Raw genomic sequence first — 57,671 nt, forward strand, 5'->3', positions numbered from 1 at the left:
TTTCCCCACGGAAAGCAGCTGCGCCGCCATTTTGTAACAGGATTTGGGACGGGAGTGGAATTTGTCTTCTTCCAGCCTGCGGTCCCCAAAGCCGATGATTTCAGGCGCAAATACTTTAAATCCCCGCGAAGCAAGCAAAGATGCAAAATGACGGTGAATTCCGCTGTTCTCGTCTGCCTCTTCCCCATTTTCTTTCAGCCCTGCAATCTCCCGGCTTCCATATCCGTGACCATGGAGTGCCAGAACAACCGGATGCCGGCTTGCTCCGTTTTTAGGCGTAAGAACGTATACAGGGCCCTGCCGATCATCAGTATAATGAAACAAAAATCGTTCCCGCCGGTACTGCGGCAGCTCTTTCGTTTCTATGATCTCAGGAGGACGGTCCGACTTCTTTTCCTGGAAACCGCCCAGTATCGAAGATAAGGCGGCTTTGTTTACAGACTGCTCCGCCCGGCATTGTTCTGCTTCTTGATAAAGCTTACGAAAGTATTGGTCTGTTTTATAATCCATCAGCATTCCTCTCCATGCTGTATTCCTTCGACACTCTCCTCTTTTGTTCCTGCTATCCCCCTTACATTCTCCTGTATAAAGAGTTTTTCCGGGGGAATCAGTTCTTGGCAGCCAGGTACCTGCGTATTGCGTTGACAGCCAGAAGTATAACGCCGATGCTTAACGTCAGAACCCCTGACATGCTGTAAATAAATTGGTTCGTTGGATGCCCTGCTAAAGTACTTACACTGTCCATGACGAGCGGAGACATGAACTGTCCAAGGTACATGAAGCTCTGCACAATGGCCATCGCTGTCATCACCTGGGCACCGGCAGTCACACCGGCAACCCCGTTATAAATAGAAGGAATCAGCGTGCCGGCACCAAGCCCCATTAGAAACACACCAAAGGCAATCGGCAGCACACTGGACGTAAAAGCTATAAGGGAAAACCCTGTCCCCATGAGGCTGATCTGCACCGGCACCGTGTAGGACTGCAGCATGTGCTTCACTTTTGCCAGCAGCAGACCGCCGGCCAGTCCGCCGAGCATCATCACAGCAATGATAACACCGGAGAGCGAGGCACCGGCGATATTATTTTCCTGCAGATAGATCGCCATATTCGTCGGAATCGAATAGAACAACACAAACACAGCAAACATCGCGGCTGCCAGACCGATAATACGTTTATCAAGCCTCCCGCCGCTTCCTTCTCTTTCATATGCTGCTGGAGCGCGCCGTGGTAGAAACAGCAGTACCAGCACGAAGACAAGCACAGCAAGAGCATAAACCAAAAAGGTAAAGCGCCAGCTGACGGCTGCCAGCAATCCGGCTGCCACCATGGAAATCATACCGCCAAGCTGATTGGAAGCACTCACTTTGCCCATCATCGACGTTCGTTCGTTTCCTTCATAATAATCCGAAACAATGCTGGTCGAAATAGGCATAATAAGTCCCACAGAGATGCCGAGAATCGCTCGTGTCGCAAGCAGCATCCATATGTTTTCCGCCAGTCCGCCGCCGATACCACCTATGATGTATAACAGCAGTCCAGGGATAAGAATCGCTTTTTTGGAATATCGTTTCGTGAGCCAGCTCGATACGAACGTAAATGGAATAATAAAGACAGCATGCATCGTATTCACTAATTTTACAAGCGTTCCGCCTGCCTCCGGAAAAGCACCTGTTATTTCTCCGAGGGCAGGGGAAATAGCGGCCCCGGCCATTACGGTAATCAATGAGATAGATAAAATAGCGAGCTTTTGAGCCATATATTTCCTTCTTTCCAGAATGTTTTAACATACATGGTTACCATATTAAAAAGAAACCCCGAGACTCAAATCATCTGTTCGAACGGCCGCTGCACTTTTTCATCAAAAAAAGCCCCTTTGCAGCTCATATAACGCTGAAAGAGACTTTGTTGTTTTTACTGATGCTGCAGTTCTTCCACACGGACTCCCGGATTCCACTGAAGATGGGAATAATCCTGAAACTGCTGCCAGTCGCCTCCCCATTCAAATCCAATGCGTTTGGCAATGTCTCCGGCTTCCTGCCAGTCCGGTGTGCCATTATTGTTTCCATCATATTCTGTATTCCAGGTCACTTCCCCGTTTTGCTTTCTCAATGCGAAATCAACAGCCAGTCCGTAATTATGATAAGACTCGCCCCCTTCAGCATTGGTGACAATACTGCCTTCTTCACTGCGGCCCTGGGCATAAAGGTCGTTCTGCTGCTCTTTTGAACGGTACCCCTGGGTAATCACAACATCGATGCCCTGTTCAGACGTCTGTTCCACAAATTCCTGCTTCATTTCCTCGACTTCAGGGTGCAGGCTGGAACGGGCTGCCATCTCTTCCATCCGGTCTTGTCTATCCTGCTGCCAGGCTGCAAATAGAATGATAGAAAGGATGCCTAATAATGTAAGGTCCCAACCAGAATATAGTGTCATCATCCGTTCCTTTCTACTGGTGTTACCGGCAAAGATACGGGATGACAGCAGAAGTGTCAATCCAGAACCCTTCCTATTTATTTGGAGAAACTGGAAGGATGAAATAAAACAGACTTCCTTCTCCCTCTTTGCTGTCCACTCCCACTTCTCCCCCGTGGGAGCGCACAATTTCTGCGGAGATGGCAAGACCGAGGCCTACCCCTTCTTCCGTTTTTACTACATTGGCGCCGCCTTTGAAAAAGCGCCGGAATACATTTGGAAGTTCTTCCTCATCAATTCCCGGACCATTATCCCGGACGGCTGTGATAATCGAATGCCCGTCTTCGTTCTCCTCTTCCTGCAGCACCAGCGAAACGGCCCCGCCGGCAGGTGTAAACTTTTTTGCATTCATCAGCAGATTGGAAAGGACCTGCTCCATACGAATGGGATCAATGAATACCATCCAGCTCCGGCCGGAAGAAAGAGAGTCCTCCATAGTAAACGAAATTCCCTTTTGTTCTATTTCTTCTTTATAGATAAAAAATATGGTTTCTACGTAGTCTCTCATATTTCTTTCTTCGAACGTATACGTGATTCCTCCGGATTCCAGCTTAGCGAGTTCTCTCAAATCATCTGTGATCTTCTGAAGAAACAGGGTTTTATTATAAACAAGCTGCAGATACGCCGGGTCTCCCCGGTCTATGACACCGTCCAGCATCCCTTTAATGTAACCTTGGATAGAGGTCATCGGCGTACCCATCTCGTGAGAAATATTAGACATTAACTCCTGCCTGGCACGGTACATGCGTTCCAGCCTGTGGTTGGCATTCTCCAGTTCCTGATTTGTTTCCGACAGTTTCCGCGTACGGCGTTCCACCTTGTCCTCGAGGGTTTGATTTGCCTTTTCCAGCCTGTCGGAAAGTTGACGGGAGTGGGTAAGAGCACGCGTGAAACGGCTTGCCATAATGAAGGACTGGGCAAAAAGGTAAAAAAACACCCCGATTGAAACGGTTTCTCCTGTATTGATAACGTGATTGTAATGCAGAACATCATTCACAACGAAAGCAAGCAGAACGAGCATGGCGCCGGCGTGAGCACGAGATCCCCGCCGTCCACGGCGAAGCGCAGTCCATAACACAATATTAATGTAGACAAGTACCAGAACAGCCGCACTCTGAAGAAACATCATGCCTTCTGTGAAAATCCGTGCCGGTGTAACAAGAATGATGAGAGCCATCAACGAAAACAGAGTCAAAAATGAATTCCGTATCCATCTATTCATATCGCGGCTGTACTGTGTATAGATAAATAAAACAGCACACATAATGCCAAGACAGGGAGCCCAGTATTCGAACTTCACTGTCCATTCCCAGGGAATGCCGGAGAAAAAGCGAAGAAACAGCACTTCCCCAAGCAGCAGCGTCCGCGCCGCCACAGCCAGACAAAGTCCGCCGAAGAAGAGAGGAGCGGTATCGCTCGGACGGAGTACAAAAATACCAAGATGATACAACCCCATGACAAGCAGACTGACTACAAGAAACACCTCCCGGGAGGTGTTTTGGTCCCTCATGCTTTGAATATCTTCGGCCCGACCGATATAAAAGGAGTCCCACCACCCCGATTTACGCTGATGAAATTCGGAGACATGAAGAACAAGATCAATCGTATCCGACTGCGGTTTAAAATAGGCGGTCTGCGGATGGTGTTCCGGCTGCATGCTGGTGCGGTTCACACCAACTTTCCCGTTCTCCGCTGTAAGCTGTTGATCCACCCACAATGTATAGGCTGTCGCAATTTCAGGTATATAGATACCGGACGTATCGTTTTGCATGCTTTCAGGAATCTCAATCTCAAGATGATACGTTCCGTACCCTTTATCCGGCAGGGCGCCTCTTCCGGTCTCCATATCCGACCAGCCTGAAGGAGTCTGGACATACCAAGGTTCCAGCCCCTCACCGGATAAAGCGGCAGGAGAAACAAATTCGCGCCAGTAAAACTCCCACTCTCCATCCAGCGCATATACAGCATCTTCCTGCTCCCCGCCCGGAATGGTTAATTCTCCATTTGAAGCTTTTTGGTCGTCTATATGAATGACATTTCCGCACCCCGCGAGCCCTGCCGCCAATGCCAGGAACAACGCGTAGATTATCGTTTTCATTCCGTAACCGCCCCATTCACACAAGAAACAGAAACATTTCTCAGCTTTACTATATTAAATGATATCATACAAAAGGGCTAAACAACTTCGATATTGTATATTTTCATTACAAAACTTTCTTTCTTCTTCCCTTATTGCACAACTTTAGACACAGGTCCTTACTTCCCCTGATAGGAATTGTTGATTTTCAAAAGGTATTTAACATTTACCGCATTACCTTTTTCAGCCATCTATTGTAAGATATAGTTGCATTTTAATTGTAAGCGCTTACTAAAGGGAGGGGACAGATTAATAATGAAAAAGTCTGCCATCATGTTATCTGCTGCTGTGGTTTGTTCGTTGATGGTGCCGCAGGTTCCAGCTGCTGCTTTTACAGATCAAAGTGCAGAACAGGCACCGGTACAATTGGAAAATCTGGACCGTGGACTGAAAGCCGTAGATGTTACGGAAGGTGTTTTTTTAAGTTGGCGTTTTCTGGCGGGAGAAGTGACCGGATATTCCGATGAAGGGTTAACCGGCACGAATTTTCACATTTACCGGAATGGAGAAAAGATAGCAGAAACAGAGGACAGCACCAACTATTTAGATGAAAACGGAGAAGTGGAAGATGACTATTTTGTTAAGGCTGTAATGGATGGAAAGGAACAATCGAAAAGCAAAAAAGTAACTCCCTGGGAAGAAAACTACTATGAACTGCCGCTGCAAAAGCCTGATGGTGGTGTCACGCCGGCCGGCGAAACATATACGTATGATGCCAATGACATGAGTGTCGGCGACGTTAACGGTGACGGGCAGTATGAATATGTTGTGAAATGGGACCCGGATAACTCCAAGGACGTCTCCCAGAATGGATATACCGGAAACACGTATATTGACACGTACACCTATGATGGAGAACTGCTTTACCGGATTGACTTGGGCAGAAACATCCGCTCAGGCGCTCACTACACCCAGTTTCTCGTCAGTGATTTTGACAACAGCGGTAAGGCGGAATTGATGTTCAAAACCGCTCCCGGGACAAAGATTATAAAGTATGATGAAGACAGAAATAAAGCTTCAGAGGAATACATTACCATGCCGGAAAAAGATAAGAAAGCCGGTTACAGCCATTCCGACGATTACCGGATGAGCAGTGAAGATTACTATAATCACATCGTTGAAATGTTTATGGGGTGGCATGAGCACGAAGAAGTTGTAAATGGCAGGTGGCCGGAAACGTTAGAAGAAAGTTTCGGCATCGAACAACGATATCAGTATCCATTATCCAGAGAAGATGCTGAAAGCCTTGCCGATTACTTCATGGATGAATACGCGCCGTCCCGCAGTGAGCGGAACAATTTACGTGATCTTGAAGGGTTCATTCTGGAAGGACCGGAATACCTCACCGTATTCAATGGAGAAACCGGTGAAGAACTGGAAACGATCGATTATAAACCTGCCCGCCATGATGATGGATTAATGTGGGGCGATTACGCCATGAGCCGAATTGAACCTGGCAACAGGGTGGACCGATTCCTGGCAGGTACAGCCTACCTCGACGGCAGGAAGCCGTACGCCGTGTTTGCCCGCGGCTATTACACGAGAACCTCCCTCGTTTCCTACAGCTGGGATGGTGAAGAATTAAAAGAACATTGGAATGTAGACAGCGGCTGGACTCCGATGGACAATCCGTTTCATGCCAGCCCGCATGGAACTCCTGGAACCAATGAAGAGTTCAGCTCTCTCACCACACAGGGGAATCATTCCTTCAGTACAGCAGACGTAGATGAAGATGGAAAACATGAGATCATTTACGGTTCTGCAACCATTGATCACGACGGCTCTCTCCTCTACAGCTCTTTTGATACGCTTCCCGAAGAGAGCGCGGACCCTGGAGCAGAAGCCCGTTTAGGACATGGGGATGCGATGCATGTGGCCGATATCGATCCTGACCGTGAGGGGCTTGAAATCTTCACGGTACATGAACCAGGTGCAAATGCCCCCTACGGTTATGCCCTGCGGGATGCAGAAAACGGAGATGTTATTTACGGAAACTATACCGGGGAAGATACAGGACGCGGCATGATCGGTGATGTCGATCCTGAGCACGCGGGACTCGAAACATGGGCGGAAGGCTTATGGACCGCGGATGGAACGCGTATCAGTGAAGAGATGCCCGGAACGAACATGAATATTAAATGGTCCGCCGACATGACCACTCAGATCATAAACGGCGCCATCGATGAAACACCTGTCATTAACGACTGGAAAGAAGGCACCGTTCTTACCGCCGATGGTACCAGAACCAACAATTACACCAAAGGCAATCCCGGACTTGTCGCTGATGTGTTTGGAGACTGGCGCGAAGAAATGCTCGTTCGCACCACAGACAGTTCAGCCATCCGGATGTATATGAACACAGAAGTGACAGACCACAAACTTTATACGCTGATGCATGACCCACAATACCGAACCGGGATTTCCTGGCAGAATTCAGGATATAACCAACCGGCTTATCCAAGTTTTTATTTAGGCTCGGATATGAACTGGGGAGAGGTTCCGGTGCCTGTACTTCAATCGAACAATCCTCTTTGGCAGCTGCAGAACACGTTTGAAATGTACTCCGAAAACGGGGAAATCAACAAATCCATGGAGCGGAAATTAGGCAATACACTGCGCCAGGCAAAACATCATGAAGAGAAACAAAACAAAAAACAGGCCCGGCATTTCATGTATAAGTTCACCTCCCATCTGATGATGCCAAGTGATGAAAGCCGCATCAGCCAAGAGGCTGCAGATGAGTTGAAACAACAAGCCATGCAGGTTCTCCGCTCGTGGTAGTCAAAAAAGAGTTTGGGACAAAAGCACATGATGCGGCAGATAACACGAATGTTCCGGGTCACTAATCAAAAGGTGTATAGCAGCGGAGCCAAAATGCTTTGACTCCTGCTCAGAACAGCACGAGTCACGGGGACCCCGCAGGATGCGGTTTTCTTCCGAGGGCCCGCAGGATGCGGGTCAGGTCGGCGCCCGCCAGGAGGTGCCGATCTTAGCCGATCTTCCTCCTTTTGAGCCATGCCCGCGGCATAGAAGACACGATGAGCCCCAGCGAATCGATGCCGCCCTTGTGCTCTGGAGTAAAAGCAAAGCATTTTGGCGTAGCGGCTTGTCTCAGCAACGAAAAATACCGAACGATTTTTTGAAATCGTTCGGTACTTTTCTATCTTATAGAAGTTTTGTCTCAGACTCTTTTTTCGTTGTATAACCTAGCTGGATGCTGCCTGATGTTCTTCTTCTTGATAATTGGCGGCTTTTTCGTGTTTTCTCGACCGGAGCCAAAAAGAAAGCACGAGTGCAATGAAGGCAAGAATAGTACTTCCCATAAAGGCCCATTGATAGCCGTTCAGCTGTGCCAATCTCATCATCTGGGAACCTGCTTCGGCTTCTGTGCCGGCACTGGAGCGTGCGGTGCCGATACCCATCATCGTAACGAGCATGGCGGTTCCAATGGAAGCTGAGATCTGCTGCATTGTATTCATCATCGCTGAACCGTGCGAATACCATTTTTGTGGCAGTTGGTTCAACGCAGAGGTTACAACCGGCATCATGGCAAACGAAAGACCGAACATGCGGATGGCATAGATGGTTGCCAGGTACGCAAACGATGTATCCAGCGTAATATTGGTAAAGAGAAATGTCGTTATGGTCACAATAGATAAACCAGTGATCGCAAGCCACTTCGCTCCAAACATATCAAAAAGATGACCGGTAATAGGCGACATGATGCCAATGACAATGGCCCCCGGAAGAAGCATTAAACCGGACTCCAGCGGAGAGAAGTTGAGAACGTTCTGCATATACAGCGGCAGCAGGGTTTCAGCCCCTATCATGGAAATCAGCGCAGCCATGGTAATGACAATGGATATCGAAAAGATAGGGAACTGGAACAGCCGGAACTCCAGCATCGGAACGTTCATGCGAAGCTGACGGCGGATAAAGAAAAACAGAATGACAAGGCCTGCCAGAATACTGAGTACGACCGTTGTCCCGCCTTCTCCTCCTTCAGCGATTTTACTGAAACCATACAGAATTCCTCCGAAACCAAAGGAAGATAGAATAATAGAAAGAACATCAATCTTCGGCTTCGTCAGTTCCGTCACGTTCTGCACACAGAAGTACGCCAGCGTAATCGTGACAGCAACGATAGGGAGTACCGTATAGAACATCGCTCTCCATTCAAAGTGTTCCAGCAAAAAGCCTGAGAGCGTGGGACCAATGGCCGGAGCAAACGAAATCACAACACCGGCAAGACCCATTGCAAGTCCCCGCCGCTCCAGCGGCACAACCGCGAGCAGGACCGTCATCATAAGCGGAAGCATAATACCGGAACCTGCTGCCTGCACGACCCGTGCCAGCACAAGCACAGAAAAAGTCGGAGCAACAGCTGCAATCAATGTGCCCAGACCAAATAGTCCAATAGCCGTTAAAAACAGTCCTCTTGTTGTAAAGCGTTCAATCAGGAACGCCGATATCGGAATCATTATACCATTTGTCAACAGGAAGACTGTTGTCAACCACTGTACGGTGCTTTCCTGCAGGGAAAACACATCCATGATGGTCGGAAGCGCCGTGGCGAGCAGCGTTTCGTTGATAATACCCATAAATGCCCCGGCCATCAGGGACACAATCATCAGCCACTTTTTCAGCGGCGGTAAATTCCAGGAATCATTCATTAATGAACTCATGATTCGATACATCTCCTTTCCATTCTTTCCAGATATGAATAATATCTTCTATTCTTCTTGATACATAGGATCTCTGCTGCAGCGCCTCCAGCAGCGCTTCAATCAAAAACACACGCGGATGATCGTGCTCCAGCTCTTCGAGGATCAGCTCCATCGTCTGCTTATCCTGCCGCACGTTCTCCTCGGCATAGCGGCTGGTCACTTCCGCGAGCAGAAGCTGCATCTGCCTTTTCATACCGTCTCTTCCTGAGAAATTCTCCAGCGTCTCTTCTATCCCGGCCGGAAGTACAGGTTCGAGCTGTGGCAGCTGCCGTACTAAAGCATGCACAGTTTCAAATATAAACGAGGCCACCTTCCATAGCGGAACCGGCTGGCTGTACCACATCAGCAGCATGACGTATTCTTTCAACACACCTTCCATCACAGCCGTTACATCCTGGAGAAATGGAGTGATCTTGCTGCCGAACGCATCTTCGAGAGACTGCTGGTGCCAGCTTCGCAGCACGGTTTGAAACTCTTTAATTTTCTTGTTGACCTCACTGTTTTCTGTCGGCATGAACTCGGTGAATAGAATTCGAAAAAAAGACCGGTATTCCACCGATTTCTCAAGCTCCAGACGTATTTTTGATATAAGCTGTTCGTGAGCGGGGAGATCCTTGCCGGAACTGTATAATTCCGCTTCACGGAGCAAGGTGTTCTGGTGACTTTCCAGTAAGGTGAGCATCATCCCTTCTTTGGAAGCAAAGTGCCTGTAAAATGCACCCTTGGATATCCCGCAGGCTTCTGTGATCTGCTGAATCGAGGTGAAATAATATCCCTTTTCGGAAAACAGCTCGATCGCCGTGTCCATAATTTCCTGCTGTCTTTCACTCACCAACCTCCCCTCCTTTCTGACCAACCAGTCACAAAAAGTAATTATTGAGTCACAACGTACATCTTAGACCCTTTTTTTGCTCTAGTCAACGAATGCGCACAACATTAATTTTTTCTTAACAAAGCCTGTATACCCGACCTTTTGTCTGTCCGGAATAATGGTTTGCGGCGCTTTGAAGCATGCGTTTCACCCTATCAGAAGATGAAAGATGAAGAAAGTTTCCTGCTTCCTTATTTGTAATAAAGGGAGAAATGAGGAGAGTGTAATCCCGGAGAGGCTGTTGATGCTGGCTCGGGATGTGGAGCGGCAGGGAAAGCAGATCCATTGTCTCTTCTCAAAAAAAGAGCTGCCCGGGTGGACAGCTGCTCCATTCGTATTATCCCTGCTGAGCGGTTGGACGTACCAGAATTTCGTTAATCGCCACTTCTTCGGGCTGTTCCATTGCATACCGGATAGTGCTTGCGATGTCTTTTGGCTGAATCGGGGTCATATTGCTGTTTTCCAACCCTTTCAGCACGTCATCATCGGTAATGGTTTCAGGAAGTTCAGTCGCTACGGCCCCCGGCGAGATGATGGTTGTACGGATGTTGCTCTCTGCCAGAGCCTCTTCCTGACGGAGTCCTTCTGTAATGGTACGCACCGCATGTTTGGTTCCGCTGTACACACTCATTCCAGGTCCGACAGTATGACCGGCAACGGAAGAAATGTTGATGATATGTCCTGCTTTCTGTTCGCGCATCGTCGGAAGGACGGCTGCAACACCGTAGAGAACGCCTTTAATGTTAACGTCCACCATTTTGTCCCACTCATCAACTTTCAGCTTGTCCATAAAGGAGAGCGGCATCAGTCCGGCGTTATTGACGAGAACATCAATCCGTCCGTACTGGTCCAATGCCTTCTGCGCCAGTTCCTGAAGCTGCTCACGCGACGTAACGTCCGTCACGTTGTAGACAGCGTTTCCACCGTTTTTGTTGATTTCGTCTGTTAACTCCTGGAGACGTTCTTCCCGGCGGGCAGCCAGGACAAGTTTTGCCCCATTGTCGGCCAGTTCTTTGGCAGTACCCTCTCCAATTCCACTGGAAGCACCGGTCATAACGACAACTTTATCTTTTAGGTCAGCCAAAACATTTCCTCCTTTTTATGTGTTTCTCTCTTATTATAATAAAAAGCATTGTCCACCCAAAAAGAAACGCTTTATCCATTATTAGAGGACGAATAGTAAACCTCTTCATACGGCTGGATCATGACAAAACCTTCTCCTTTAAATTCCATCTGTACGGATTCACCGCTCCCGCGGCCGAAAAACGTTTTGACGTTGATATCAGTGCGGAATTCTGGTTCAAGATGTCCCGACCATGCTACTGTCGCATTGGGATCGGTAATAATCGGCTCTTCCGGTCTTACAAGCAGAGTCAGCGGTTCATAGTGAGATGTGATAGCTACGGGGCCCGTCCCCTCCAGCGACACATTGAAAATGCCGCCTGCCATCATACCGGCTACTTTTTTCATCAAGTTAATATCCCAATCCAGGTTCTTGTCAAAAGCAAGTAAATCGTTACCGTTAACGGTCAGGGATTCATTCTGCAGGTTAATAATGGTCACCTTTTTGCCCTGTTCGGCAAGATACAATCTTCCCGTCCCGCTGGCGTTCATCAGAGATGTATCTTCTCCGGAAAAGGCCTGTTTAAAAAACTTACCCAGCCCGTGCTCCATTATGCCTTCCCGTTCGAATTTTATATCCCCGGTATAAGACACCATCGATCCTGTCTTTGCCCATACATCACCGTTCAAGTTCACTTCAAGAATTCTCGGTGTTTCCAGTTCGAAAAATTCCCTCTCCGCATCATCTTGTTTCGTCTGCTGGATTAACTCCTGGATGGAATAGCTGCTCATCTTCCCAAACCCCTTTCAGCATATGTTCTCTCCCTGTATACGTAAAATTCCGAAATCCCGTTTCACCCCATTTATTTCCCTCCGGGGATGTTATAATAAACCTTAAAGCTTAGGAAAGGAGAGACAGCTATGGCGGCGGGCGAGCATAAACAGGAAGCACCAAGTCAGGTACGATGCATGATCATCACCGTCTCGGACACAAGGAAAGCAGCACAGGATAAGAGCGGAAAGTTTATACAGGAACGACTGGAAGCAAAAGGACATCTTGTATCTGACTACAGAATTATCAAAGACGATTACAACCGCATCCAATCTCTTCTTCACAAAGCCGGGTCCGATGTGACTGTTGATGCTGTTCTTCTGAACGGAGGAACAGGAATGGCAAAACGGGATACCACCTGTGAAGCCGTTCATACCCTCCTGGATAAAGAAATGCCGGGATTTGGAGAATTGTTCCGGTATTTAAGTTTTGCTGAAGATATCGGAACAGCAGCTATATTAAGCCGGGCTGTGGCAGGGGTTTACAAGGACACCGCCGTTTTCTCCATGCCGGGGTCCTCCGGCGCTGTCAAGCTGGCGCTGAACCGGCTGATCCTGCCGGAACTCGGACATGTTATCCGGGAAATCCAGAAAGACCTCTAAGTCGGCTGACCGGATACGGACTTACTTGACGCATCAGTGTCCGTATCCGAAAGCATGACAGACAGTTTCCGCTGCACCGCACTCTCTTCTGTCTAAAATCAGGACATAGTAGACATATTAAAAAGGGAGGTGTCTCTTTTCCGACACTCTCCCCTGTCATCATCGATGAATCTTACGCTTTTGGCCAGGCCCGTCTTTCCGCATACTCCATGCACATTTTGCAGACCGGGACTTTTTTTCCGCTCGAAGGAGCAATATACTGACGCGGCTTATATCCGCGGATTTTCTTTTTGCAGATTCCGCACGTTTTTCCAAACAACATCGTATCTTCTCCTTTTTTTGTCTTCTCTCCATCATAATACATATATCCGGCATTTTTAACTATTCCGCTTCTCTCCCCGTCCCTGCCGCTATTTCTGCCAGCTATCTGCCGACCTCGTCTCCAGCTTGCCCGGTGTTTCATTTTGCAAATTATCATCGTACAAACATTGAACGACGAAACCCCTTACATTAGAAGTGGAATCGGTATATTATTAGAATACAGCCAGCGAAAAGTTTCAAATTGCAATATTGAATGCTGCAAAAAGGAGGGACGGTGATGGTTCTCGATAAACGAAGGATATCCCTGCTTCATTATCTTTATCAACAAAACGGCAGTATAGGGATGGAACAGCTCAAAAAACAGCTCGGAGTCTCCCAGCGGACGATTTATTATGACATGGATCAAATCAACGGATGGCTCGAACAGGAGCAGCTGGACCCGATTCAAAAACCTTACGGCAAAGGTTTTTTTCTGACAAAAGAAACCGTCGAGGCTCTCCCTGAAAAATTGACGCTGCAGGATGAATGGGATTACCGCTTTTCACCCGAAGAACGCATCAATCTGACGACGTTGACGTTATTGACGCAGCATAAGCCGTCCTCCGTCCAGGAATTAAAGGATAATGTCCAGGTCAGCCGGGGCACCATCTTCCGCGACCTTCAGCGGATAAACAAGGACATGGAAGCAAGAGGCCTGGCTCTTATTTATGAAGATACGGGTTATCTCGTCCGGGGACTGGAAAAACAGAAAAGACAGGTAATCAGTGATACGATAACCTATCTTCTCACAGACAACAACAACGAGCATATGAAGCAGAAATTAAACAGCATGCTTCACCCTGCCGCACCTGCTGCGCAGACAAACCTCTTTTCGATGATTCAGGATGAAATTGCGGCGTTGGAAGATGTGCTGCACGTATCCTTCACTGAGGACATGTCCCAGCTTCTCGTGCTGCAGATCATGATCGCCGTCCAGAGAAAATCCCATGATCTTTCCCTGGCTGTTGATGAAGCAGAAAAAAAGATTCTCGAAAGTACTCGTGCGTTTGAAGCTGCCAGGCAGTTAAATGACCGCCTCCGCGGGAAAGGTTTCCACCCGCTTCCCGAGCAGGAAGTCTATCTATTGACCATTCAAATCCTTGGTTCGAGGGTCCATTACGATCCGAGAACCGGTTCAAATATGAAGGCAATGGAACAGCTCCGCATGGTGATCAAAAAAATCGTGGATGATTTCCAGGTGACAGCCTGTATCATTTTCGAAGAAAGAAAGCAGCTTGAAGATAATTTGTTTGTACATTTGAAACCAACGTATTACCGGTTGAAATACGACCTTTCATTAAACAACCAATACTATCAGGATATTCAGACGCATTATCCGGACATCTATGATTTAACGAAACGTTCCCTGTCCCATTTGGAATCTTTTATTGGAAAAATCATACCCAAAGAGGAAATTGCCTATATTGCCATGCACTTCGGCGGCTGGCTGCGCCGGGAAAATCAGACCAGCGTCAAAAAATACCGCGGAGTGGTTGTGTGCGAAAACGGTATCGCGGCTTCCGGAATGGTAAGAGCACAGGTGGAATCCCTTCTTCCGGAAATTATGATCACAGATACGCTATCTATTAAAGACTACAATAATCAGCCGGTGGAAGCCGATATTATTTTTTCGACTTCGTTTATTAAACAAAAACAGACACCAATCATCTATCTGCCTACCATTTTGAATGATACGGACAGAGAATCGGTTGTCTACAGATCGCGCAGGCTGCTGAAGCCGGACGCTTCGGGATTCCACAATATTGAAGGTCTGATGAACATCATCGATCACCATGCTGCAATCTATGATAAAGAAACACTTCAGGAGAAACTTGAGACCTTTTTATCAAGTCAACATGCGTTCAAGAAGGAGACGTACAAACCTATGCTGGATGAATTATTAACCAAAGAGACAATTCAGTTTGAGCAGGAGGTGACAGACTGGGAACAAGCTGTGCGTACTGCTGCGGCCCCGCTTTTACAGCTGGAGCATATCCAGCAGAACTACGTAGAAGCCATGGTTGACAATATCCGGGCAAACGGCCCGTATGTTGTTATTGCCCCTCATATCGCACTGCCTCACGCCAGACCTGAAGAGGGGGTGGATAAACTTGGCATGAGCCTGCTTCACTTAAAAAAACCGGTTTTCTTTTCCGATCAGGATAAACACAAAGCAAGCCTTGTGATTGTACTCGCAGCTGTCGACAATGAAACCCATTTACAGGCTCTGGCCCAGCTGACGGAAATGCTGTCGAACCCCGGTAATACTGAACAGCTCCTGCAGGCAGAAAAAACAGAAGATATTCTGAAGCTCGTCACCCATTATTCATTACAAGGAGGAGAATAATATGAAAAAGATTTTAGTTGTATGCGGAAATGGACTGGGAAGCTCGATGATGGTGGAGATGAATGTGAACAGTATACTAAAAGACATGAATGTAGAAGCAGACGTCTCCCACACCGATTTAACAACAGCCAAAACGGAGCGCGCCGACCTTTTCATCGGCTCGGAGGATATTCTCGGCACCATTGATGACGGAAGCCGCAACATTGCGCTCTTGAACAACCTGCTTGATAAAGAAGAATTACGCCGGGTGCTCGAAGAAAGATTATAAGTGGCGCCATAAAGGAAAAAGGGGGATTATAAATGGTTGATTTATTAATGAATGACATTCTGGGAACACCCGAGATTCTGGTCGGTTTGTTCGCTCTTATTGGTCTTCTTATTCAAAGGAAAATGTTTTCGGATGTCATTTCCGGAACGCTGAAAACAGTTCTTGGTTTTGTCATTTTAGGGGCCGGCGCCTCGGTCATTCAAGGTTCACTGGGTCAGTTCAGCAGCATGTTCAATCATGCGTTCAACGTAGACGGCGTGATTCCGAATAATGAAGCGATTGTCGCTGTCGCACAGGATACTTTCGGTACGGAAACAGCGATGATTATGCTTTTCGGTATGATTACCAATATTATTTTAGCACGTGTAACGCCTTTTAAATTTATCTTTTTGACCGGGCATCATATTATGTTTATGGCTTGTTTAATTGCCGTTATCCTGACAACAGCAGGCATGTCCAGCATACCTATGATTATTCTGGGCGCTGTCATTCTCGGATCGCTGATGGTATTGTTCCCGGCTCTACTGCAGCCTTACACAAGAGAAATCACGAAATCGGATGATTTCGCTGTCGGCCATTTCGGATCTGCGGGCTATTTTGTGGCCGGCTTCATCGGTAAGAGAATTGGGAACAAGTCCAAATCCACCGAAGAAATCAATGTTCCAAAATCACTCGGCTTCCTGCGGGACACCTCAGTCGCCGTTTCACTAACGATGGTTATTTTGTTCCTTGTTGTCGGCGGGTTTGCCGGAAGTTCATTTATTGAAAGTGAATTGAGCGGCGGACAGAACTTTCTCGTGTTTTCCTTTATGCAGGGTCTGACATTTGCCGCCGGTGTCTACATTATTCTTGCCGGTGTACGTATGATTCTCGGGGAAATCGTCCCTGCCTTCAAAGGGATTGCTGATAAAGTGGTGCCTAATGCCAAACCGGCTCTGGATGCTCCGACAGTATTCCCATTTGCCAATAATGCCGTCATTCTTGGCTTTATGGTAAGTTTTCTGGCTGGTTTGATCAGCATGTTTCTGCTGCCGGTTTTCAGTCTCGCCGTAATTGTACCCGGATTGGTTCCGCACTTCTTCACCGGGGCGGCCGCCGGAGTGTTTGGAAATGCCACAGGCGGACGAGTCGGAGCCATTGTCGGTGCAGCAGCCAACGGTGTCATGATCAGCTTTCTGCCGGCTCTTTTACTTCCCGTTCTTGGGACACTTGGATTTGAAAGTACGACGTTCGGGGATGCCGATTTCGGAGTTGTCGGTCTGATTCTTGGAAATATAAGCAATATTGTGTCATCAAATCTTTTATTCGCTGTTATTGTCTTACTGCTTCTTGCCCTCTGCTTTGCGGTCGGCTGGAGATCTTACAGGAAGCACGAAACCGACGCATCGTAAATACAGGTACAAAGCGCTTCCGATTATCATTCAAGATAACCGGGAGCGTTTTTTATAAAATGATTCATGCCGGGTTTCTGCAGCGGTGTTCACTAAAAGCCGGATACGAAGAAATAGTGTCCGCAGGACGGGGGTTCATGGATACTATGACGCTGAATCCGGGAGATAGTGGGTGCCGGCGTAGATTCGGAACCACTAATCACTTGTGTGACTACCCTAGTGTCCACAAGAACGGAATTTGCAACCACTACATCAGCGTAGTCTGTATTTAGTGTCCACCGACGGTACGGTGCCGGTTGACGCCCCGCCCAAGACGTTCGGGGACAGCCGGGAAACATATCCTTTCTGCGCCAAATCTTCTATCCGTTAATCACCTCCGCCGCTCGCCGGACAGCCCGCACAATTCCCGTGTATCCCGTGCACCGGCAGAGATTGCCGGATAATCCTTCCGCTATCTCGTCATCGGTAGGATAAGGATGATTCTTCAACAGAGCCTCAACAGCCATAATCATACCGGGGGTGCAGTAGCCGCACTGAAAACCTCCCTCCTCCAGAAAAGCCTGCTGCACGGGGGTTAACTGTTCTTCGCCTGTCATTCCTTCTATCGTCGTAATCTTTTTTCCTTCTGTCTGATACGCCATAACCAGGCAGGAAGGGACCAGTTCATCATCCATCCATACAGCACAAGCGCCGCAGCGTCCGATGCCGCATGATTGTTTTGTACCAGTAAGCTCCAGTGTATCACGGAGCATATCGACCAGCCGGGCGGATGGATCAGTCGTTACCTGGACCAGACGGCCGTTAACCGTAACAGAAAGAATCGTATGCTCTTTATTGTGCCGGGCGCTTACGTTTACATCCATGGGTGCAGCCCCCTCTTTGTAATATGGTCCAGCACACGCTCCGGATGGATGGGCAGACGGTCAACCCATAAACCGACGGCGTCGTGCACAGCTTTCGCTATTGCCGGCGCAACAGCAACCGTACCGATTTCTCCAACTCCTCTCGGTCCGTACTCATCGCTTTCATGTAACGTCTCTACCGGATAAACCCCCAAGTCGAAAGGAACATCGGATATTCCCGGGATCATATACGTGTCCAGATTTTCATTCACGTACCGGCCTTCTTTCATTTCTGCCTCTTCCATCAGGGCATAGCCGGCTGCCATCACGCCCCCGCCTTCAATCTGTCCTTTATAGCCGATTTCGTTCACGACCGGTCCGGCGGATACAGCCTGATTTAATCCTTGAAGAGATACCTGTCCGGTCCTGATGTCCACTTCCACCTCCGCCCGTACCGCGGCAAACGTGTATAGATAATGACTGCCATCCACATCATCCGGTGTGACTGGAAAATCAAAGAACGTCGTCGTTTCCAGCTCTTCTTCGAGGTGACCGGCCAGTTCTTCATACGATAGGACCATGATGGTTCCGGAAAAAATGCCCCCTTCTCCTAAAACAAGGTTCTGCTGCTGTGCCCCCGTGACCTTCGAGGCCTTTTCCAAAACACTTTGTCGAAAGTCTCCCTGCATACGCTGCACGGCCTGCCATACCATACTCGTTCCGCGCGAAGCTGTGGTTGAGCCGGTGGGAGGCACTTTCGTCGTGTCTCCGATCCGTATTCTTATATCCTCCTCTCCACAGCCAAGCGTTTCACATACAACCGTTTCAATGACCCCGAGAATCCCCTGCCCGAATTCCTCAAAGCCGAAAGAGATTTCTATTTTTCCGTCCTTTGTAAACAAGAAACGGCCTCCGGATGGATCAAGACGCCCGGATCCAAGTCCGCCTCCATGCATGGTGACAGCGATTCCCGCCCCGGTCATTTTCCAGGGTTTGGGAGCAGAAGCAGTTAGGGGATTTTCTTCAAGTGTCTTCAAAACATCAACCGCTCCGTCTGTCGGAGCAATCGTCTGACCGAGAGGACCCGGGTCGTGTGTGCTGCGCAGGTTGCTGTGCCGCAATGCAGCAGGAGATAGATGCAGCTTTTCAGCAAGCCGGTCCATCTGCCCTTCAAGAGCGAATGTAATCTGATTTCCGCCGAAACCCCGGAATTCACCGGCAACGCCGTTATTGGTAAATACCGACAACCCCTGAATATCAACAGCCGGTATCCGGTAAGGACCACAAGCGTGTTCGACTGCAAAATCAAGAATGGCCGGTCCAAGAGTGGCGTAGGCTCCTGTATCAGCAGTGATTTCCACCTCATGGGCCATCAGCTTCCCCTGATTATCCGCCCCTGTCTTCATCCTGATTTTCATCGGATGCCGTTTAATACTGGATTGAACCGACTCTGCCCTCGTTTGGTGAATGTGGACGGGGCACCCGCTTTTCATAGCAAGCAGGGCCGCATACGGCTGAACATTCAGCTCGTCTTTCCCGCCGAACGAACCACCCATCGGACTGGACACAATCCGGATACGTTCTTCCTCCAACCCGAGAATACGGGAGAGCTGAAAACGGTCCTTAAAGCCGTGCTGCGTGCCCATATAGACCGAAATTCCACCGTCCTCTTCCGGAACAACGACGCCTCCCTCGGTTTCCATATAGGTATGCATCTGCCGGGAAACATCGTACGTCTCTTCCACAACAGCGCTGCACTGATCAAACCCGCTGTCGAGGCACCCTTGCCTGAATTGTTTACGGTGAAGAATATTGCCCTCCGGATGGAGAAGGGGCGCGTCTTCCTCCAGACTTTTGGATGGGGCATCCATGATCGGGAGAGGATCATAAGTAACTTCAATGGATGCAATAGCTGCCTCCGCCTCTTCGATAGTATCTGCGGCTACCGCAGCTACGGCGTCCCCTGTATACCGGACGGTGCCCCCGCACAGTACCGGCTGGTCCGGCATCACAATACCAAAACCATTGAATGCCGGCACATCCTTATGCGTGATAACTGCCTTTACCCCCGGAAGGGATTCCGCCTTTTCTGTATAAATTCCGGTGATGCGGGCATGCGGGTATTCACTTCGTTTTATTTTGCCATACAGCATGCCATCCACGTGCAGATCCGTTAAATATTTCAGACGGCCTGTGATTTTTGGTTCACCATCAGGGCGCGTCCGCCTGCCTGGTTTCATTCCAGGTGTCTTGGTGTCAGGCATCTTCCACCCTCCCTTTTACCAGGCTCTGTTCCATGTTTTCGTAGAGATAAGATAGAATCATGTACGCCGCGGCTTTTTGTTTATAACTTCCTGAACAATAGGGATCCCCGGAAGGATGAAAGGACGCGGCCAACGTCTCATGCAGGTTCCGCAGCTTGTTCGTGGACAACATTTCTCCCCGCAGGGTGTCCTCGGCCTCTGTCAAACGCTGCGGCAGAACATTTCCTCCCCCCGCTGCCAGCCGTACGCCTGCCACCTTCTCTTCCTCATCCAACATGAGACGGCCCGCTGCATTAATCACAGACAACGAGAAAGCTTCCCGGCGGCCGGTTTTTTTAAAGAAAGAAATCATGCGTTCTCCATCTGTTGGAAAGGGAATCTTTATGCCGCTCAGCAGGTCCGGGGTGTTTTCTCCTTTGTTTACAAACGAAAGAAGCGGGAGCGATTGAAGTCCACTGTTGTCAAAAAAGGAAACAGAGGCGTCGAGTACGAGCAGCGCAGGAAGCGTATCTCCTTTTCCATACATAATATTGCCGCCGATCGTGCCCCGGTTTCTCACCGCCGGAGCGGCAGCAGACATCAATGCCTCTACCAAGCAGGGTGCATGCTGCTGCAGCAGCGGACTCCGGCGGCATGCTTCAAGCGTCGTCAGCGGACCGATTTCAAGATAGTCTCCGCGGATGGTTATCCCTTTTAAACCCTCAATCGTTTCAAGGCTGATTAACACTGGAGGGTACGGGTGTCCCTGTCCGCGCTGCATCTGTATGACCGTGCCTCCGGCGATGTAGGAAGCATCCACCCCGTTTTCCTGCTTTTTTTCCCATGCTTCTTCAAGCGTCCGCGGAAAACGGATGAGCGGTGTGTCTACGTGGGAAACGGAACCGGCATATCGTTCAGCAGCCATTCATATTCCTCCTTTGTGTCCACGTCATAAAAAGCTTTTTCTTCCTGAAACGAAACGGTAATCCCTGCGCAGGAAGGAAGAGACCGGAGAAGCTGACGAGCTCCTTTATCCCCTCGGATCTGCTTCAATGAGGGAAAAAGTCTCTGTGAGAAAATGACCGGCGGACGTATTTTCCCGTCAAAGGATGAAGCGGTAAAAGCCGGCTGGCTTCGGATATGCTGATGGATCAATTCATCGATCCACGTTGAAGGGAGAAAAGGCTGATCACCGAGCAGTATCATTACCGCTTCTGCGTTTCTATCTTCTGCTGCCTGCACCCCGCTTCGAAGCGAATACGACTGTCCCCGTTCTGCAAACCGGCTTCGAACTAATTCCCATTTTTTCTTATCTGCCGGATGTTCAGAGATGAGCCATTCCAGCGGATCGAATGTCTGGGCGACGACAAGGGTCTGCTGCAGGGAAGAACGGGCAGCTGCCCTGAGGCTCATACTCCCGACCGTGGAAGTTCCCAGAGGAAGAGCCAGTTTGTTCCGGCCCATGCGTCTGCTGTTTCCGGCAGCGAGAAGAATGCCGGTGACGTGCTCTTCTTTCATACCGTCATCACTTCCGATCCGGAGGGAAGGGACTTAAAACGCTCAATCAACTCCGCCGTTATACTGACTGCAATCTCATGAGGTCCTTCCGCTGCAATCGAGAGCCCGACAGGAGTTCTTACGTCCTCGGGAACACTATCCTCTTCCAGCAGCAAAGACGTCCGTCTGCGGGAACCAAGCACTCCAAGGTAGGAAAGCTGTTTCTTTCGAAGATACGGGAGAAGCTCCTTATCCCGTTTGAAGTCATGAGTCATGACAACGGCAAAGTCTCCTCTTTTTATATCAAGTTCCTTTTTCATATCCTCCGGAAAACCGGTGAAGAGGTCATAAGCATCCGGAAATCGTATCCTGGTGCATTTGGCAGGACGCCAGTCAGCCACGGTTACATCAAAACCGGAGAAGGCAGCCAGATGAACAAGCGGGCACGCGTCGTCTCCCGCACCGAATACAAACAACCGCGGCCTGGGAGAAAAAAGATGGACATATAACGCTTCCTCCCCCTCTGCACCTTCCCGGTTCTGCATCCCGCTCCGTGCAGAATTGATCCATGAAGGGGCCGGCCCGTTCCATCCGCCGAATACAGAGCCTCTGCACTCAAAAAGCGTCGCGGCGCAACCGGCATCCGCCGGGAGCTGTTTCACCATGAGAACGGCATTACCGGCTTTCAGATGTTCTTTCATTGTCATCAAATCGTGGTACAATCTGCTTTTCACTGGTTCAAGCAATACCTGGATCACTCCGTCACATCCTGTTCCCTGCCCCCAGGAAAGGTCATCAAACCCTCTCATGTCGTACGTGATAACGCTTGAACCACCTGTCCACACTTCTTCAAGACGGGCATGGATATCTTCTTCGAAGCACCCTCCGCTGAGAAGTCCGGTCTGCCCCCCGTCCTCCTGCACGAGCATCGTTGTTCCTTCTTTCCGGTATGCAGAGCCTTCCACATGGACGATGGTTGCAAGTACAGAGCGAACCGTTTGTTTCTCCAACACTTCCAGTACCGCATGTATATCTTCCATACCTCATTCCTCCTGCATTAAATGAGCGGTCCGGTGAACCAAACGCGAAACGGCTTCATCGGCATCCTGCAGCACACGGCGCTTATCCATCGTTTTCATGATACGATTTTCCATGACCAACCGCCCGTCAATGATTGTCGTATCAACATCCGCCGCCGAAGCCGAGTAAACGATTCTGGAAATCGGGTCTACCGTCTGAGAAGGGTAACTATGAAACTGCTGCAGATCCAAAAGAATCATGTCGGCCTTTTTTCCTTCTTCCAGACTGCCTGTTTCATGCTGGAGCCCGAGTGCTTCTGCTCCTTGAATGGTTGCCATTTTCAACACCTCAAGAGCCGGAACAGCCGAAGGTCCGTGAAAAGGTTTGGGCAGCAGCGCGGCAAGCTTCATTTCCTGAAACATATCCATCGTATTGTTGCACGGCGCTCCATCCGCTCCCAGACTGATAGCAGCCCCAATGTCATGTAAGCCATGGACATCAGCCACCCCGGAAGCCAGTTTAAGATTGGACCCCGGACAGTGCGTCATTTTCACCCCTTTTTCCCGGATAATATGTTTTTCCCAGTCGTTCAGCCAGATGCAGTGCGCAAGAACAAGCCGCTCGCTGGCAAGACCGATATGGTCGAGGTATTCCACGTTTCGCATTCCGTGCCGCTGCTCTACGATATTGACTTCCCCCTGGTTTTCAGAGGCGTGGGTATGCACCAGTACATCATAGTCTTTGGATAAATCCCGGACGTTTTTTAATAACGTTTCCGTGCAGGAGACAACAAACCGCGGACAGAATGCATACTGTATCCGGTTATTGTCATACCCGTGCCACGTTTCAAGCAGACGAATGCTCTCTGCAATGGAAACGTCGGTTTTTTCCAGAAGATCCGGAGGAAGTTCATCCCCGATGTCCATCATAACTTTTCCGGACAGTGCACGGATTCCGGTTTCAGCCATCGCCTCAAACGCAGCATCCGTGTGGTGGACGGTTTCCATGTCCATAATGGTCGTCGTGCCGCCCTGTATCAGTTCTCCAATTCCAAGCTTTGCTGAATGGTAGAGGGAATCGTGATCATGAGCCGCTTCAAGCGGCCATATTCTCTGCTTCAGCCAATCCATCAGTTCCATATCGTCGGCCTGGCCGCGGAAGAGCGTCTGGCACAAGTGGGTATGCGTCTGAATAAATCCGGGGAGTACTGTTTTTCCTTCGGCCTCAATGATTTTAGTGTCCGGTTCCACTTCACCCAGTAAATGCTTCCCTATTTTTACGATACGGTCGTTTTTGATCCAGATATCTCCGTACCGGATCTCCATTTTTTCGTTCATCGTGACCATTTCGGCCTGTCGTATCAGTATGGCTGTCATTCTTTTTCTCTCCTTTTCCGGTTAAAAAAACGGAGAAAGGTTTATAGCCTTTCATGACTACCCCCTCTCTCCGGTTCCTTCCAGCCTCTTCGGACCGGTATCAAACGAGCGTTTTTCTGCTCCACCGAACATCAATGGCGGAAAAACTGTACCGTTATCTTTTGTTACGTCTTATCATATAAAACTTTTCTGAAACCTGTCATGGATGTTGTCAGATTATTTCCGCTTCTTTTTTCCAAATGAACAATTCATTACTCTGATAAATACTCCGTTGTAAATACCTCTTTGGCATCGACCTGTTCATCCAGAAGGTCAAGCTCATACAGCTGATCGATAAGTTCCTGCCAGCGCTCCGGGGTCATATGACCCACTCCATTCTCTTCTGCTGCACCGCCGTAGACGAAATCATGCTGCTGTTCACTTTCGAATTTCAACTCTTCGGGCGCAATGTTCTCATTTGCTTCGTGGATGACTTCATTAACTTCTTCGTAGTTCTCTTCATAATGATTCCAGCCGGGACGGTAGGCATTCATGAATTTTTCCACTTTTGCTTCATTGTTCTCCAGATAGTCCTTCGTTACAAACAGTACAACGTTGTAAGGGTCATATCCGGCTTCAGAAATAAGAGTGGTTTCCACGTCCACTCCTTCCCTCTGCATAAAGTAAGGTTCTGAGGTGACAAACGACTGGCTGACAGATTGTGGTTCACTCATAAACTGCGTATACTCCCCGGTATACGTTAATTGTTCCACACCGCTTAAGTCATATTGGCTCTTTAGGTACTCCCAGTAAGGAATACCCGCTTCTACAAATACCTTCCGTCCGTTGAGGTCTTCAAAACCGTCCATCCCAGCTTCCTCATGATACATAAATGCCTGGGGGCTGTTCTGGAGGGAAGCCGCCAGCGCAACGAGTTCCATTCCTTGATTCCTTGCCATAAGAAGCTGGTCGGCGTGAGCAAGGCCGAATTCAGCATCCCCGGCAGCTACCATCTGGAGCGTCGATACTTCCGGGCCTCCCGGCTGAATCTCCACGTTAAGACCATTATCTTCGAAGTACCCTTCAGACTGGGCGGCAAAAAAGCCTCCCATCTGACTTTTTGGGAACCAGTTCAATACTAGTGTGGCATCTTCTGTCTCTTCCGTTCCTTCTGATTCCGCTCCTGCCGTACCGCTTTCTCCGGATTCTCCCCCGCCGCACGCTGCAAGCCCCAGGATTGCAGCAAACGCTGCCGGCAGCCACTTCACATTAGACCATGTTTGCATTTTTCCCATATATATCCCTCTTTTCTTTCGTGAAATGATTATTTTTTCATAGCCGATTCATGCCACGACCCCAGAATTTTGTTCGAAAGCAGGCTGATCATGAGATAAAACGTGATCCCAAGCATGGCTCCGGCAATAGCACACGCAAAGATAAAGGCGGTGTTCACCTGAATGGCAGAAACAGTGATCGCATAGCCAAGTCCGCCTTCACCGCCGCCTACTCCCGCTACATATTCCCCGACAATCGCTCCGACAATGGATAAGGTGCAGGAGACTTTAAGTCCTGCCATAATAAACGGCATCGCCGAAGGCAGCCGGAGTTTCCACATTTTCTGCCACTTGGAGGCATTATACAGGGAAAATAAATCGTCTTTTTCCTTATCCACCGAATTCAGTCCCATCAAAGTATTAGAAATAACAGGAAAGAAACCAATCAAAAATGACACAACAACGATAGAGTTAAATCCGGCACCGAACCATATGACAATGATCGGAGCAACGGCTACGACAGGCAGTGTCTGCAAAATGATAGCGTATGGATAGATACTTCGTTCAATAATTTTGGAACTTGCCAGTGTAATCGATACTACAATGCCAATCACTGCGCTTAGTAAAAATCCGATGACAGACTCAAGTACGGTAATCTGTACCGCTTCCCACAGCAGGGCTCCGTCACTGACCGCAGCTGAAACGACATCCGTCGGCTTGGGGAAAATGTAATGCGGCATCCCGAGCAGTGCCGGCACAACCTGCCACAGAGCAACAAATAAAATAAACGCAACAAGCGGCCCAAGCACATAATGCTTGAACGTATCCATCGCCGGCTTCGTTCTCTTTTCTTTTTCTGCTTTCGCTAACAAATCTTTTCCGGCTGCTTCAGCAGGTGTCATGCTCATGATGCACCCTCCCTTTCATCCAGACTGTTCTCCAGCTGATCCGAGGCCTTTTTGACGTAAGCGGAAAACAACTCGTCCGTTCTCGTGATGGAATGCCGCGGGCGCGGAAGATCCACATTTATCACGGAGGACAGACGTCCGGGTCCGGCGGACATAACGGCGATGGTGGTGGATAAGTAAACCGCCTCAAAGACATTGTGGGTGACAAACAGAATCGTCGTTTTTTCTTTTTCCCAAATTTCCAACAATTCGAGCTGCAGACGCTGCCGGGTCATTTCATCGAGTGCCGCGAACGGTTCATCCATTAACAGCAGCTTCGGCTTTGCCGCCAGGGCTCTCGCGATGGAGACCCTCATTTTCATTCCTCCGGAGAGTTCTCTTGGATACACCTTCATGTACTTTTTCAAGCCGACCATATCCAGAACCCGGGCTGCTTCTTCTCTTGCTTCTTTTTTGGGTACACCCCGGAGTTCCAGGGGAAGAATGACATTGTCCAGCACTTTCCGCCACGGAAGAAGATTCGGCTCCTGGAACACAAAAGCAATATCATTCGTGTTTTGGATTGTTTCTTCAGGGGATCGGTCAAATACTTTCACCCCGCCCATGCTTGGTTCTTCCAGACCTGCTGCCATCCGCAGGGCAGTAGACTTCCCGCACCCTGACGGCCCCAGGAATGTAATGAATTCTCCCTCTTCAATAGTTAAGTCCAAACGATCCAGCGCTGCCGTTCCGTTTTGAAACACTTTACTCAATTGGCTGAAAGTGACGGACTCTCCGGCTTTCGTTTCCATCATCATTCTCCTTCCTCCAACCACCTTTTTAAGCCCGGTATCGGCTTGGTGCTTCTTAAATGGATAATTATATCTTACGGCCTCCTCCTTAGAACGTCATTGTATACAATGTCTAAACAGATTGGGTTTTTTTATGAAATACATCCAGAAAAAAAGAGACAGATGTTTATGTATCACTTTTCATAACGATCTGCGGCTTCGTTGTAGAATCGCTCTATGACAGAGGATTCAGCATTTTTCTTCCCTGCTGCTTCCTTTTTATGACGGTCCTGTCTATCCCTTGTCTCTCACGTGAGAATAGTTCACATAGAAAATTCATAAAAAAACCAGCACCCCTTTATGGAGTGCCGGCGGCAGCCGTCATTATTTTTCTTTTAATGCTTCTCTCGGAAAATCCGGGACGAGACCTTCGTCAGCGGCCCGTTCCAGAAAGGCACGGACTGCGGCCCATCCGTCTTCTCCAAGATCTCTTGTAAAAGAGTTCACGTATAAATCGATATGCTGCTGCGCCACCTCGGGCGCCATCTCCTGAGAGTGTTCCATAACATATTCGCTGGAGTCTTCGGGACGCGCCCAGGCGTGATCGACCGATTCGCGGATCCAATTCTCTACCTTTTCGTGATCGACAGAACGCCGGGCAATGATGGCACCAAGCGGGATCGGCAGACCGGTGTCGGCTTCCCACCATTCTCCGAGATCCTGCAGCATATGCAGGCCGTAGGTGTGGTAGGTAAAACGGGCTTCATGAATAACGAGACCTGCATCCACTTCTCCACGCTGAACAGCCGGCATAATATCATCAAACGGCATAATCCGGATGCTGCCGACCACTTCGTTCAGGTTCTGCGCCGTCCAGAGCCGGAACAGCAGATACGCCGTCGAACGGTCACTCGGAACAGCCACCGTCTTCCCTTCCAGAAACCGCGGTTCTTTCTTCTCTTCGTTCGTCAAAACGAGCGGACCGCATCCTCTCCCAAGCGCACCGCCGCAGGAAAGAAGGCGGTAATGATTGAGCACCCAGGGAAGAGCGGCAAAGGATATTTTCATTACTTCCGGTCCTTCCTGATTTGCCGCCCAGTAATTCGTCTGATCGATGTCGGCATAGGTTACATCCACCGGCGGTGCGTCCGGGATGCGGCCGTGAACCAGCGCATGGAATGTAAAGGTATCATTGGGACATGAGGAAAAAGCGATATTCATATTAAAAAACCTCCCGTAAAATCGGACTGATCTGTTCGAGTGCCGCCAGTGCTACCGGGATGTCCCAGTTTTCACGATCCCGCGGACCGACAGCATTGGATACGGCACGTACTTCAAAAGCGGGAATATGTTTTCTCCGTGCCGCGGCCGCCGCGCCGTATCCTTCCATGGCTTCCGCCCGCGCACCGGGAAAACGGGCGCGGAGGGTCTGCGCCGTGGCGTGGGTGCCGGTGGCTGTCATTGTCGTTAAAACAGGGCCGGCGCACGCGTGCAAACCGGTATGTTCTGCTTTGCTGCGCAGTTGTTCCACTTTCTCCGCATCACAAGTGTAGCGGGACGCACCAAGGTTGAGGTGTTCCAGCGAAAGGAAGCCGTCCGGGGCTTCCGCGCCCGCCTCCGCTGCAATCATTTCACTCGCGACAATAATGGATCCGGTACCTTCCGAGTGATGGAAGGCACCGGCAATCCCGGCGTTGATGACAGCCTTGTAGTTATCAGCTGCCAGAGCGTAGGCGGTACTCACCGCTGATTCCGCCATCCCGGCTCCCCCCGCTTTCACTACAAACCGCGGGTCGTTCTCTAATCCTTTATGTATAACTTCCGCTTCTTTGTCCACCGCCGTGACAATTAGAATCTTTCCTTCTTCCATGATGTGAACTCCTTTGCTGCTGATGGGCTGTTCTTTTATCCTATCACGGAATCCTTCTTTCTGTCCTGCCGCAGCAAAAAGCGGGCAACGTTACGTTTGCATTGTTTCCTTTGGGACAAACGTAACCATGGCAGGTTCATCGTGACGTTTCCAACGGAACAACCTATCCCAAACGTAACTATGAACGATTCATAACGACGTTCAGCCTGCCCGCCACTTAAAAAGTGCCTTATGACACACCCCGCCAGGCCTGAAGCACACGTTTCAACGACAAAAAACTACACACATACGAAAACATCCGAACACCAGCCTTCCCGGCCGTCGTTCGGATATATTGATACCATCTATTTCTTTCCCTGTTGCGTCTACGACAGGCTGCTCGCCGGGATGGAAATCGTGCGTCCCTGCTTCGTCCAGGTTGCCCCTTTCTCACTCGGCAGCTGCCAGTCTTCGTAGCACTGCTTCAGCAGTTCATCCAGCCCTTCCACATAATGCAGCCTGGTATCTGGATCGTACTTCGTTATTTCTTCCGGGAAACATTGTGCTTCCGGTACCGATTCATGCAGGGCGTTGATGGCATGAAGGTGGCTGAGCGCGGCTTCCGGACCGCATAGTGTTTCGGTCCGCTGCTCCTGCACCGCTTCCATGCAGTGATACAGTTTGAAACTCCGTTCGTTTTCCGGATTGCCATACGTCACCACCGTACCATCCGTGAACTCCGCCTTAAGCTCCTGCTCATGATGAACATACGTCAACACGGCGTGTTCGAATTCATAGCGGATGACCGGACCAATCTCTTCTGTAACGGCGTGAGATGCGAGAAAATGTACCGGGACGCCGTCTTCGGTTTCGCCTTTTAATGCACACGTATCAAACGTTTCAATATCGTTGGCACGGTACAGTTCCGCTGTAAGTTCCTTCAAAGGCGCACTGCGTTCAGCACGCGATCCGAGAATGTAGAACATGTTATGAAGAAAGTGGGACGTGGCATTGTTGACGACACTGTCAAAAATCGGTGTCCGATCGGCGGCGTATTTTTTCCCGGCCCAGGAAGCCCGTTCATAGTACGCTTCCGTGCGCGGCCAGAGGGCGAGCGTTTTCATGCGCCGGGCTTCGCCGAATCTTCCAGATAGAACGTCCTGTTTCACCTGTTGGATAATCCGGCTGAAGGACCAGTCAAATCCGACCGCCACGAACGCATTCTTCTCCTGTTTCAAACGGATGATCTTTTCCGCGTCCTCCAGAGAAGGAGTCATCGGCTTTTCACACAACACATGGCTTCCATTCTCCAGAGCGCATATCGTCTGCGCGGTATGAAAGTGGATCGGTGTGGAAATAACAGCCATATCCGCCTCATATTTCTCGTAGAAGGCTTCCATCGATGAAAATACCGGAACGTCCGCCTCTTTTAACTGTTCATAATAGTCGCTGTTCTCCGGGGCAATGTCCACAACTCCCTGAATCCGGTTGAACATGGACTCTTCCCATAATACTTTCAGGTAATTGTTGCCGTAACCGCCAATGCCGACGAGTACGATCGAAACCGATTGTTCCATAAGCTCCTCCTCTTATTTATTCCATCCGGACCGCCTTTTCCTGAGCGGTCAGGCAGAGTTCCGCCGCCTTAAACGCATGAGCCTGCGTCATCGCGCGTTCGGTATGTTCAAGACAGTCGAGAATTAGATCGTGGTAGTAAGGGAAACCGACTTTCCCTGCGAGGGAATAATGCTTTTCCCCCTGCTGATTCACTAAAAACAGATGCTCTCCATTTTCATCGTTGGTTATATCGATATTCTTCCGTAATTCGATGAAACCCTCTGTGCCTAGAATGATGGTACGGCCGTCCCCCCAGGAACGAAGGCCGTCCGGCGTCAGCCAGTCGACACGGAAATAGTTCCCCGCTCCGTTATCGCCCGTCAAGGTTGCATCCCCGAAGTCTTCCATTTCCGGGTGATCTTTATTGATGTAATTGGCCGTCCTGCTCGCCTGTACCTCGGCATCACGGGCTCCCGTGAACGTCAGAAACTGTTCAATCTGATGGCTTCCGATGTCGCACAAAATCCCGCCGTACTGTTCTTTTTTGAAGAACCATTCCGGACGGGCGGGAGCGTTCAGCCGGTGCGGTCCGGTACCGATAACCTGAACGACGCGGCCAATCGCTCCTTTGTTGATAATCTGTCCGGCAAAGACAGCGCTTTCCACGGAAACACGCTCACTGTAATTCACTGCCCATTTCAGTCCTGTTTCCTCCGTTTTCGCTTTGGCCCGCTTGAGCTGGTCCATCGTTGTAAACGGAGCTTTAGCGGTGAAAAAGTGTTTGCCGGCGTCCTGCACTTCCAGGCCCAGATCTCCGCGTTCGGAGGTGATGGGTGCTGCAGCCACGAGTTGTATCTCCCCGTCCTCAAGAATTTCTGCTTTGGACGATGCTGCCTGTGCCTGTGGAAACTTTTCCTGAAACGCTTTCACTTTATCTGCGTCTGAATCATACACCCATTTCACTTCTGCACCGGCCTGTTCAAGTTTCGCGCACATATTGTTGATGTGTCCGTGTTCAAGACCGATTGCCGCGATCTTGAACTCTCCCGGTCCGACGACCGCTTCAGGTTTTGGTTCTGGTTCGAAATGAAGGGTGTTCGAATGGTTCATCATACCCAATCTCTCCTTCTTTCCCTCGCGAAGGTTATATAGTTCTATGTTATACTTTTTCACGCCCCATGTCTTATTAAAGAGTCATCTGTTTCTCAATTTCGGAAGCTGCTTTTCAACCTTCCTTTTTATATTCAGAAGGGGTATGCCCGGTATGCTTTTTAAACACCTGGCTGAAATAACGGGGATTGTTGCCGAATCCGACTTTTTCTGCGACTTCAAACATTTTCACTTCTTCCGTTTGATCCATAAGGCCTTTCGCTCTTTCCATCCGCTCTTTCATCAAATACGTGGAGAACTTCTCCCCTGTCTCTTTTTTAAACAGCTTCCCAAGATAGTCCGAGTTCATGTAAAACACATCAGAAGCAATGCCGGAAATGGAGAGAGCCTCGTCATCCAAGTGCTCTTTTGCGTAATTCATCACTTCTTTAACGAGTTGATTCTGGGTATTTTTTTGATTCGTGTAATTCTTTTCTGCAATGCCGACCGCCGTTTCCTTCATGAAGACCTCCATCTCTGGGAGCGTTGTAAAAGTATGAAACATAGTCACATGGTCAAATAACTGTTCCATCGAGGCACTGTCGGTCTGGCGTATCAACGACATATATAACTCCAGACAGTGGGAACGTACGACCTGCACATCAAATCTGGCTTTTTTCAGCGCCTGGAAACAATAATCCAGATATTCCGACGCTTCTTCCTCATTGCCGCTCCTTACAGCCACAAGAAGGGACTCGTGATCCATCGTCAATCCTTTAAACTCGTGGTTGTCATCTTTTATATCCTCTGAGGTCACGATACCCCCTCTGCCAAGATAAAACCGGTGGGACAGCCCTTCGAGAATTTCCTGATAAAGCAGATGCAGATCGGTGATGCTTCCTGTGCTCGTTACAGACGTCGTAAACGAGGATTGCTGCAGGTCTTTCCAGTCTTCTTTTACGTTCTTGATGTGATCAATAAGAGTCTGCACCCCGCTGTCTTCAACGAGCAGTACAATGCGTTCGGAGATGATGGTTGCAAGCAGAATGTCCTGGCACGCGGTTATTTCGTTCTTCAGCATTTCTTTCAGCATAAACAGCGACTCATACTCTACGCTGTCATCCAGGACAAAACCGATAAGGCGGAACGATTTCCACTGTTTTTCAAAGCCGAATAATTCCTGGTAGTATCTCCATTCTTTAATATCAAATTTTTTGTTGATGATAAATTCACGGAGAAATTGTTCTTTAGCCTTTGGAATGATGTTGTTCAGGTGTTCTCTCATATTTTCTATAAACGCTTCTTTTTCTCCGGCCTGATCGAGTTCCTGTACAATGTCCCCCACCGCTTCCTCGATTTTCTCCTCATTGCTCGGCTTCAGCAGATAGTGTTTCACCCCGCATTTCATCGCTGTTTTCGCAAATTCGAATTCATCATAACCGGAAAGCACAATGAACCGCACGGCGGGAAACGTATCGTACACTTTTTCAATGAGCTCAATGCCGTTTAAACCGGGCATTTTAATATCGGTCAAAACAATATCCGGAGGTTTTTTCTGAATCAAATCATACGCCATCTGTCCGTTGTATGCTTTCACCGGTGCATGGGTTCCGCATTTTTCCCAGTTCACCATGGACGCGATACCTTCAAGAATAAACGTTTCATCGTCAACAACCATTACGTCATACATCCTGCTCCCCCCTCATATAAGGCAGTGTAATCGTAACAACCGTTCCTCCTTCCTCTGCGTTCGAAATGCTCACACCACCGTCTTCCCCAAACATGAGATGAATCCTTTCGTTGATATTATATAAACCGATCCCGGAGCCTTTCGGTTTCACAACCCCTTCATGAATCTGCCGGATCTTCTGTTCATTAATACCGGGTCCGCTGTCACGGACAATGACTGCGAGTGCCTCCTCCTGCCGGACGATTCTCACCACAACAGCACATGGATCCATCATTTCTTCCAGTGCGTGCTGAATAGCATTTTCTACGATCGGCTGAATGGTAAGCTTCGGGATGTTTAAATCTCCGGTTTCCGGTTCCTGCTCCAGGGAAAACTGAAGCCGCTCCCCGTAACGGAACTTCTGGATGGTGATGTAATTCTCCACAATCTCGAGTTCTTCATTCACCTGAATCAGGGGCTTCTTTTTGCTGATAATGTTACGCATCATATTACCCAGCGCTTCCGCCATTCTTGAAATTTGTGTCTCCTGCCTCATTTTTGCCATCCAATGGATGGAATCGAGTGTATTGTACAGAAAATGCGGATTAATCTGGGACTGCAGGGCTTTATATTCTGTTTCTTTAATGACCAGTTGTTTTGTATAGTTCTCCTTGATCAGATCATTAATTTTATTCAGCATGATATGAAAATTGCGCTGCAGATCCCCAATCTCGTCCCGGAGATAAGCAGGCTCTTCGTTCTCCACCTGATCAAAGTCGCCCTGCTGGACTTTTTTCATCCGCCTGGTAAGCTCTTCGATCGGTTTCGAAATAGCTTTGGCCGACTGCCGGCTGATAAAAACCGCAATGACGGCTACCAACACCATATAACCGGCCATTAATTGATAAATTAAGCTTTTCTGACTGTCTACATCTTCAAATGGGAGTGTATTATAGTATGTTAGATCATAATAACGGGATGGTTCGTGTGTAACAAAAAATTCCTCCTCCCCCACATCAGTAACAGCATAATTCTCCGTACCGGATACATCCAAAAACGTATCAACCGCGTCTGCCTCAAACGTATCGGAATGAAGAATATCGTTCTCATTTGCTATGACAAAACTTTTATCCGACGTAATATTAAGAGTCCGGTTAATCATCGCCTCCAGATCAATCGTGGTAATCATATACCCAAGATGGTCGAGAGACAGATTTTCCTTTTTACGTATCTCCCGGGCGGAAACGAGAACCTCTTCTTCAGGAAACCCTTTCCACACATGGCCTCCACCCGCTTCTTCAATCCGGTCCGTCAACTCCTCCATATTCAAATCAATATCCGGAGAAAATCCGGCATTAATGACATTGCCGCTGCCATCCACCGCGATCATGGAGGAGATATAGGATTCCTGGTTTACATATAAATTCAGCCGGTTCAAAAGCTCCATTCGTATCCTGTAGGAATTGTAGTCATTGCTGCCTGCGTTCAGTTGTTCCATATAGAGTTGAATCGTTGGATTCGTGACAATCTGAAAGGAATAATCCTCCATGTTTTTCAGTTCATTATCCAGGACATTGGAAGCCAGATGAAGATTACCCGCCGCTTCTTCATAAATCTTATTCTCATAAATCTCCGATAATAAATAAAAAATGAAAAGTCCGAGTACCCCGAATACAGCCATTAATAAAAACGTGAGCGAAAACAGTTTGTTCCGGATCTTGGTAAACTGATTAAAAATAGCGGTGGGGTGAAAAAATCGCAGCCATGTTTTCAGTCGATAAAACCTGCGCCCGCCGCCAGTATTGATCGGCATCAGCCTCTCCCCTCTGCTCTACATGCCACTGGACATTTTTTCTTTACTGCCACTGCTTTTGCGGACGTAAACGAGACAGATGACCGTAATCAAACCTGCCATTTCTCCAATGGAAGCAGCTACCGCCCCGCTAATTCCGTTCCAAGCAGGGAAAGCGTTTACAAGAAAGGCGAGAACGATACAGACTATGATGATATTCACTGTCTGGCTGACCATCATTCTCTGTGTCCGCCGTTCAAGCATAATAAATCCGTTGAAAAAATCAACCCACGGAAAAACAAGCACCTTCACAATGAAGAACTGCAGCACAATCAATGTCGGTCCCGCCAGGCCGGGGTCTGCTCCCATTAAAACATTCATAAACCATCCCCCTGCCGGTGTAAGCGTCACAACAAGCAGCAACAATGCCGGAATCACGCTCAGAAATATCATGAACGTCCATACTTTGGAATGATCCCTTTGGTAGAATTGTAGCACAATTTGGTGGGTATACATAAAGAAACTCAGCATGAACTGGGAAATCGTAAATGCGAGTGCAAAGGAAGCGATACTAAGTTCCATATCTCTCGTCTGGGCAAGAAAAATATAAACGAGCGGCTGCAGCATCGTCTGGAACAAAAAATAAACGACCATCGGAAGATAAAACGGCATGATTTCTTTTTTGTACAATGCTTCCCCGCTTTCGGGAGTATGTTTTAATATGGCATGCCCTTTCCAGACACTGATGACACATTCAACAAACATGCCTGTCAAAAAGATGACGGCACCGGCCATGCTCGTAATATTTCCGGCGGCCACAAACCACCAGGCAATGAGAAACATGGCGCCAACCCTTACAATGACCCCGGCAGTAAGCCATTTCGTCTCGAGGTGCCGGATGATGACACCTTGGTAAATACCGCGTATCCCTGAAAAAATAATAACAAACGTAATCACAAAAAACGTCAACGAAATCGTGCGCACCATATCGTCGTCCGCATTAAAAAGGTGGATAAACATCCACCTTCCAAGCGGCGTGAAACTGATGATCATACTAAATGCCATCATAACGGCTGTCACGTAAATAAACACGATAAACAGCGGTTGGAATGTTTTTTTATCCCGGACAAGAGCAGAACTTGTCTGTCTGAATACAATCATCGGTTTTTCCACAATGCCGAACATGGAAAAGGCGACTGCATAGCAGGCTACAATGAAAGCTGCATTATCCGCTCTGCTCAGTGTACCGTTAATAATAATATGCGTTAGAGAGGTTAAGCTGGAGGATAGACCGAGTGGAATAAAAAAAGCGGCAAGCGCCTTATACGTCAGGCTGGAACATACCTTTTTCACTTCGCATCCCTTCTTCTACAGTTCTGCCTGCTGCAAACGGGGATCCCCGTCGTCTGCTTTATTTTTATGTCTGCTCACTAACTTTCCAGCTGAAGCCGCCAGAAACTGTTGAAAAACAATCGCCAGGACAACAGGCAGGGCAGCCGCCGGCGGAAAGTAGGTAACCGCAATGGCGGCTCCGACACCGGTATTGCGCATCCCCGCATTATACATCAAACTGACGGCGGTGGGACGGCTCCATCCAAACAGCCTCGCTGACAAAAATCCAAGTCCGTACGCTGCACAGGCAAGGAGGAATACAACGAGAAACAAAAAAATCAAACGCATGGAAATCGTTTGAAAATAGGGGGCGGTAACGGCACTGTTTATCAAAATGACAAATAACACCCCTATTTTGGAAAAAGGAGCGGCGGCTGTTCCAACCTGATGCGCCCGCTTTTCGTTCAAACGGTTAAACAAAACGGCAGCCATGGAAGGAACAACAACCATCCAGAGCAGTCCAAGCATAATACCCGGAACATCCATTGCTACTTCCGTTCCAACAAGAATACCCAATATGGAAGGAACGAGAAGCGGAGAAATTAATGTATTAATAATAACGACAGCCACTGTCAATCCGGTATTTCCACCGTAAATATCGCTCCACATAATAGTAATGACACCCGTTGGTATAGAAAACGCCAACACAAGCCCTGTGATCAGAAGGATATCACCTGTAAAAAACAAAAGGCCCGCACCGTACGCAGCAACGGGCATCACCATCTGCAGCAGAATCATTGCGGTGATGATAGGCAGGGGGCGAAGGAAAGCCTCTTTCATCTGCTGAAGATGAAGTTTCAGGCAGCTCGAAAAACTGATAAAAGCAAAGATCCATTTCACCCAGTCCGAGAGCACCTGCGCACCGGACAACACAGTGATGCCCAGCAGCAATACGAGAGGAATCATAAACGGCAGCGCTTTCTCGAGGTATCTATTCACTTGTTGATACACAGCATCCCTTCTTCCTGCAGCATCGGACGTACGTATCACAGCACCATCAGGCCGGTACGTGTTCGTAAGAGTGACCAGCCGCTTCTTCCACCTGCATTTTTTTCAGGGACTGATAGACAAGCCACATGTTGATTTGGGCAAGCAGACTGACCCCGCAGATTGGAATAAAGCCTGGAAACGAAATGAAAAAATAGTAAGCAGCGAGTAACGAAATAATAATTAACAGCACATTGGCCGTATTGAGGAAACTGAGCGCAATAGAATATTTAATATACTGAAAGAGCTTCATTCTGTAATGGACGTATGTTGGAAAAATATATACAAGCATAAAGATAAAGACAATCCCTGTGACGATCATGAATACATTCAGAGCCGTGAACAAGGCGCCTTCAAAGCTCCGGAAGAAATTCAGGTTAAAATACCACAGAAGCCCGAATCCGATTAATGACAGCCCAAGACCATTGGCCTTGAAAAATTCTGTTTTGTAACTTTTCCAGAACGTGCGGAAGACTTTCACTTCTTCTTCGCCAAGACAGGTCCGGCGAGCCACTGAAAATAAGGCTGCCGTGCTCGGAGCGATACCGAAAATAACGCCGCCGAGCAGTGTACAGGCTGCCCACATCACATTCAGGTAGAAAAAATAACAGACCCAGCGGCAGAAAGAAATGATGAACATGAACAACAAACCATCTCTTTTCACGTCAATCTCCCCTTCCTTTCATTCCTTCAGTTGCAGCCAGTAGATCTTCCACCCGCACCGGTTGGTTCTCATGTGCTGATTTCCAGACCGCTTCCCCGGCTGCCACAGCAAGCGCGCCGTCCCAGCTCCCCGAAAGAATAGTATACGGACGCTTGGGATTCTCCCCGAGAAAGATGTCTTCCTGAAGAACCGGATCGCCGCCGCCGTGGCCGCCTTCCCGTTCAACAACATGAATCGTTTCCTTTGAGCCAAAGAGTGGAAAATAATCAATGGTCTGCTCCGGCACAGGGAAAGGAACACGCGACGGAGCATGATATTCCATCGTTTCCAGGCGGCCTTCTGTGCCATTAATCGCAAGACGGTAACCTTCATAAGGCAGAGAAAAATTCACCGAGTAATTCAGCAGCGATCCCTGACTGTATTTCACAACGGCTGTGTACGTATCCTCAATCGTTATATCAGAGTCAAACACGCACTTATCCGGTCTGTATCCCGTGTACCCCTGGCGTCTTTTCATGTCTGAATGGATATGATCATCCTGCACGGACGCCGTGTTACTTCTTGTGTTCCACCGCATGTAATAAGGACAATCAAGCTTTACATCGCAGGTCGAACAGTGTCTGCCGTCTTCTTTCCTTGGGTTATGCACACTGTCGCTGCCGTAATAATTCAGAGCGCCGTACGCAAAAACCTCTTCGGGCTGTTGATCAATCCACCAGTTCACAAGGTCAAAATGATGTGAACTTTTGTGGATGGACAATCCTCCGGAATGTTCGCGGTAACGGTTCCAGCGTTGAAAATAGGAAGAACCATGATAGGTGTCAATGTACCAGTTCAGATCCACCGACGTCACACGGCCGATTTTTCCTTCGTCGATCAGTTCTTTTATTTTCATATGGTACGGGTTATAGCGGTAATTGAATGTCACGTGGACATAACCGCTGCTGTTTTCTTCTGCTTCTATGATGCGCCGGCATTCTTTTGCTGTGACCGCCATGGGTTTTTCGGATATGACCTCCAGGTTGTGCTCAAGCCCGCGGACGATAAAATCCACATGCGTATCATCCCGGCTGGTTACAATGACCGCATCCGGTTGGACGTCTTCCACCATGCGGTCAAATTCATCCGCACCGAATGCAGGCACTTCAATTGTTTCCGGATATTGTTCCCTGCACACTTCAAATCTCACCGCATCCACATCGAGCATTCCCACCAGTTGACAGGAATCAGAGAACGTCTTAAGCATCGGTTTGATAAACATCCCGAGTGCCCGGTTGCTCATGCCGCAGACTACATATCGTTTCACATCACACACCTCATTCTGCTGTTTAAAGTAAACGACTATCCCTTTTATTGTAAGCGTTCTCAACTAAAAGTCAATAAAGGGTCACCCTTTCAGTCCGCTTGTACTGATTCCGTCTACGATATAGCGCTGGAAGAAAAAGAAGATAATGAAAATCGGCAGCAGACTCAAGGTCGTCATCGCAAATAGTGCGCCCCAGTTGGTCACCGCCTGCGGATCGGAAAATAGTTTCAGCGCAAGCGATACTGGATATTTTTCCGGTGTCTGCAGATAGATAAGCGGTGCCATAAAGTCGTCCCAACGCCAGTAGAAGGAGAAGATCGTTGATGTCATCATCGCCGGAACAATCAATGGAACAATGATTCGAATAAAGATGGAAATCGTGTTACAACCGTCAATTCGGGCTGCCTGATCAAGTTCCGGAGGTATCGTCCGGATAAACTGGATCATGAGAAAGATAAAGAACGGGTACCCGAAAAAGGTCGGCAGAATCAGTGGAAGATACGTATCGATCAAATTAAACCAGTTAAACATGATATACTGCGGAATCATTACCATTTCAAAAGGAAGCATCATTGTCATAAGCATGAGGGCAAACCATACTTTACGCCCCGTAAAATTGATTCTTGCAAATCCATAAGCAGCCACCGCCGAGAAAATAATACTCCCTATAGTCGAAACACCTACGATAATAAACGTATTTTTATAGAAGGTGGTAAAAGAAATGCCCGCAAAACCTTTCCATCCCTCTACATAGTTCGAGAATTCCCAGGACTCCGGAATAAGACTGTGGGCATTCACAAACACGTTCGAACTTTCTTTCAGGGAACTGGCCAGCATCCAAATGAGAGGATAAAGCATAACCAGTGTAAAGAGTCCCAGCAGTGTGTGTTGTGTGATTTTTTTCAGTCGATTCTTTGTTTTATACGTCATGCATTACACCCCCTGATATTACCCATCATAATGAACCCAGTAGTCGGAACTTTTGAAAATAATCGCTGTAAAAATACCAATGATCAAGAGCATCACCCAGGCAAGCGCCGAAGCATAGCCCATATCAAAGAATTGGAACGCCTGACGGTACATGTACAGGACATATAGCAGGGTGCTGTTAACCGGTCCGCCTTCGGTAATGATAAAGGCCGGTGTGAACGCCATAAACCCGTGGATAACCTGCATAATCACGTTAAACAGAATGACAGGCGTCAGCATGGGGAGCGTAATTCTGAAAAACTTCTGCAGCGGAGTGCCCCCGTCCACTTCTGCCGCTTCATAATAAATGCCGGGAATATTACGAAGACCTGCCAGGAAGATAATCATCGATGAACCGAACTGCCATCCGTAAAGAATAACAAGTGTCCAAATCGCTGTATTCGGATCACCGAGCCAGGAATGGCCCGAAAGGCCGATGCTCTCCAGCATAGAGTTGATCGCACCGTCGTTTCCGAATAACTGTCTCCACATAATGGATACTCCGATGCTTCCGCCGACGATGGACGGCAGGTACAGGAGGGTCCGGTAAATACCGACCATTTCCACTACCCTGTTTAAAACGAGGGCAATCAATAATGCGAAGATAAGCCTGAACGGCACAGCCGTTCCGGCGTAAAAGAATGTTACCCGCATCGATTCCCAGAACACCGGATCATTTGTAAACATTTCTTTATAGTTAGCAAGGCCCGCCCACTGCGGGCTGCCAACGAGGTTGAAATCCGTAAAAGATAAATACAGCGAATACATCATAGGAAACAGCATAAATGCTATTGTTCCGAAAATAAACGGACTAAGAAACAGATACCCCATCTTATTGTCTACATCTTTGACCGGCTTTTTTTGCTTTTTCGATGAGGAGTTCCGTTTCGGGGTGTTGGGAAACTTGGTTTCTTCTGTATGTGTCTGCTGCATCTATGCCACTCCTTTCATCAGTAAATGAAAAGGGGTCCTGAACTTGTTTGGAGCACAGGACCCCTGCTTTTTCCCTATTGTTCTGACAATATAGACTCTGCTTCCTGTCTGAAATGTTCGGCGCCTTCCTGAGGCGTCATTTCCCCGTACATCACCATTTCATCGGTGTCTTTCAAAGCCTGCAGCACTTCCGATGCGGAAGCCGGGAAGTTGGTGTCCGGTGCCGAACTGTTTTCCGCTACAACATCAAGGTAGTCGAAAATTTTGGTCTGGGCTTCGGTTAATCCGCTTTCTCTCAGCGCGTCCCGCACATCCGGTTTAATCGGTACGCCGCGGTCGCCTCCGATTACTTCAAACACTTCAACTGTGTTGGTATAGAAGTTAATGAAGTCTGCTGCCTGTTCTTTGTGTTCCGAGTTTTCCCCGATGGACCACAGCATGGACGGTTTCTGGAACATGCCCTGATCATTGTTTTCTCCCGGAAGCATTGCGATTTCCAGTGGCGTATCTGTTGTATTCTGGAGCGTCTGGAACTGGTTCGACCAGTTCTTGATATGAATGGAGGTTTCACCTCTTGTAATCAGCTCATCTTCAAGACCCTGAATCTGATCGACTACACTGTAGTCCGGACTGACTTCATTATCAATCTGCTGCTTCATCATCGAGAAATAATCAGCCAGGAGCTGGTCATCTTCATATCCAAGTGCCGTACCATCTTCGTTAAACATGGCTTTGCCGTTTTCCCTCAGATAGTATTCAAAGAAGTTATCAGGTTCTGTGTAACTCACACCGTACTGCCCGGTTGCTTCTGAGATGCCGGAAGTGATATCCATATACTCCTGCCACGTCCAGTCATTGGATGGCTTTTCAACATCTGTTCCCTCAAATGCTTCCGGATTGTAGGCAACCATCATGGCGTTGGTGCCGGTCGGAATTCCAACCTGGGTGCCGTCAACCTGACCACTCTCAACGACCGTATCATCCACCCCTTCCAAATCGATTGTTCCGTCTTCAATAAACGGCCCGAGGTCTGCGAGGAGTCCTTCGCCGGCATACTGGTTTACGTACTCGCCGAAGTTCTGCTGCATGATGTCCGGCAGATTACCTCCTGATGCCTGAGCGGCCATTCGTTCAAAATAACCATCAAAACCGGAAAATTCCGTATTAATCGTGACGTTCGGGTTTTCTTCTTCATACATTGTGATAATTTCTTCTGTCATGTCGTGACGGGCCTGCGATCCCCACCAGGACATTCGGAGTTCTATCTCTCCGTCGGAACTGCCTTCCTCCGAACCGCCGCCTTCTGAGCTTCCATCAGAACTGCCGGAGTCACTTCCGGCTTCCTGGCCCCCGCCGGTACCGCTTCCAGCACAGGCAGCAATAAATACAATCATAAGAGCAGCACACATCAGCAACCATACTTTTTTCAAATGCTTCACTCTCCCCTTAAATAAATTTGAAAGCGCTTTCTGTTTATATGTCTATGATATTGTATCCGCTTACATTTCGTAATAAAAAATTCAGACATTTATGTTCAAAAATCAGACACAACTTCTCAGGAGCTTTTTTGATTTCAAAGGCATTGGGAAAAGAAAAAGCCGTTGAACCGCTGCTGCCGCCGGCTTTTACTTCTTAGGTGTGAATGATGAGGAGGGAGGGAGGGATGGAGCGGGTATGGACACTATATTGCCGGGGACGGCGTATAGTGTCTACGGAGATGACTTCGATGGACACTATAACTCCCGATCAGACGATTAGTGGTTCCTATACCCATGAACAGCCATTACAGCACAGAATGTAAGCCGCAATGTCCCTCAAGACGCCGTTTCGAGGAAACTAATTCTTCTTTTTCATTTGATAGTGGATACTGACAAAGCAAAAACACCCGGTTGTCATCAATGGACAGCCGGGTGCGTTTTTTATTTTGGGAAAAATGCTGTTTCTCCTTATTGCGCAACGGTTTTGAGCAGCTGATACAGGTTGGATTTGGCTTCAAAACCGATGCCCGGCACGTCCGGCAGCGTTACTCTGCCGTTTTCGACCGGGTGGTTATCCGCAAAGCCGCCGAACGGCTCAAATACACCCGGATACGATTCGTTTCCACCGAGCCCGAGACCGGCTGCGATGTTTAAAGACATCTGGTGGCCGCCGTGCGGAATGCAATTCCGGGGAGACCAGCCGTGTTCTTCGAGCATAGCAAGAATCCGGCGGTATTCCACAAGTCCGTAGCTCAGCGCACAGTCAAACTGAAGGTAGTCTTTTTCCGGGCGCATCCCGCCGTAACGGATCAGGTTTCTCGCATCCTGCATCGAAAACAGATTTTCTCCGGTTGCCATCGGGGGCGCGTAGTGTCTGCCGAGTTCTTTCTGGAGTTCGAAATCAAGTGGATCCCCCGCTTCTTCATACCAGAATAGATTATACGGTTCAAGGGCGCGGGCATATTCGACCGCTGTATCCAGGTTAAATCTGCCGTTTGCGTCCACCGCAAGAGACTGCCCGTCCGGTACCACCTCGAGAACCGCTTCAATCCTGCGCAGGTCTTCTTCAAGCGAAGCCCCGCCGATTTTCATTTTCACAACCGAGTAGCCGGTCTCCATATACTGCTTCATTTCATCCTGAAGCGCATCGTATCCTTTTCCGGGCTTATAGTATCCCCCGGCGGCATAAACAAACACGCTGTCATCCGCCTGTCCCCCGCGGTACCGATCCGCAAGCAGCTGGTAAAGCGGCTTTTCCTCTATTTTAGCCACCGCGTCCCAAACCGCCATATCGATCGTGCCGACAGCCACCGAGCGTTCCCCGTGGCCGCCCGGCTTTTCCCCTGTCATAAGGATATCCCAGATTTTATAAGGATCCAGGTTCTCCCCTGACTCATCCACTACCTCATCCGAGGCTGCTTCAAGAAGCCGGGGGATAAACCGCTCGTGAAGCAGACCGCTCGGAGCGTATCTCCCGTTAGAGTTAAATCCGTAGCCCACCACACGCTTTCCATCCCGCACGACATCGGTCACGACTGCCACCACGGAAGCAGTCATTTTGCTGAAATCAATAAAGGCGTTGCTGATGTCAGACTTGATCGGAACGGCTTGTTCTTTTACATCGATGATTTTCAATATATTCAGCTCCTTTTCCCGAAGGATGTTCTCTATGTTTTCAACATAACATGGAGCAGTATCATCTGCTGGAAATAATATTTAAATGATAACATATTCACCCGGTTATCCTATCATTTCACGCGGCTGTAAAAAATATGACCGGATCGGAAGCCCATTCCCGATCCGGCCTTCTGCTTTTATTTTTTCACCCTGACCACAGTGCTTCCTTCCCATTGTTCTCCGGAAGCCAGTTCACCGCTGACTGTGACTTCTATTTCCTTTCCTTCTTCCAGGACATCCGCCAGATCCTGACGGTTGAACTGTACTTTATAGCTGTTGCTGCTTCCCGGCTGCTTCACCGGTTCCGCTTCCTCATTAAGCCGGATCGAGTCAAACTGTATTTCTTCAGCATCATGATCTTCCGGCAGTTCAATATGAACGGTGGCCACGCCGCCGCCTTTCACATTCAGGACAGGCGGAGTAAACCGGAGGTCAGCTTCCACGGTTTCCGTGTCTCCGTTTTCCCCAGGCGCCATGAACTCCAGAAAATCTCCCCGGATGATATTTCCTTCTTCATCACGCTCGTATGGAAGCTCCGGTTCAAGACTTGCAAAGTTGTCATCCGACAGTTCCGTTCCGGAAGCATTGTCCGATACTTCTCCGTCAAACAGATAGTTAGTGTCCGATTCAAGATAGTCCGGATAGTTGTCTGCCGCTTCATAATCCTTCTGATAGGATACAAAGTGATCAAGCTCAAATTCTTCTTCAATATCATCATACGTTGAGAAATCAAGGTTGCCGCCTGCGTTATTAAACGAAACATTGTCCTCGGCAATAATCGCAGGGTTGCTGTTGCTCGTAAACCCGGCCGCGCCATTATTGAAGGCGATGCTGTCCCGTATCACATGAGGAACGTTTACTCCTTCGCCGCCGAGCTTAAAGCCGTTTTTATCCCCGGTTCCTTCGGTGCCATCCGTTAAAAAGCCGTTGTTATAGGCGATACTGTCTTCTATCGTTACGGGGCCGATCGCTCCCGTCCCGACTTTTGTATACAGATCCCATCCGTCATCGATATTGTTATGGGCGATCGTACCGCGGAACACATTGCCTTCCCCGGACGTCAGCTTTGCCGCAAATCCGTCCGCGTTGTTTTCCGACGGATCCCGGTTATCAAATGACGTGCTGTTCAGAACCAGGTTATGGGACGGCCATTCGGATTTATCGTCTTCTTCCGGATCCGTCCGGCTGATCTGCATCCCTGTATCACCGTGCTCATAAAACCGGCTGTTCTCTACAATGTTATGGTCACCGCCGATGACAAACCCTTTCGTGTTGCCGGCGGAGCGGGCAAAGTCAAGGCCTTCCACGTGCCAGTAATTACCACTCAGCTCCACCCCTTTGGACTGCTTGTCAAAATCAATGACCGGATCTGCACCGGGAGCTGCTTTCAGCATCTTCCGGGCATCTTCCGTGCCGTCATGAAATTGTTCAATCATCAGCATGTCATCCCGTACATACTCGCCATCTGTAACAAGAATCGTCTGTCCGGGGCTGACGAAATCAACGGCTGTATCGAGATCCACCGGATCCGCTTCTGTTCCTTCCCCGGAAGTATCCGCGTCCGGAGCCGTATAAATGTCTCCTTCAAACGTCCGGTTGGTAACGGAAAAATTCGTTACGATCTCGTCATAGGACGTCAGCATCTGCGTATCATCCGGCAGAAACACAGAGGTGAAATTCGTATCCGCATTTTCCGGAAGCGATGTTTCAATCACCTTCATTTCCCCGGCTGCCATTTCTTCCTGCTCTGCGATCGTTTCCAGTCCCTGCTTCAATGTGACAGTACCGTTCACGTTGGACTGAAGTCTGACATTATACTGCTCTGTTTCCGATGTCTCCTCCAGTGATACAACTTCCATCTCCGGTTCCACCGGTTCAGCAGGAGGTTCCACTTTCGGAGGATCCGTTGCTGCTGCACTGATATTCATATCCATATTTTCGACCACAATATCCGCTTTCCGGGCGGTGTAAAAACCGACATACACTTTATCATCCTGGACATTCAGAATATCCGGCTCATAAAGGATTTCTTCTTCGCCGTTATTCAGTGTTCCGGTATAGCCGCTGTTCGTCTTGGACAATGTCAGGTGATAGTCTTCTTCCGGATGCGTATTGGATGGTCCCGGCTTTTCATTTTCCAGCATGATTTTCTGAATGCCTTCACTGCCGGCTCCGTCTGAAGACTCCACGCCGGTCCGTACAAACAGCTGTGTACCGTTTTCCTCCATCGTGCCGCCGCTGAATCCGCCGACTGCGGCTATATTGGATGCAAACACGCTCGTGTTTCCATCTTCTCCGATGGCATCACGGGCCATGATACCAAACGATTCCTGACCGTCATGCGGATCTTTGGCATAATCGTTCACCTGAATATCAGCCGATAATTCAAAGTTGTCTTCTTCTTCATCAATCACTGTGTAGTAATAGGAAATGCCGTCATGATCGCCGGTGATCTTTCCTCCACTCGGACCCTCGGCTGTCAAAGCCACGGAAGAACCGTCTTCCATCACTTCCACATCGTTTGAATCGTCACCTGCGGACTGCCCGAAGTTGATGGAATGCCATTCCGGAACCGATGCTTCGCGTACCGTTACTTCATAAGAAATGGATTCCATATCTTCCGGTGCGATCGTGATTTCATAGGTTCCGGGCGTGGAACTGTCAAAATCAGATTCTTCCACGGTGTAAGATCCTTCATCCAGGACCTCTTCATCACCGTTGTCATACAACCTTGATACTTCCAGTCCTTCTGCTGAAAAAGAGTCCCCGGTTTCAAAAGTTGTCTCTGGATAAGACGTAATACCAAGTCCTGTTACCTCTTTTTCCTTCACATCCACATCAAAGGAGGCCGTTTCTCCTTTATGGGTGACCGTCACCTGCCGTTCCCCCGGTGTGGCGGTATCCAGGTCTGAGGCTTCCAGGTCATCCCGCGTTAACCGGACATTGCTGCCGTCATCGTACTCGGCATAAACCGTCATGCCGTCCAGATCCAGTTCTTCCCCGAGAAAGTACGTTGTTTTTTCAGGAGGCTGCCGGATATCCAGACCGGTCAGCGCGGCATCCGATACGTTGATATCAAAAGAGGTGGACACGTTCGACTGGTCTGCCGCTTCCACGGTGACTGATTTTGTGCCGGCATCTTCGAACGTATAATCTTCCCCGGCCTGTTCCCCATCGATCAGCAGGTTGTAATCTTCCGGCGCCAGTTCCTCCGACTGATAGCCGTCGTTATACTCCCCGGTTACGGTTAACCCTTCCGGATCAAAGGTATCTCCAAGGTAATAGGAGGTCTCTGCCGGATGATACTTGATCTCCATTCCTGTGAGAGATAGTTCATCAATGGTAAGATCAATTGCTTTCGTCACACCGTTATAACTTACAGCAATGGTATTTGTTCCGGCTTCGCTGCTGTCAAAACCGGACACGATATAATCTCCCGCTGACAGTTCTTCTGTTGTACCATCAGCCAGAACGGCAGTTACCTGCAGCCCTTCTGTGTTCAGTTCTCCACCAATTAAATAGTTCTTCTGCATACTGCGGGCATCCAGTTCCAGTTCCGATACGTCGCTGTCATTCACGTCCAGTTGAAAATCACTGAAGTTGACCACTGCTTCCCGCGCTGCATAAAAGCCGGCGGTCATCTCTCCGGAAAACATATCTTCTTCTGTCAGCGTCTGCGTATCGCCGTTGGATTCGAGCAGGTACGTATCTCCCGATTTCTGAATTCGGAGGTCGAACGTTTCTTCCGGTGCAGGGGACTTATTATCAAAGGAGGCTGCATCTTCATAATCATTGTCTCCTTTTTTATAGAACCCCTGCATCTCCCCACCGAGTCCCCCGGCTGCCACATAGTTTGCGGTTTGCGTACTCGTATCACCATTTTCACCGGCTTCATCGCGGAGAATCACACCGAAGGAAACCTGGCCGTCACCGCTGTTATAGCTTTCCACCTCAGCGGTTGCCTGCATTTCAAAGTTTGCTTCAGAGGGGAGCTGCCTGAAATAATACGACAATCCTTCCGACCCGCTTTCTATCTTCCCTCCTTCTGCCGTAATCGTGACCGACCCATCGTCTTCTATCACCGGATCGGGATTGGAAGTCTCCCCGGTATTTGAACCGAACGCGCTGAACATCCATTCACTAGTGTCCGTTTCATCCGCGAGGACAGATAACGGCGAAAACGCAAGCAGCAGTGACATCGATAATGCCGTTCCTTTTTTCACACCCTTCATGTTCACCTCTCCTTTTTCTGGTAAGTAAAAGTAAAACATGTCCCTCCTTTCGGAAACGTTAATAAAAAATTGTAAGCGTATTCATAAAAAGTGTCAATTTTGTGACGGTTATTGCTGCTTCATTTCTAATTCTTAATTAGAACTTTAGAACCATCTGACTGTATTGGATATGAAAAGGCATGTTTAGATATCAGATATAATATTTTAATTATTCTACTTATTTCAATAAGATAGTACCATTTTGTGAAAACACTGCAATACATACTGACGTACATAAACAAAGAGTCAAAAAAAGCATGGAAAACGGAAAAATCCGCTCTTCCATGCTTATGTCGGTATTAATTTTCATCTACGAGAAGCGGAACCTGCCGGAAGCCTTCATCGGTGTGCTGAATGAGACCGATATCGGAGAGGCGGAGGTCCGGAATCACCACGAGGGCAAGCAGCGACAGGGTCATGAAGGCGTAATTCATCGTGCACCCTGCGGACTCCAGAGCTCTGCTGATGGCGCGTGATTGCTCGGCCACGTGCTCAAACGGCTGTGGTGACATGAGGCCGGCCACCGGAAGGGGAAGCGCCGTTGTATCATTTTCGGTAACCACCACGACACCGCCCTGCATGTCTATAACTTTATTGGCGGCTTCAGCCATAAGCGTTTCATCATTCCCGATAACGAGCAGATTGTGCGAATCATGCGCTGTGGTGGAGGCAAGAGCAGCTGGTTTCGTAAACCCGACGTTGGAAACAAGCGCTGTTGCCTGCGTCCCTTGCAGCCCGTGCCGTTCGATCACCGATATCCAGCACACATCTTTGTTCTCCGGCAGGCGGAGCTTCCCGCCGCGAACCGGTACCTCGATATGTTCTTCTTTCGTGTCGACATGGTTTTCCCGCACCTGAATCGCTCTGGCGGTATAGGTACCGTCCGGTCTTCCCGCCGGCGCCTGCACATGAAACTCCTCCGCTTTCACATCGGGGTGCAGATGAACGGATTGCAGGGCTTCTTCAGGCATATCGCTGCTTTCCCAATCGATGAGCATGTCCCCGTTTTCCGCTGCCTCCACACCGGCGGCAATCGTTGTGCGGACATTCACATCACGAAGCGGTCCGTCGAGAATGAGAATATCGGCGAATCTGCCTGGCGTGACAGAACCAATGTCCTGGGAGAGACCGAACCGTTCGGCTGTATTCAAGGTTGCCATCTGAAAAGCAGTGACAGGCGGCACGCCCTGTTCAATGGCATGCCGGACAACAAAGTCCATATGCCCTTCATCGACGAGGGATTCCGGGCTGCGGTCGTCCGTGACAAGCATGAGCCGGCGCGTGTCGATGTCCTGCTCTGTGTAGGCTGTGATCGTCGGCACGACGTCATGCCAGGCCGATCCGCGCCGGAGTTTGGCATACATACCGAGCCGTACACGGTCGATAACTTCTTCAGCACTCGTCACTTCGTGATCGCCGGAAATGCCGCTTGCAGCATATGCCGACATCCGCCAGTCACCGCTCGGCCACGTATAATGGCCGTCTGCCACCCTGCCGGCTTTCAGTGTTTCCTTAATCTCGCCGAGCATTTTCTCATCACCGAAAACAACGCCCGGGAAGTTCATTACTTCACCGAGAGCAGCCATGTCCGGTCCCCACGTGAACGCTTCGGCCACATCACCCGGGCCCAGTTCCGCTCCACTCGTTTCGAATTCACTGCTCGTCGAAGGAACACACGAAGCGGCCTGCATGTAACCGGCCATCGGGGTCTGACGAAGCTCGTCAAGCATCAGACGCAGCCCTTTCATGCCAAGTACGTTTGCGATCTCATGCGCATCAAAAAATCCGCCTGTTGTTCCTTTCGGGAGTACGGCGCGGGCGAACTGCCGCGGCGTAATCTGGCTGCTTTCAATATGGCAGTGGCCGTCAATGAGGCCGGGAGTCACGTAACGGCCGCCGGCATTCACGACTTTCGTGTCCGGGCCTTTAGTGTGCGACGCATTGTATCCAACATAGGCTATACGCTCTCCCTGGACAGCGATGGCAATCCCCGGCTGTATTTCGCCGGACATGACATTGACGAGTCTCGCGTTTTCAATCACGAGTGTCGCTGCTTTATCACCGCGTGCGGTCTTTCCCAGCGTTTCCATATCTTCTGCAAGCGTTCTTCTTGAATCGGCAAATGTCATTGTATTCATCATTTCAGCTCCTTTGTCTTAATCATATTATACGAATGAAAAGCGGAGCTGAAAATAAATCTGTCAGCCTTTTTTCCAACCCTTATGATTCGGCGCGGTACAAACGGATTTTCCAGGCTGCTGATTCGTTTTCAAACACTTTCTCCAGCTCCAGGTTATTGTCTTCGGCATTTTCAATTTCAACTGCAGAGAGAACATATTCACCGCCCATTTCCTTGAACGCCTCCGTACCGAAATCCAGATTCTCTATCGTATACTGGTTATTTTTGGTAAACAGATAATTCTTGCCCAGTTCATCGGAGAAGGCGTAGACGCGGCCGCCCCAGGTATTGTAATAATTCTCAAGGGTGTCGTTTTTCGCCAGTTCTCCCTCGATAATGTTTTCAAATTGATGTTTGTACTCAAGAGGATACATCGTCACATAAAAATCAAGTGTATAGAACCCATTGTACTGCGCCACAGCCGGATGCATTCCGATACTAACCACGCGGTAGTCTGAGGGGTCCTCTCCGATATAATCCTGAATATCGGAAAAAAGATCCTCCGCGTAAAATTCCTCGTAGGACGGATAATCAATGCTCCGGTATTTGAATTCATGGTGTCTGCTTGTTTCCCCGGCAACCTGGCCGATCAAAAGCAGCACAACGAGCACCATGCCGAACTTAATTCTGCGCTGGATCATCATCAGCGAGAGGGCGAAGACGATATACCAAGCCACCACATTCAGAAGGTGGAACCGTCCGAAGTTGAATTCATTAATCAAATCCACAGCGTCTTTCAGCACACGCATGCCTTCCCAGTTCCAAATCGAAATCCAGAACGAAAAGACAACGATCATTAGCAGCAAGGCGGGAATCGCTTTTTCTCCGGGCGTTAACGGGTCCGGCTGCCGCTTTCGTTTCAGCCGCCGGACAGCAATTATGCCAGCCGTGAATAAAAGCGCAAACACCGCGGTGAAAAAGGCAAACGGGTAATGGTACACATAGGAATGGGAATGAGCGTGAAGCAGGTTATTGCCGAAAAAGTTCATCACCGTATCCCAGTCCCGGTACCCCCTGTCAAATTCCACCCGGTGCGGAGTGAATCCCTGACCAAGCAATTCGGCATACACGAGCCGGTACTGCTTGATTAAGTACAAGGCTGTCATCAAAACAATCCCCATAAAAAATGTCCAGTTCGGTTTTTTATACCGGATCGCATCGACGAGCCAGAAAACCCCCATAATGGCCAGGAAAAAGATAAAGGAGACAATGAAACTGGAGTAAAACGGAACAAGGATGAGAATGAGCCAGTTTGTCCAGTGGTTTTTCCGCTTCCGGATATTCAAAAACGCATACAGTACAAGCGGAACTCCCGCAAAACTTAATCCCCCGAACGGCCAGAACGCTGTAAGAGAAAACGCAAGCGCCGTTCCCACGCTGATAAAGGAACCGGCCTTCGTCTGCGGCAGGACATGCTTTTTCAAAAGAAGGAGCATGCCGAAAAAGGCGGTAAAACGCATAAGAAATAAATTCACGGCGTAGGCCGGGAACGGGTCAAACAACGTAAAAAGCAGGGCAAACATGCTCAGCTCAGCACTTAATGCTTCCCGCGGCAGTCCGTTCATGATAGCTGGAATTTCTTTGTCATTTGGTGCAAACAGCACATTGTTCTCCACTAACGTCTTATACCATATTAAATTGGAATCCAGGTTGTCATGAATCCGAAGATGAGCACCTTCCCCCAGAATCACGAGCGGGGAAAGATATGCCAGGATCAGGCCCACACTGATCAGGATCCATGTCCTTTCTCTCATCACTTGTAAAAACTCCTAACCTGTTCTGTGATTTCTTCTATCTGCTCCTGCTGCAGACCGTAAAACATGGGCAGGCGCAGCAGTCGTTCGCTTTCTCTCGTCGTCCAGCGGTCCGTGCCGTGAAAACGGCTGAAACGCCGGCCGGCAGCAGATGAATGCAGCGGTACATAATGAAAAGCCGTGGCAATACCGGCTTCTTTCAACCACTCCACCAAGGCTGTCCGCTCCTCGATACCCGCTGTTTTGATAAAAAACATGTGGGCATTATGTTCACATGCCGCCGGAACCTTGGGCAGTTCGAGCAGGCCGTCTTCCTCCAGCGGACGAAGCTCTTTGGCATACATCTCCCAAGAGGCAAGACGGTCGTTATTAATAGCTTCGGCATGCTGGAACTGAGCATATAAATATGCCGCATTCAACTCTGCCGGAAGATAGGAGGAACCGGCGTCCACCCACGAGTACTTATCCACCTGCCCGCGGAGAAACTTAGAGCGGTTTGTTCCTTTTTCCCGGATAATTTCAGCCTGCTCCTGTTTATCGGATCTATTCAACAGCAGTGCCCCACCTTCTCCGCTCGTGTAATTTTTTGTATCGTGAAAGCTGAAGCACCCGTAATCACCGATCGTTCCGAGTGCCCTGCCTTTATATGTACTCATTACGCCCTGCGCAGCATCTTCTATCACATACATGTTATACCGCCGGGCAATATCCATTATCGTGTCCATCTCGCAGGCAGTTCCAGCGTAATGCACCGGTACAATAGCTTTTGTTCTTTCTGTCACGGCCGCTTCGATTTTTGTCTCATCGATATTCATGGTATCCGGCCGGATATCGACAAAAACAATCTGCGCGCCCCTCAGCACAAACGCATTGGCTGTGGAGACGAACGTATAGGAGGGCATAATGACTTCATCCCCCGGTTCGATTTCCACGAGCATCGCCGCCATTTCCAGCGCATGCGTGCAGGAGGGCGTTAAATAGGCTTTTGTCGTCTTAAATGTCTCCTCCAGCCATGTCTGGCAGGCCTTGGTGAACGGACCGTCCCCGGACAGTTTCCCGTTTGCGAGCGCCTCTTGTATATAATACGTTTCCTCTCCAGTGACTGGAGGCGTATTAAACGGAATCATAATCGGTCGTCCTTTCTGTTACGCGGATTGGCTCATTACGACAATACCGGATACGACAAGCAGCATTCCGATCACTTTGAATGACGTAACCGGCTCGTTGAACAAAAAAATCGACAGAATGAACACAAGCATAAACGACAGGCTCATGAACGGATACGCATAGCTGATATCAAACTTGGTCATTGCCGCCATCCAGCACATCGCTGCCAAAAAGGCAGAAAGAAAACCCGACAGCACAAGCGGGTCCAACAACAGTTTGAGTAAAAATATAATTTTGTCCCATACCTCATCCGGGAGACTGCCGTATTTACCGATACGCCACTTCAGCATGAGCTGGCCGTATACTGTAAATATAACGGTGCCGAAAATATACAAATACCCCATGCCTTAAAATCCTTTCCACCGTTATTCGTTCAATTTATGATAGACATCAACCGCGTCTTTAAATTTAAAACCAAGCGATGCAGTCAGGTTTACCATCGCCAGGTTGGCCGCTGAGATGGAGGTTTTCACTTCTTCATATCCCTCATCGAATAAATTCTGGACGGCTTTGCTCCAAAAGTACTTCGACAGCCCACGGCCCTGATATTTCGGCCAAAAGGCCTGAAGCAGGACCTGATTGCCGGAATACGCGAAAAACCCGGCCAGTTCACCGTCATAGGCGAGGCCCCACACGCCGCCTTCATCATATAACTGACCGAGCCAGTTATCGTAGCGCTGGTCGGCACCGCTTCGATCCAGCATGAAATCGCGGTGGAACCTCCCGTGTTCATAAGCACCCCGTGAGACAGCAATAATATCTTCACGGGGAACCTCTTTCATTAATGTTAATTTATCGTCTTGATACGTGGTGAACTGCTTTTTGGTGCACGTAGGGATAAGCAGTGTATCCGTGTAATAAAAGCCGTGGGCATGCAGCAGGTGCTTGGAATCCAGCGGATCCACCTTAATGGTGAAATGACCCTTCAATGCCTCGCTTTTTTGAAGAGCTTCTTCCGAGTGTTCCAGCAGTTCATACGTTTCCATGCCCAGTGCCCGTTTGTCCCAGGGCGTTTCCCTCAGTATATTATTTGTCACAGCCGCGTCCTCCTATTTCTGTCTGGATGCCGGTATCGGCACCGTTTTTTCTACATTTTTCTCATTAAATCCAACCGATTCCTGAACGATATACAGGGGTCGGTTTTTGACCTCATTGAACACTTTCCCCATGTAAAGCCCGAGAACACCAAGGTTCGCAAACAGCAGGCCTCCTACAAAATAAATTGAGACCATAATACTGGTCCAGCCGGGCACCGGTTCAAACATAAAGAAATATTGGTACATCAAATATAAACCGTAAAGAAGTGCGCCAGTGGAAAGTAAAAACCCGAACTTGATCGACAGCCGCAGCGGTTTGTTGGACTGCGACACGATGCCGTCAATGGCAAGATTCATCAGTTTGGATAAATTGTAGGACGATGTCCCGGAAATCCGCTGCTGGTGTTCCACATCAACAGTCGCTGTCTCAAATCCCATCCACTGGATAAAGAGTGGAAAGTTCCGATTCTGTTCGCGGAGATGCCGGTAATTTTCAATCACTTTCCGGGAGGAGATGCTGTAATTGGCAATCGCCGGGTCGGATGTGTTCTCCGTAAAGTAATCATATACTTTATAAAACAGCTTGGATTCCCATTTTTTCAACTTCGTATCCTCCCGTTCATGTCTACGGGCGAAGACGACATCATATCCTTCAACAGCTTTATCATACAGTTTTCGGATTTCTTCCGGCTGGTCCTGAAGGTCGCAGTCCATCACAACCACCCAGTCTCCGAGGGCTTCATCCAGGCCTGCAGTGATCGCGGTGTGCTGCCCGAAATTCTTGGCAAACTTAATGCCTTTCACCCGTTTGTCTCTGGATGCGAGCTGCTGAATGACACTCCATGACTGATCCGGACTGCAGTCTTCCACCATAATAATCTCATACTGCCACGTGATGGCATCGAGTGTTTCAGTCAGCCGGTTATACAGCTGCATGATGCAGTCTCCGCAGCCGTACACCGGTGTCACAACGGAAAGATGAGGATTATTCGTATTCATCGATATACCACTCCACCGTTTTTAATAGTCCGGATTCAAAATCTTCCTCCGGCTTCCAGCCCAGTTCTTTCTTTATTTTCTCCGCATCTACGGCGTACCTGCGGTCATGGCCGGGCCGGTCCTCTACATACGTGATCAATTCCGTGTAGCTTTCCAGTCCCTGTCCTTCAAGCTTTTCAGCTTTGCGCTCATCAAGCATGGCGCATATTTTTTCGGCAATGTAGAGATTGGTTCGCTCATTATCTCCGCCGATATTATAGCTTTCACCCGCGCCTCCGTTCCAATACGCAAGCTCCACTCCGCGGCAGTGATCGGTGACATAGAGCCAGTCCCGGATATTCTGCCCGTCGCCGTAAATCGGCACCGTTTCCAGGCTCATTGCCTTGCGGATAATGGTCGGAATCAGTTTTTCGTCATGCTGGTTCGGCCCGAAATTGTTCGAACAGTTGGTGATGATGGTATTCAGGCCGTACGTACGGTAATAACTCTGCACAATCATATCCGACCCCGCCTTGCTTGCACTGTAAGGACTGCTCGGCGCATACGGAGATGTTTCAGAGAACATTCCCTCTGCTCCAAGTGTTCCGTATACTTCATCGGTGGAAATGTGATGAAAGCGGGCATCTTCATAGCCGGGATAACACTGGTTCGGGCCCTGCATCCAATAATTTTTGGCCGTATCAATCAAAGTGAACGTGCCATGCACATTGGTCCGGATGAAAGCATCGGGATCTTCAATGGAACGGTCAACATGGGACTCCGCCGCAAAATGGATGACTCCCCGTACATCGTGTTGTTCAAACAGCTTCTCCAGCATCTTCCGGTCCGTGATATCGCCTTCCACAAAGCGATGGTTCGGGAGCCGGTTCAACTGCTCGACACTTTCGGGATCAGCGGCATACGTCAGATTATCCACGTTTAGAATCGTAATACCGGGGTTTCTGCGGGCAAGAGAAGACACAAAATGCTGTCCGATAAACCCGGCTCCCCCGGTAACCATAATCGTTTGTTCGTGTGTCATTATTTCATCAATTCCGTTCTATGGGGATCTTCCTGCTCTGTCATGCCCGAAGATACCGGTGTTCTTTCGACCGTGCGCAGCAGGTATTTTTTATATTCACTGTTTTTCATATCATAAATTCTCTTCAATAAAGAATCGCGGTCCAGGTAATTCATGTAGAACGCAATTTCCTCCAGACATGCTACTTTGAAGCCCTGTCTTTTTTCAACCGTTTGAATGAATTGGGATGCATCAAACAGCGATTCCGGCGTCCCTGTATCCAGCCAGGCAAAGCCGCGGCCGAGAAGTTCCACATTCAGCTTTCCTGCGTCAAGATATGCCTTATTGATATCCGTGATCTCAAGCTCTCCCCGGTCGGAAGGGCGCGCCTCTTTGGCAAGATCAAGTACATCATTGTCATAAAAGTAAAGACCGGTTACAGCAAATTCAGATTTCGGCTGCTTCGGCTTTTCTTCCAGGGACTTCACCCGCTGGTTTTCATCGAACTCAACGACGCCGAATCGTTCCGGCTCACTCACCCGGTACCCGAACACTGTCGCACCTTCCGTGCGGCCTGCTGCCTTTTGCAGCAGCGGGGTGAATCCCTGTCCGTAAAAGATGTTATCCCCGAGCATCAAGGCAACGCGGTCGTTACCGACAAACGATTCCCCGATGGTAAACGCCTGCGCGAGACCATCCGGCGACGTCTGTACCTCGTAAGACAGCGAAATACCGAACTGGCTGCCGTCCCCAAGCAGTTCTTTATAGCGGGGTGTGTCTTGGGGTGTGGAAATGATAAGAATCTCCCGGATGCCCGAAAGCATCAGTACCGATAACGGGTAGTAAATCATCGGTTTATCATACACCGGCAGCAGCTGCTTGGACATACTTTTTGTCATTGGATAAAGTCTTGATCCGCTT

General features: G+C 48.9%; 45 protein-coding genes (2 of these 45 running past the window's edge). 5 read left to right on the forward strand and 40 right to left on the reverse strand.

Annotated elements, in window-relative coordinates; genetic code table 11:
- The 4 genes from ACFSUB_RS11665 to ACFSUB_RS11680 all read right to left on the reverse strand — a co-directional run.
- Window positions 1-510: the 5' portion of an alpha/beta hydrolase family protein gene (locus ACFSUB_RS11665; protein ID WP_380713429.1), read on the reverse strand. The gene continues 486 nt to the left of window position 1, outside the view; the window shows 510 of its 996 coding nt (coding positions 1-510); the start codon lies at window positions 508-510; its stop codon lies off the left edge, out of view.
- 97 nt (window positions 511-607) lie between these two features.
- Window positions 608-1,759: an MFS transporter gene (locus ACFSUB_RS11670; protein WP_380713430.1), complete on the reverse strand. Its 1,152-nt coding sequence runs from the start codon at window positions 1,757-1,759 to the stop codon at window positions 608-610.
- Between the two features lie 155 nt (window positions 1,760-1,914).
- Entirely contained in the window at window positions 1,915-2,496 is a 582-nt protein-coding gene (locus ACFSUB_RS11675; RefSeq protein ID WP_380713431.1) for a M15 family metallopeptidase, read from the reverse strand.
- A 13-nt stretch (window positions 2,497-2,509) separates the two neighbouring features.
- Window positions 2,510-4,573: a sensor histidine kinase gene (locus ACFSUB_RS11680; protein ID WP_380713432.1), complete on the reverse strand. Its 2,064-nt coding sequence runs from the start codon at window positions 4,571-4,573 to the stop codon at window positions 2,510-2,512.
- A 294-nt stretch (window positions 4,574-4,867) separates the two neighbouring features.
- On the opposite strand from ACFSUB_RS11680, the gene ACFSUB_RS11685 reads away from it, so the two are divergent.
- Entirely contained in the window at window positions 4,868-7,393 is a 2,526-nt protein-coding gene (locus ACFSUB_RS11685) for a rhamnogalacturonan lyase (RefSeq protein WP_380713433.1), read from the forward strand.
- A 425-nt stretch (window positions 7,394-7,818) separates the two neighbouring features.
- Here ACFSUB_RS11685 and ACFSUB_RS11690 read toward each other — a convergent pair whose 3' ends face one another.
- From ACFSUB_RS11690 to ACFSUB_RS11705, 4 genes are all read right to left on the reverse strand, one after another.
- Window positions 7,819-9,297, reverse strand: a complete 1,479-nt coding sequence (locus tag ACFSUB_RS11690) for an MDR family MFS transporter (RefSeq protein ID WP_380713434.1) — start codon at window positions 9,295-9,297, stop codon at window positions 7,819-7,821.
- Window positions 9,278-10,171 carry a TetR/AcrR family transcriptional regulator gene (locus tag ACFSUB_RS11695; RefSeq protein WP_380713435.1) on the reverse strand — a complete coding sequence of 298 codons (894 nt, stop codon included), beginning with the start codon at window positions 10,169-10,171 and terminating at the stop codon, window positions 9,278-9,280. The genes ACFSUB_RS11690 and ACFSUB_RS11695 overlap by 20 nt, the downstream gene beginning before the upstream one ends.
- 376 nt (window positions 10,172-10,547) lie before the next feature.
- The gene (locus tag ACFSUB_RS11700; protein ID WP_380713436.1) at window positions 10,548-11,294 is read right to left on the reverse strand and encodes an SDR family oxidoreductase; all 747 of its coding nucleotides are present in this window, start codon (window positions 11,292-11,294) and stop codon (window positions 10,548-10,550) included.
- A gap of 71 nt (window positions 11,295-11,365) precedes the next feature.
- Window positions 11,366-12,064, reverse strand: a complete 699-nt coding sequence (locus tag ACFSUB_RS11705; protein ID WP_380713437.1) for an AIM24 family protein — start codon at window positions 12,062-12,064, stop codon at window positions 11,366-11,368.
- Between the two features lie 129 nt (window positions 12,065-12,193).
- Between ACFSUB_RS11705 and ACFSUB_RS11710 the strand changes: the two genes are divergently transcribed.
- From ACFSUB_RS11710 to ACFSUB_RS11725, 4 genes are all read left to right on the forward strand, one after another.
- The gene (locus ACFSUB_RS11710; protein ID WP_380713438.1) at window positions 12,194-12,706 is read left to right on the forward strand and encodes a MogA/MoaB family molybdenum cofactor biosynthesis protein; all 513 of its coding nucleotides are present in this window, start codon (window positions 12,194-12,196) and stop codon (window positions 12,704-12,706) included.
- A 598-nt stretch (window positions 12,707-13,304) separates the two neighbouring features.
- Window positions 13,305-15,413, forward strand: a complete 2,109-nt coding sequence (locus tag ACFSUB_RS11715; RefSeq protein WP_380713439.1) for a BglG family transcription antiterminator — start codon at window positions 13,305-13,307, stop codon at window positions 15,411-15,413.
- Between the two features lies 1 nt (window position 15,414).
- Window positions 15,415-15,681, forward strand: coding sequence for a PTS sugar transporter subunit IIB (locus tag ACFSUB_RS11720; RefSeq protein WP_380713440.1), 267 nt, complete (start codon window positions 15,415-15,417; stop codon window positions 15,679-15,681).
- Window positions 15,682-15,713: 32 nt separating this feature from the next.
- Window positions 15,714-17,072 carry a PTS ascorbate transporter subunit IIC gene (locus ACFSUB_RS11725; protein ID WP_380713441.1) on the forward strand — a complete coding sequence of 453 codons (1,359 nt, stop codon included), beginning with the start codon at window positions 15,714-15,716 and terminating at the stop codon, window positions 17,070-17,072.
- 359 nt (window positions 17,073-17,431) lie between these two features.
- On the opposite strand, the gene ACFSUB_RS11730 is transcribed toward ACFSUB_RS11725, so the two are convergent.
- The 32 genes from ACFSUB_RS11730 to rfbA form a co-directional block, all read right to left on the reverse strand.
- Complete coding sequence (locus ACFSUB_RS11730) at window positions 17,432-17,935, reverse strand: (2Fe-2S)-binding protein (RefSeq protein ID WP_380713442.1); 504 nt, start codon at window positions 17,933-17,935, stop codon at window positions 17,432-17,434.
- Window positions 17,926-20,178: a xanthine dehydrogenase subunit D gene (gene pucD / locus ACFSUB_RS11735; RefSeq protein ID WP_380713443.1), complete on the reverse strand. Its 2,253-nt coding sequence runs from the start codon at window positions 20,176-20,178 to the stop codon at window positions 17,926-17,928. Before pucD ends, ACFSUB_RS11730 begins: the two co-directional genes overlap by 10 nt.
- On the reverse strand, window positions 20,171-21,082 hold the full coding sequence (locus ACFSUB_RS11740; RefSeq protein ID WP_380713444.1) for an FAD binding domain-containing protein: 912 nt from the start codon (window positions 21,080-21,082) through the stop codon (window positions 20,171-20,173). Before ACFSUB_RS11740 ends, pucD begins: the two co-directional genes overlap by 8 nt.
- Window positions 21,043-21,675, reverse strand: coding sequence for an NTP transferase domain-containing protein (locus tag ACFSUB_RS11745; protein WP_380713445.1), 633 nt, complete (start codon window positions 21,673-21,675; stop codon window positions 21,043-21,045). Before ACFSUB_RS11745 ends, ACFSUB_RS11740 begins: the two co-directional genes overlap by 40 nt.
- A complete protein-coding gene (locus ACFSUB_RS11750) occupies window positions 21,672-22,694 on the reverse strand; it encodes an XdhC family protein (protein ID WP_380713446.1) in 1,023 nt (340 codons plus the stop codon). The genes ACFSUB_RS11745 and ACFSUB_RS11750 overlap by 4 nt, the downstream gene beginning before the upstream one ends.
- 3 nt (window positions 22,695-22,697) lie before the next feature.
- Window positions 22,698-24,050, reverse strand: a complete 1,353-nt coding sequence (locus ACFSUB_RS11755) for a 5'-deoxyadenosine deaminase (protein WP_380713447.1) — start codon at window positions 24,048-24,050, stop codon at window positions 22,698-22,700.
- 251 nt (window positions 24,051-24,301) lie between these two features.
- Window positions 24,302-25,324 (reverse strand): ABC transporter substrate-binding protein, encoded by a 1,023-nt coding sequence (locus ACFSUB_RS11760; RefSeq protein ID WP_380713448.1) that lies wholly within the window; start codon window positions 25,322-25,324, stop codon window positions 24,302-24,304.
- A 29-nt stretch (window positions 25,325-25,353) separates the two neighbouring features.
- Window positions 25,354-26,211, reverse strand: a complete 858-nt coding sequence (locus ACFSUB_RS11765) for an ABC transporter permease (protein ID WP_380713449.1) — start codon at window positions 26,209-26,211, stop codon at window positions 25,354-25,356.
- Window positions 26,208-27,008, reverse strand: coding sequence for an ABC transporter ATP-binding protein (locus ACFSUB_RS11770; RefSeq protein ID WP_380713450.1), 801 nt, complete (start codon window positions 27,006-27,008; stop codon window positions 26,208-26,210). The genes ACFSUB_RS11765 and ACFSUB_RS11770 overlap by 4 nt, the downstream gene beginning before the upstream one ends.
- A 357-nt stretch (window positions 27,009-27,365) precedes the next feature.
- Window positions 27,366-28,202: a 1,4-dihydroxy-6-naphthoate synthase gene (locus tag ACFSUB_RS11775; RefSeq protein WP_380713451.1), complete on the reverse strand. Its 837-nt coding sequence runs from the start codon at window positions 28,200-28,202 to the stop codon at window positions 27,366-27,368.
- Window position 28,203: 1 nt separating this feature from the next.
- Window positions 28,204-28,851, reverse strand: a complete 648-nt coding sequence (locus ACFSUB_RS11780) for a futalosine hydrolase (protein WP_380713452.1) — start codon at window positions 28,849-28,851, stop codon at window positions 28,204-28,206.
- A gap of 365 nt (window positions 28,852-29,216) precedes the next feature.
- Entirely contained in the window at window positions 29,217-30,407 is a 1,191-nt protein-coding gene (locus ACFSUB_RS11785; RefSeq protein WP_380713453.1) for a Gfo/Idh/MocA family protein, read from the reverse strand.
- Between the two features lie 16 nt (window positions 30,408-30,423).
- Window positions 30,424-31,497 (reverse strand): Gfo/Idh/MocA family protein, encoded by a 1,074-nt coding sequence (locus ACFSUB_RS11790; RefSeq protein WP_380713650.1) that lies wholly within the window; start codon window positions 31,495-31,497, stop codon window positions 30,424-30,426.
- 115 nt (window positions 31,498-31,612) lie between these two features.
- The gene (locus tag ACFSUB_RS11795; RefSeq protein WP_380713454.1) at window positions 31,613-33,166 is read right to left on the reverse strand and encodes a response regulator; all 1,554 of its coding nucleotides are present in this window, start codon (window positions 33,164-33,166) and stop codon (window positions 31,613-31,615) included.
- Window positions 33,159-34,958, reverse strand: a complete 1,800-nt coding sequence (locus tag ACFSUB_RS11800; RefSeq protein ID WP_380713455.1) for a histidine kinase — start codon at window positions 34,956-34,958, stop codon at window positions 33,159-33,161. Before ACFSUB_RS11800 ends, ACFSUB_RS11795 begins: the two co-directional genes overlap by 8 nt.
- 18 nt (window positions 34,959-34,976) lie before the next feature.
- A complete protein-coding gene (locus tag ACFSUB_RS11805; protein WP_380713456.1) occupies window positions 34,977-36,290 on the reverse strand; it encodes a multi antimicrobial extrusion protein MatE in 1,314 nt (437 codons plus the stop codon).
- 15 nt (window positions 36,291-36,305) lie between these two features.
- Window positions 36,306-37,280 (reverse strand): bile acid:sodium symporter family protein, encoded by a 975-nt coding sequence (locus ACFSUB_RS11810; protein WP_380713457.1) that lies wholly within the window; start codon window positions 37,278-37,280, stop codon window positions 36,306-36,308.
- A gap of 46 nt (window positions 37,281-37,326) precedes the next feature.
- Window positions 37,327-37,980 (reverse strand): YesL family protein, encoded by a 654-nt coding sequence (locus ACFSUB_RS11815; RefSeq protein ID WP_380713458.1) that lies wholly within the window; start codon window positions 37,978-37,980, stop codon window positions 37,327-37,329.
- A gap of 1 nt (window position 37,981) precedes the next feature.
- On the reverse strand, window positions 37,982-39,286 hold the full coding sequence (locus ACFSUB_RS11820) for a Gfo/Idh/MocA family protein (RefSeq protein WP_380713459.1): 1,305 nt from the start codon (window positions 39,284-39,286) through the stop codon (window positions 37,982-37,984).
- 81 nt (window positions 39,287-39,367) lie between these two features.
- On the reverse strand, window positions 39,368-40,216 hold the full coding sequence (locus tag ACFSUB_RS11825; RefSeq protein ID WP_380713460.1) for a carbohydrate ABC transporter permease: 849 nt from the start codon (window positions 40,214-40,216) through the stop codon (window positions 39,368-39,370).
- 18 nt (window positions 40,217-40,234) lie between these two features.
- Entirely contained in the window at window positions 40,235-41,188 is a 954-nt protein-coding gene (locus tag ACFSUB_RS11830) for a carbohydrate ABC transporter permease (RefSeq protein ID WP_380713461.1), read from the reverse strand.
- Window positions 41,189-41,262: 74 nt separating this feature from the next.
- Entirely contained in the window at window positions 41,263-42,618 is a 1,356-nt protein-coding gene (locus tag ACFSUB_RS11835; RefSeq protein WP_380713462.1) for an ABC transporter substrate-binding protein, read from the reverse strand.
- Between the two features lie 516 nt (window positions 42,619-43,134).
- Complete coding sequence (locus tag ACFSUB_RS11840) at window positions 43,135-44,301, reverse strand: mandelate racemase/muconate lactonizing enzyme family protein (RefSeq protein ID WP_380713463.1); 1,167 nt, start codon at window positions 44,299-44,301, stop codon at window positions 43,135-43,137.
- Between the two features lie 179 nt (window positions 44,302-44,480).
- Entirely contained in the window at window positions 44,481-48,575 is a 4,095-nt protein-coding gene (locus tag ACFSUB_RS11845) for a bacterial Ig-like domain-containing protein (RefSeq protein ID WP_380713464.1), read from the reverse strand.
- 338 nt (window positions 48,576-48,913) lie between these two features.
- Complete coding sequence (locus tag ACFSUB_RS11850) at window positions 48,914-50,755, reverse strand: adenine deaminase (protein ID WP_380713465.1); 1,842 nt, start codon at window positions 50,753-50,755, stop codon at window positions 48,914-48,916.
- Window positions 50,756-50,834: 79 nt separating this feature from the next.
- Complete coding sequence (locus ACFSUB_RS11855) at window positions 50,835-52,547, reverse strand: DUF6044 family protein (RefSeq protein WP_380713651.1); 1,713 nt, start codon at window positions 52,545-52,547, stop codon at window positions 50,835-50,837.
- On the reverse strand, window positions 52,547-53,674 hold the full coding sequence (gene rffA, locus ACFSUB_RS11860) for a dTDP-4-amino-4,6-dideoxygalactose transaminase (RefSeq protein WP_380713466.1): 1,128 nt from the start codon (window positions 53,672-53,674) through the stop codon (window positions 52,547-52,549). Before rffA ends, ACFSUB_RS11855 begins: the two co-directional genes overlap by 1 nt.
- 18 nt (window positions 53,675-53,692) lie before the next feature.
- On the reverse strand, window positions 53,693-54,058 hold the full coding sequence (locus ACFSUB_RS11865; protein ID WP_380713467.1) for an EamA family transporter: 366 nt from the start codon (window positions 54,056-54,058) through the stop codon (window positions 53,693-53,695).
- 21 nt (window positions 54,059-54,079) lie between these two features.
- A complete protein-coding gene (locus ACFSUB_RS11870; RefSeq protein WP_380713468.1) occupies window positions 54,080-54,751 on the reverse strand; it encodes a GNAT family N-acetyltransferase in 672 nt (223 codons plus the stop codon).
- Between the two features lie 12 nt (window positions 54,752-54,763).
- The gene (locus ACFSUB_RS11875; protein ID WP_380713469.1) at window positions 54,764-55,750 is read right to left on the reverse strand and encodes a glycosyltransferase family 2 protein; all 987 of its coding nucleotides are present in this window, start codon (window positions 55,748-55,750) and stop codon (window positions 54,764-54,766) included.
- Window positions 55,737-56,771, reverse strand: a complete 1,035-nt coding sequence (gene rfbB / locus ACFSUB_RS11880; protein WP_380713470.1) for a dTDP-glucose 4,6-dehydratase — start codon at window positions 56,769-56,771, stop codon at window positions 55,737-55,739. Before rfbB ends, ACFSUB_RS11875 begins: the two co-directional genes overlap by 14 nt.
- Window positions 56,771-57,671, reverse strand: partial view of a glucose-1-phosphate thymidylyltransferase RfbA gene (gene rfbA, locus ACFSUB_RS11885; protein ID WP_380713471.1) — the 3' portion only. It continues 26 nt past the right edge of the window; the window shows 901 of its 927 coding nt (coding positions 27-927); its start codon lies off the right edge, out of view; the stop codon is at window positions 56,771-56,773. The genes rfbB and rfbA overlap by 1 nt, the downstream gene beginning before the upstream one ends.

This window comes from Salibacterium lacus, assembly GCF_042684865.1.
GTDB lineage: Bacteria > Bacillota > Bacilli > Bacillales > Marinococcaceae > Salibacterium > Salibacterium lacus.

Coding starts and splice junctions, on each gene's coding strand:
- ACFSUB_RS11850 (WP_380713465.1), bottom strand. CDS start 50,755: ATGATGAATACAATGACATTTGCCGATTCAAGAAGAACGCTTGCAGAA.
- ACFSUB_RS11715 (WP_380713439.1), top strand. CDS start 13,305: ATGGTTCTCGATAAACGAAGGATATCCCTGCTTCATTATCTTTATCAA.
- ACFSUB_RS11785 (WP_380713453.1), bottom strand. CDS start 30,407: ATGGAACAATCGGTTTCGATCGTACTCGTCGGCATTGGCGGTTACGGC.
- ACFSUB_RS11725 (WP_380713441.1), top strand. CDS start 15,714: ATGGTTGATTTATTAATGAATGACATTCTGGGAACACCCGAGATTCTG.
- ACFSUB_RS11790 (WP_380713650.1), bottom strand. CDS start 31,497: ATGAACCATTCGAACACCCTTCATTTCGAACCAGAACCAAAACCTGAA.
- rfbB (WP_380713470.1), bottom strand. CDS start 56,771: ATGACACACGAACAAACGATTATGGTTACCGGGGGAGCCGGGTTTATC.
- ACFSUB_RS11770 (WP_380713450.1), bottom strand. CDS start 27,008: ATGATGATGGAAACGAAAGCCGGAGAGTCCGTCACTTTCAGCCAATTG.
- ACFSUB_RS11795 (WP_380713454.1), bottom strand. CDS start 33,166: ATGTATGACGTAATGGTTGTTGACGATGAAACGTTTATTCTTGAAGGT.
- ACFSUB_RS11730 (WP_380713442.1), bottom strand. CDS start 17,935: ATGGATGTAAACGTAAGCGCCCGGCACAATAAAGAGCATACGATTCTT.
- ACFSUB_RS11855 (WP_380713651.1), bottom strand. CDS start 52,547: ATGAGAGAAAGGACATGGATCCTGATCAGTGTGGGCCTGATCCTGGCA.
- ACFSUB_RS11690 (WP_380713434.1), bottom strand. CDS start 9,297: ATGAGTTCATTAATGAATGATTCCTGGAATTTACCGCCGCTGAAAAAG.
- ACFSUB_RS11720 (WP_380713440.1), top strand. CDS start 15,415: ATGAAAAAGATTTTAGTTGTATGCGGAAATGGACTGGGAAGCTCGATG.
- ACFSUB_RS11710 (WP_380713438.1), top strand. CDS start 12,194: ATGGCGGCGGGCGAGCATAAACAGGAAGCACCAAGTCAGGTACGATGC.
- ACFSUB_RS11800 (WP_380713455.1), bottom strand. CDS start 34,958: ATGCCGATCAATACTGGCGGCGGGCGCAGGTTTTATCGACTGAAAACA.
- pucD (WP_380713443.1), bottom strand. CDS start 20,178: ATGCCTGACACCAAGACACCTGGAATGAAACCAGGCAGGCGGACGCGC.
- ACFSUB_RS11865 (WP_380713467.1), bottom strand. CDS start 54,058: ATGGGGTATTTGTATATTTTCGGCACCGTTATATTTACAGTATACGGC.
- ACFSUB_RS11775 (WP_380713451.1), bottom strand. CDS start 28,202: ATGAATATCGCTTTTTCCTCATGTCCCAATGATACCTTTACATTCCAT.
- ACFSUB_RS11765 (WP_380713449.1), bottom strand. CDS start 26,211: ATGAGCATGACACCTGCTGAAGCAGCCGGAAAAGATTTGTTAGCGAAA.
- ACFSUB_RS11760 (WP_380713448.1), bottom strand. CDS start 25,324: ATGGGAAAAATGCAAACATGGTCTAATGTGAAGTGGCTGCCGGCAGCG.
- ACFSUB_RS11830 (WP_380713461.1), bottom strand. CDS start 41,188: ATGCAGCAGACACATACAGAAGAAACCAAGTTTCCCAACACCCCGAAA.
- rffA (WP_380713466.1), bottom strand. CDS start 53,674: ATGATTCCGTTTAATACGCCTCCAGTCACTGGAGAGGAAACGTATTAT.
- ACFSUB_RS11845 (WP_380713464.1), bottom strand. CDS start 48,575: ATGAAGGGTGTGAAAAAAGGAACGGCATTATCGATGTCACTGCTGCTT.
- ACFSUB_RS11745 (WP_380713445.1), bottom strand. CDS start 21,675: ATGAAAGAAGAGCACGTCACCGGCATTCTTCTCGCTGCCGGAAACAGC.
- ACFSUB_RS11755 (WP_380713447.1), bottom strand. CDS start 24,050: ATGACAGCCATACTGATACGACAGGCCGAAATGGTCACGATGAACGAA.
- ACFSUB_RS11825 (WP_380713460.1), bottom strand. CDS start 40,216: ATGACGTATAAAACAAAGAATCGACTGAAAAAAATCACACAACACACA.
- ACFSUB_RS11670 (WP_380713430.1), bottom strand. CDS start 1,759: ATGGCTCAAAAGCTCGCTATTTTATCTATCTCATTGATTACCGTAATG.
- ACFSUB_RS11750 (WP_380713446.1), bottom strand. CDS start 22,694: ATGGAAGATATACATGCGGTACTGGAAGTGTTGGAGAAACAAACGGTT.
- ACFSUB_RS11680 (WP_380713432.1), bottom strand. CDS start 4,573: ATGAAAACGATAATCTACGCGTTGTTCCTGGCATTGGCGGCAGGGCTC.
- ACFSUB_RS11685 (WP_380713433.1), top strand. CDS start 4,868: ATGAAAAAGTCTGCCATCATGTTATCTGCTGCTGTGGTTTGTTCGTTG.
- ACFSUB_RS11705 (WP_380713437.1), bottom strand. CDS start 12,064: ATGAGCAGCTATTCCATCCAGGAGTTAATCCAGCAGACGAAACAAGAT.
- ACFSUB_RS11875 (WP_380713469.1), bottom strand. CDS start 55,750: ATGAATACGAATAATCCTCATCTTTCCGTTGTGACACCGGTGTACGGC.
- ACFSUB_RS11780 (WP_380713452.1), bottom strand. CDS start 28,851: ATGGAAGAAGGAAAGATTCTAATTGTCACGGCGGTGGACAAAGAAGCG.
- ACFSUB_RS11740 (WP_380713444.1), bottom strand. CDS start 21,082: ATGGCTGCTGAACGATATGCCGGTTCCGTTTCCCACGTAGACACACCG.